Here is a 57,671-nt window from a genome sequence, read left to right as displayed (position 1 = left end):
ACTTGTTGAAGTAGGTCGGCCAGTTGTTGCGGGCGTCGACCACCGGCTCGTCGTCCGCGGGCTCGGCACCGGGCGTACCCGGCCGCAGCGGTTCCGGCGCGGCCTCGGTGGGTGCCTCCTCGGCCCGCGCGGCGATCGGCTCCTCCGACTGCGGACCCCGGCCCCGGCTCGGCGCGCGCTGCGGCGGCGGGTCGGGGGTGAACAGCGACTCCTGGCCGGGCGGGATGTGCTCACGCCGGGGCGAACCGGACTGCTCCCGCCGGGCGGGCGGGGCGGCGTCGGCCGGGCGCTGATCCGGGCGCGCGCCACGGAACTCCGCGCGACCGCCGAACTCGCCGTTGGTGAAGTCAGGAACCGGATAGACCGCGGTCGGTTCGAAATCGGTGCCGGGGAACTCGGCGCGCTCGGGCTGGAACTCCGGCGCCTGGCCGTATTCCGGCGCCGGCGCGTACTCCGGCTGCTGCTGGTATTCGGGCTGCGCCGGGTATTCCGGTTCGGGCTGCCGGTATTCCGGCTCGGCCTGGTACTCCCGATGACCGGCATAGTCGGGCCGCTCGCCGTACTCGCCCGGCTGCGCGGGGTACTCGCGGCCGCCGTAGCTGTTGCCGTAGTCACCGGTGGGCTGATATTCCTGCCCACCCTGGTAGTCGTTGCCGTACTCACCATTGCCCGCGGGGTACTCGCCGGCACCGTAGCGGGGCCGGCCGTACTCACCGCGCGCGGCGTAGTCGGGAACACTGAAATCGGGACCGGGATAACCGGTCGGCGGGCGCACCTGCTCGCGCGGGCGCTCCGGCCGGCTCGTCATCCTGGCGTGCCGCGGCGAATTGCCTGCCCGCTCCCCCGCGGCCGGGCTCGGCGCGGCGATGCGGACACCCAAACCCTCCACCTGCGGCCCGAGCCGACGCCCCAGCGATCGCAGGATCGGCTCGCGCAGATCACGCTCGATTGCTTCCTGGGCCAGCGAGGACGGAACCGACAGCAACGCGAAGCCCTGGGCGACGGTGAGCGGTTTGACCAGTTTCAGCCAGGCCTGCTGCGCGCGGCTGACCGCGGGGATGGCGCCGTCGGCCGAGCCGGTGGTGAGCTCGGCGACCACCTCAGGCCATACGGTGGCCAGCACATTCTGCTCGTCGTCCATGCAGCGTCCTCCCCGGACCGGTTTGTTGGGGCCCACGGCCGGGCGCACGCGGACAATCACCTGTGAACAGGTGGAATCCAGTGATCCTGCGTACAACCGAAGCCGGTTCGAACGCCGTGCGGTCCCAGAATCCGGACTGCGGCGCGGGCACCGTCGGCCCTACGAATATGCCACTCCGGCCGTCTTTCCACACAATTATCCACAGATGTGGACAAACCTGGGGATAGAGGGAATCTGCCAGCGTGTGGCAGTGAATGGGGCTGGACCTGCGGTTCTTCAGCAATCCCCCGGCTACAGAGGTTAGCCGCCCCCGCCGCAGAAGGCCAGAGGTGTGGACGAACTCACGAAAAGTCCCCGGATGCGTCAGTGCGTCCCGGGCGTGTCGCCCCAGGTCGGCCCAGCTCGGGGCGAGGCGGCGGGGTCCGGTAATCTGGACATCGTGCCTGGCGCACGTGCTTTGGGGGCCGAGTTTGACCCTGCGTAGCGGTATCAGTACCCTCGTACAGTCACCCCTTGGCGCGGTGGCGGCTGTGTGCTGCACGTCGATCGCCAAGGCTTTCTGCGTGTAGACCGCGGTCCGCTGCGCAGACATCCGAATCATTGAACAGACTTCGGGCGCCGAACGGTGCCCACCAACTCGAGGAGTGTTGACCGTGGCCAAGGGCAAGCGGACGTTCCAGCCGAACAACCGTCGTCGGGCGCGCGTGCACGGCTTCCGCCTCCGGATGCGCACCCGTGCGGGTCGCGCCATCGTTTCGGCGCGTCGCCGTAAGGGCCGTGCCGAACTGACTGCCTGATCGCGCGTAGTCGGACGCTCGGGTGTTGCCTGAGCCGTATCGGTTGCACCACCGTGCCGAATTCTCCCGCACGGTGCGCCGCGGTCAGCGAATCGGGAGGCGAGATCTCGTCGTACACGCGTTCACGCACACGTACGACGATGTCGCCGACGTCGATTCCCTGATCCGGGTAGGCGGTCCGCGGTTCGGGCTGATTGTGAGCAAGGCGGTGGGTAACGCGGTGGTTCGCCACCGGGTGGCCCGCCGCCTGCGTCATATGTGCGCCCAGATCGTCGACGAATTGCCGGCCGGTACCGATGTCGTGATTCGGGCGCTGCCCGGTGCGGCCACCGCCGACTCCGCCGAGTTGCTGCGCCAGCTGCGCACCGGACTACGCAAGCTCGGTTTGCGTAGTGCTCCGGAGCCCGCGCTCGGTCGCACCCCGGCCGGTGAGCGGCGATGAGGACCCTCACCCGCCTACCCGCGAACGTGCTGATCTTCCTGATCGAGCTGTACCGGACCTATGTCTCCCCCACCCGGATGCCGATCTGCCGGTTCACTCCCACCTGCAGTGAATACGCGGTGACCGCTCTGCGCACGCGCGGGCTGGTCGTCGGATCGGCACTGACGGTCGTGCGCCTCGCGAAATGCGCGCCCTGGCACCCTGGAGGGTGGGATCCCGTGCCAGAGCGCGGGTCGAATGCCTGCACAAAGTCATCGCCCGCGCTGATCGGCGATACGAACGACGGGAGTACCTAGAGCCGTGCTCGACATCATCTATTGGCCGGTATCCGCGATTCTGTGGTTCTGGCACAAAGCCTTCGGCTTCGTGTTCGGAGCCGACAGTGGGCTCGCCTGGAGCCTCGCCATCGTCTTCCTGGTCTTCACGCTGCGGCTCGTGCTGTACAAGCCGTTCGTGAAGCAGGTGCGCACCACCAAGCAGATGCAGGAGCTGCAGCCTCAGATCAAGGAGCTGCAGAAGAAGTACAAGAACGACCGCGAGACCATGGCGCGGGAGATGCAGAAGCTGCAGAAGGAACACGGCTTCAACCCGCTGATGGGCTGTCTGCCGGTCCTCGTGCAGGTGCCGGTCTTCCTCGGTCTCTTCCACGTGCTGCGTTCGTTCAACCGCACCGGCCACGGCTTCGGTCAGCTGGGGATGTCCGCGTACGACAACGCGCACACCCCGAACTACATCTTCAGCGCGGCCGACGTCCAGTCGTTCCTGAGCGCCCGTATCTTCGGCGCCCCGATCGCGTCGTTCATCACCATGCCGCAGAGTGAGCTGTCGGCCTTCGCCGAGTGGGGTGGCACGCCGACCAAGCTGAGCATCGCCCTCGTCGCGATCCCGCTGATGGTCATCGCCGGTCTGGCGACCCACTTCAACGCCCGCGCCTCCGTCCAGCGGCAGACGCCGGAAGCCGCCGCCAACCCGCAGGCCGCGATCATGAACAAGCTGTCGCTGTGGGTCTTCCCGCTCGGCGTGCTCGTCGGTGGTCCCTTCCTGATGATCGGCATCCTGATCTACTGGGTGGCCAACAACATCTGGACCTACGGTCAGCAGCACCTGGTGTTCGGCCGCATGGAGAAGGAAGAGGAAGAGAAGAAGGCGAAGAAGCTGGAGCTGCGCGCACAGAACGCGCCCAAGCCCGGCGCCAAGCCGGTCGACGTCCGCAAGAAGCAGGATGCCCCGGCCGACGACACCGCCTCGACGAACGGCACCGCCGCGACCAACGGCACCGCCAAGCAGGCCGCCAAGCAGGGTGGCGGCCAGCGCAGGCCGGGCGGTCAGAAGCGGCCGGGTAACCGCGGCCGCGCGAACCAGAAGCGTAAGCGCTGAGTGGCGATCAGATAGAGGAATCCAATGACTGTTGAGACCGAGACCGACGGAGGGGACGCCACTGTGGCGACGACTGTTGACGTCGTGAACGACGCCGAAGAAGCGTTGATCGAAGAGGGCGAGATCGCGGGCGACTACCTCGAGCAGCTGCTGGACGTGCTCGACTTCGACGGCGACATCGACCTCGATGTCGAGGGCGACCGCGCCGTCGTGAGCATCGATGGCGGCCGCGATCTGACCAAGCTCGTCGGACGCAACGGCGAAGTTCTCGACGCGCTGCAGGAGCTGACCCGCCTGGCCGTGCAGCAGGCGACCGGCGTCCGCAGCCGCCTGATGCTCGATGTGGCCGGCTGGCGCGCTCAGCGTCGCACCGACCTGAGCGAGCTCGGCGTCGCCGCGGCGAAGCGCGTGCTCGAGTCGGGCAAGCCCGAGGCACTGTCGGCGATGACTCCGTTCGAGCGCAAGATCGTGCACGACGCCGTCGCCGACATCGACGGTGTGGCGAGCGAGAGCGAAGGTGTCGAGCCGAATCGTCATGTGGTGGTAGTGCCCGAGTAGGCTGATTCCGCCGCGACCACGTTTGGTGTGATAGGGCCTCCGGTCTCGGACCGGGGGCCTTATTCATGCCCTATTGCGATCGACCACCACTCGGAAGGATGTTTCACGTGGAACTCGAACTGGGTGCGCTGTCCGCCGAGTTGGACCCGCCCGCCGCTGCCGCGCGGATCTTCGGCGACCGCCTGGACCTCGCCCGCCGCTACTGCGCGGCACTGGCCACCGCCGGCGTGGAGCGCGGACTCATCGGCCCGCGCGAAGTCCCCCGCCTCTGGGAGCGGCACATCCTCAACTGCGCTGTGGTCGGTGAGCTGATCGACGAGGGCGCGTCCGTCGTCGATGTCGGCAGCGGCGCCGGACTCCCCGGCATCCCGTTGGCCATTGCCCGGCCCGATCTCCGCATCACCCTCGTCGAGCCGCTGCTGCGGCGCACGGTGTTCCTGGGTGAGTTCATCGAAGAAGTCGGACTCAAGAATGTGACCGTCGTTCGCGGACGGGCCGAGCAGTCCGGTGTCATCAAGGAAGCCGGCGGCGCGGACGTGGTCACCTCCCGCGCGGTCGCCCCTCTCGCGAAGCTCGCCCACTGGTCGCTCCCCCTCCTCCGTGATCACGGTCGGATGCTCGCTCTCAAGGGAACGAGTGCCGCCGAGGAACTCGAGCGCGACGGCGCCGAACTGATCCGCGATGGTGCCACCGATCTCCGCGTGGTCGGGTGCGGTGCCGGGATCGTCGAGGTGCCGACTCTGGTGATCAGCGCCGAGCTGCTCCCCCGCGCCGAGCGTCCGACGCGTCGGAGTGGGCGGAAGGTCGCGAGCGCGGAGAAGAAGTCGCGGAAGCGATAGTTCACATTTCGTAACGTGACGAAACTGCCCGAGGGTGGTTGCCTGCCGCCGACTCAGGCGGAAATTCGTTATCTGTGCCGAAGCGTCAAGAACTGCTCCGTCGCGTTGTTTCACGTGGAACGTGCAGCCGGTGGAACCGGATCTGGCGCAGTGCGGCCTGGGTAGTCGCTCGCCGGATTTCGTCTGTCGGATCGACTTCGTAGTAGGTCCGTGCAGTCGACGGGATTCTGGTCTATGAATTCTCGGTAGGGGTGGGCTTTGCTCCGCGTTCTCCGCGGCTCGATGGATTGCTTGATACGGTGCCGATCGGTGCGTTGCGGGTAGCCCGCCGTGGCGTGGTCGCCAGGCCGGGTGCGGGAGTTGGTGGGCGCGTGCGGGTCGGGGCGAGGTGCGGGATCGCTGGGGTGGTGCTGATCGTTGAAGCGCTGTGAATCGCGGGGTGTGGAATGGGGTGCTGCGCGCAGCGTGACTTGGTGGGAGTGGCGCGGGCTGGCCGGGGTGCGGGGCGAGTGGCTGGGGTGCGGGGTCGGATCGTCGGGTGCGGAGCGGGCCGTCGGGTGGGGCCGGATCGTCGGGGGCGGAGCAGATCGTCGGTCTGAGACCGGTTCGCCGGATGCGGTGCGGGCCGCCGAGTATGGAGTGGGCGGCTGAGTGCGGGGCGGCGGGGTGGGGTGCGGGCCGCTGGGGCGAGTGGATCACTGCCGCCCACCTCCCGAACTCATTGCCGGACCAGGTACTCCGAGACGATCAACCGCCGCATCGGCCGCTGGGCGGCTGCTGTCCAGACCGAACGCATCCACATCGAGTCGGCCCGCGAGCAGTGACTGTCGGCAGCACTGATCGATTCGTAGTGTGCGCCGCCAGTTCGGACGTTGAGCACCTCGCCCGGACCACATGCCCCGGACTCTTGTGGCGGACCGCCGCCGCGGTACTCGACGGGCAGCGGCAACCCAGCTCCCTGGCAGAACAGGATGCCCTGCATCGTCCGCGAGTCAGCGGCCGGCCAGATAGCCGATCGCGATCTATGCGATCTGCCAACTGCGAGGAGTCGATCGCCGAGTTCGATGCCGATCGCTATTCGGGATCGCGCCCTGCCCAGTCGCGGCCCACGCCGCCCGTGAGCGGAGAGCATGGTCGGTGGGTAGGAAGTCGCGGGGCAGAGTGCGTCGGTCGGACGATGCCAGTGATACGTCGTCGTCGGCGAAGTCGTGAGCGATGAGCCCGCCGGTCCCGGTCGTCCGAACGTTCTCGGTGGCTGCGGAGCGGGTGGGCCGCGGGATATGGAATGGATCGCCATGTGGGTGTGGGCCGCCGGGTGCGGTACGGAACGCCAGGTGTGGGGAGAAGACCGCTGCGCGCGGGTGCCGGACCACCGGGTGTGGTGCGGACCGGTGGGTGTGGTGCGGACCGGTGGGTGTGGTGCGGACCGGTGGGTGTGGTGCGGACCGGTGGGTGTGGTGCGGACCGGTGGGTGTGGAGGCGGGAGCCGGGTACGGGACGTGGGGTGCTGGGTGTGGTGTGGATGACGGGTGCGGAGCGCTGGGAGCCGGTACGGGACATAGGGCGCTGGTGCGGTGCGGGTGCGGACCGCCGGGCGTGGGTGGGGGGGCTGGGGTGCGGCGCGGATGCCGGGCGTGGAGTGGACCGCTAGGTGTGTGGAGTGGACTGCTGGGTGTGGAGTGGACTGCTGGGTGTGGAGTGGGACCTTGGGTGTGGAGTGGGTGGCTGCGCGCTGTGCGGGTTGTTGGGTGTGGAGTGGTGCGCTGGGTTGCTCATTCAGTTCGGTCTCCGTGTAGGGACTCTCGTGGTGGGGTGAGAGTCCGGAGGTCTTTCGCTGGTGTCGGGTTCGATGTCGCCGAGGCAGGCGGTCGCTTGATCGGACAGGGCCGCTGTCGGTCGGTATCCGTAAAGACTGCTCTGAGGTTCCAGGTTTCATCTGCTCTGGTTGTTCGGTGGCGTCGACGGATTGGCGCCCATGCCAGCGCTCGCGGAGTGATTTGGGCCCCGAACACGGTGGGCGCAGTGGATGCGGGTCGAACAGCTCGGCTGCGGGAACCGCCGTCGGTCTCCGTGCGGTGGCCGGACATTCGACCGCCTCGACGTAGTAGTGGTGATGCCGCCATGGGTGCCGTCGTCTCAATCCCGCTGCGCGGCCAGAAGCTGTGGCATCCGTGGGGCGCGCGGGCAGCGGGCATACGGACAGGCGGCCCGCGGCCTGGCGCCACGAAGACAGCGCACATCACGAAGACAGCGCATCACGGGGCAGCGTGCCACGGGGCAGCGCATCACGGGGCAGCGCATCACGGGGCGGCGTGCCACGAAGATGACGCGCGACGAAAGCTGCGCACCATGCGAACGCGCCGATCGGGATGGGAGATTGGATGTGTCGGCCATTCCGAGGACCGTGTGGCGCGAGGACCGTGTGCCACGAAGACCGTGCGCCACGAAGACCGTGCGCCGCGGGATAGCGCGGCACGGAGGTTTCGCGCCGCAAAGACCGCCCCGAGGATTGTGCGGCACGGGATTGCGCGGCACGGAGGTCACGCGCCACCAAGACCACTGCACGCGGATAGCGCGGCGCCGGGGATAGCGCGGCGCCGGGGATAGCGCGGCGCCGGGGACAGCGCGGTGTTGAGGACAGGGCGGCAAAGTGTCGTGCCATGTCGTCGATCCGAAGAGGGCGGAGGCCGGTCGATGGAGCTCCGGCGGCTCTTGCCCGCCACCGACTCCCTTGGTCTCGGCGTCGAGTCCCGACTGCGGTGGCACACGCCTGTCCTCGCCGGACGTCGCGACACCGGTGTGGCCCGGCCGCAGTGGAGCCTCGGAGAGTAGGGATCTGATGAAGGACCGAGGGCCTGTCCCGACACGTCACCATCTCGCGAAAGGCCAAGGGGGTGGCGACACAGGGCCCAGGACCGGGTCGGAAACTCTGGTCGGCCCGACGATTTCAGACTCGCCACTCCCCCGTGTTTCCCGTGAAACATTGATCCGGAAAGTGATTTGCGCGAACTTGGGTGTGTCCTTCTCGGCGTGCCGCGATTCAGCTTTCCTATCGGTCGTAGTGCTGGCAAGCTGTTCAGAGTCGGGCGTGCGCGCCGGGAGCCACCGTGGCAGTGGCCGGACGCCGCCGATCTTGTTTGTGATGACACGGCGCCGACGCTCGGTCGGGAGAACGTGATCTGAAGTTTCTCGGGTTAGGAGCTGTCTATGTCGAGCGGTCCGGCGAATGTTTCACGGGAAACAGCGTCGCGGGTCCCGGGGATGCTGGATTCCAGCAACTTCGACGCGGAGACGTTCGGGAACACTCCTTTCGGGCACATCTCCCCGGCCGAGACCCCGATCGCGGCGGAAGCGCAACGCGCCAGCCAGATTCTGCATCCAGGAAAGGTCACTGTGCCGAAACCCCGCGAGCAACGGATCATCACCATCGCCAACCAGAAGGGCGGCGTGGGTAAAACCACGACGACGGTCAATCTCGCTGCGGCGCTAGCGCACCAGGGCATGACGGTTCTTGTCGTCGATCTCGATCCGCAGGGCAACGCGAGCACGGCGCTGGGCGTCGCGCATCACTCCGGGGTGCCGTCCAGCTACGAACTGCTGATCGGTGAGGTGACCGTCAAGGACGCGATTCAGCAGAGTCCGCACAGCGAGCGACTGCTGTGCGTGCCCGCCACGATCGACCTCGCCGGCGCCGAGATCGAGCTCGTCTCGATGGTTGCCCGGGAGGGGCGGCTGAAGGCCGCGATCCACGAAGCGGCGATGGCCGGGTACGACATCGACTACGTCCTCATCGACTGCCCGCCGTCACTCGGCCTGCTCACGGTCAACGCGCTCGTAGCGGCCAAGGAGGTGCTGATCCCGATCCAGTGCGAGTACTACGCGCTGGAGGGCGTCGGTCAGCTGCTCCGCAATATCGGGTTGGTGCAAGCGCACCTCAACCCCGAGCTCCACGTCTCCACCGTGCTGCTGACGATGTACGACGGCCGCACCAAACTGGCCGATCAGGTGGCCGAGGAAGTGCGCAACCACTTCGGCGACGTCGTCCTCAAGTCGATGATTCCGCGCAGCGTGAAGGTCTCGGAGGCGCCGGGCTACGGGATGACCGTGCTCGATTATGATCCAGGCTCCCGCGGTGCGATGAGCTACCTGGACGCGGGGCGTGAGCTCGCCGCCCGCGCCCAGCTCCGCCAGGACGCGTCGTAGTGGTGTGTTGGAACGAGGAAGGGATCGGTAGCCGATGAGTCAGGCGAAAAAGGGCGGTCTCGGGCGCGGGTTGGCCGCACTGATCCCGACGGGTCCGGCAGCGACGGCGCCGGGCCTCAGCAGTGCCGCGGCGAGCGTCATCGGGATCAACCCGATCGGCCCGCAGCCGGCCGAGGCGTTCCTGCATCGCGTCCCGGATGCCGAGCCCGAACCGGAGGAAGACCTCGTCTCCCCCGGCGGCGCGGTCTACCGCGAGGTGCCTGCCGAGCAGATCGAGCCGAACCCGAAGCAGCCGCGGCAGGTCTTCGAGGAGGAGGCGCTGGCGGAGCTGGTGCACTCGATCCGCGAGTTCGGCCTGATGCAGCCGATCGTGGTGCGGCGGGTCGAACCGGGTGTCGACAAGTTCCAGTTGGTCATGGGCGAGCGCCGGTGGCGCGCATGCCAGGAAGCCGGACTGACGACGATTCCGGCGATCATCCGCGACACCGCCGACGGCTCGATGCTGCGCGACGCACTGCTGGAGAACATCCACCGCGTGCAGCTGAACCCACTCGAAGAGGCGGCCGCGTATCAGCAGCTGCTCGAGGAATTCGATGTCACCCACGAGGAATTGGCCTCGCGAATCGGTCGTTCGCGACCGGTGGTGACGAATATGATCCGATTGCTGAAGCTGCCGATCCCCGTGCAGCGTCGGGTGGCCGCCGGGGTGCTCTCGGCCGGACACGCCAGGGCGCTGCTCGGCTTGGATGCCGGAGCCGACGCACAGGAAGTGTTGGCGGCGCGGATCGTCGCCGAGGGACTGTCGGTCCGGGCCACCGAGGAAGCGGTGACGCTGGCGAACCGCAATCCCTCGGAGGTCGCTCCCCCGGCGCCGAAGCGTAAGCCGATCCACATGCCGGGTCTGCAAGAAGTGGCCGAACGGCTGTCGGGCTCCTACGACACCCGGGTCACGGTCAGCCTCGGAAAGCGTAAAGGCAAGATCGTTGTCGAGTTCGGTTCCGTCGAAGACCTCGAGCGCATTGTGGCGCTGATGGAGCAATCCGGCCCCGAAACGTCACTGTGACGGGGCACTCCCAGTCTTTCTACATAATTGAAAGAGGCGGCATTACTGTGGATAGTGATGTGGCGTGAGCGTGGATGAATCGGACAGCTGGAGGCTGAGCAGAGCGGTGTCGACCAGCGTCACGGCATTGACCCTCGATCGACTCGATCAGCTCCCGGCGCACACCCGGCGGTGTGTGTTCTGGGAGCTCGATCCAGCCGTCGCTGCCGACTCACACGCTTTCAGCGATCCGGTCTTCGAGAAGGAAGCCTGGCTCTCGACCGTGATGCTCGAGTGGGGCTCGTGCGGTCAGCTGGCGCATGTGGACAACAACATCGCAGGCTGCGCGCTGTACTCACCGCCGAGCGCGGTCCCCCGGTCGACCCTGTTCCCCACCTCCCCCGTGAGCCCGGACGCGGTCCTGCTGACCACGCTGCAGGCCGAATTCCCCTACGAGGAGGCCGATGTAGCCCATCGGCTGATTCAGGGCGTGGTGGCCGATCTGGTGCGTCGTGGTGTGCGTGCGATCGAGGCGTTCGGCATTCGCAACAGCCCGTCGACGAGCTCGCTGGCCGACCGCGGTCTCGGTTCGTCCATGCGACTGATGGAGCGGATCGCGGCCCCGCTGCGCGATCCGGCGGCGGCGACTCATTGCACCCCCGAAACCTGCATGATCGACGCCGATTTCCTGGCCGACGTCGGTTTCGAAGTGGTGGCCCCGCATCACCGCTTCCCCCGGCTGCGGCTCGAGCTCGACTCCGACCACGGCTGGAAGGAAGACGTGGAGCGCGCCCTCGACCAGCTCCTGGCGGCGGCGTCGATGGTGCCGCCGACCCGCGTCGGCGTGCACTGAACCGGACAGACGACAACGGCCCTGCGGAGAACCGCAGGGCCGTTGGCCGTTTCGGGGCTGCTATCAGACGCGCGGAGCGGGGACGTGGCCCGCGTCGGCGGCGGCCAGCTCCTCGGCGAGCAGCTCGGCGAAGGTGTAGGTGCCGGTGGGCTGGTCGTCCTGGCCGAGCAGGTACAGCCGCTTGACCGAGATGAGGATGGCTTCGGCGATCACGTCCCGCATGCGCGGGTTGGTGAGCACCGAGGCGTCGTACTCGTTGGTGAGGTAGCCGAGGTCCACCTGCACGGTCGGCATCTTGGTGAGCCGCAGCAGGTCCCAGGTGCGCTGGTGCGTGCGGCAGTCCTGCACCGAGGTGCGGGCGACGACCTCGCGCTGGATGAAGCCGGCCAGCACCTGGCCGATCATCGACACCGAGCCGTGCGAGTTGCCGAAGTAGAAGCCGGCCACGCCCTTCGCCGACGGATTGTCACTGGTGGCGCAGCGCAGCGAGATCATCAGGTCGGCGTCGAAGGCGTTGGACGTCTCGGCGCGTTCCACGTCGGTGGGGTTGGCGCCCCACGGGCGGGACAGGAACGTCTCCATGCCGGTGGCGGCCATCCGGCCCTCCAGCCGCGAGGCCAGATCCCACAGGATCTCCGACTCGTAGACGTCACCGAACTCGGTGGGCACCGCGAATCCCTTGTCGGCGCCGCCGAACCCGGGATCGATGACGATGCGCTTGCCGGTGAGCTGCGGGCCCGCCCGGTGCACCACCTCTTCCTCGGCGATGCGATGCGGGTTGCCGCCGGTGACGCGCGCGCCGAGCAGATCCAGCGAACGCAAGGTGTCGGGGCCGCAGATGCCGTCGGCGGACAGGCCGATCTCGCGCTGGAAGGCGCTGAGACCGTCGTGGGTGTGCGGGCCGAAATAGCCGTCGACCCGGTGCACGTAGAAGCCGAGGTCCTGCAGCTTGCGCTGCAGGGTCGCGACATCGTCACCGTAGAGCGGCGCGGACAGCTGGTAGATCAGTGTGCGGGCACCCAGGCGGTAGGAGGCTTCCTTCAGCGCGCGGTACGTGGCCGGACCGACCACGCCGTCGACGAGCAGACCGCGTTGCTGCTGGAACGCGCGGACCGCCGAGTCGAGCGGACGGTCGAACTCCGCGTCGGTGTCCTTCCAGTAATCGCCGTGCTGGGGATGCAGGAAGCCCAGGCTTGCGAGGGTGCTCCGAACCTCTGCTACGGCTGGTCCTGAATCGCCGTGACGAAGTCGGTGCATGCGTGAGAGCCCTTTCCTTCGGCCGGAGCGTCGCCTCGATTGTCTCAGACCCGGGCCGTATTACGGCAATCCCGGGTCCAGGCATCCTACGGCGCGTCGGCCGGTAGGAGGTGCTTTATCAGACCGCTGGTCAGATGAGACCGTCGAGTTCGCGCAGCAGTGCCGCCTTGCCCTTGGCGCCGACGATCTGCTTCACGGGCTTGCCGCCCTGGAACAGGATCATCGTCGGCAGGGACAGGATCTGGTAATCGCGGGCCGCGCCGGGGTTGGCCTCGGTGTCGAGCTTGGCGATCGTCAGCTTGTCGGCGTGGGTGCCCGCGATCTCCTCCAGCACGGGGGCGACCATCTTGCACGGACCGCACCAGTCGGCCCAGAAGTCGACCAGCACCGGCTTCTCGCTGAGCAGGACGTCATCGGCGAACGACTGGTCGGTGACGGTGATGGTGTTGGCGCTCTCGGCCATGGCTGTACTCCTTGCTGGGGTGGAACTCGACGTGCTCGAAATCAGTTGGTGGACACCGCTGCCGAGCCGTCGGCGTTTTCGAGGGTGTTGGCGGTGATGTCACCCTGTTCGGCGAGCCAGCGCTCGGCGTCGATGGCCGCGCGGCAACCGGTGCCGGCGGCGGTGATCGCCTGGCGGTAGGTGTGGTCGACCAGGTCGCCCGCGGCGAACACGCCGGCCACGTCGGTGGCGGTGCCCGGATCGGTCACCTGCACATAGCCTTCGCCGTCGAGCGCGACCTGGCCCTTGACCAGTTCGCTGCGCGGGTCGTGGCCGATGGCGACGAACAGACCGGTCGCGGCGAGCTCGGACTCCTCACCGGTGCGGGTGTCGCGCAGGGTGAGGCTGGTGACGCTCGTCTCGCCGTTGACCTTCACCACTTCGGCGTTGAGCCGGAACTTGATCTTCTCGTTGGCCTTGGCGCGCTCGAGCATGATCCGCGAGGCGCGGAACTCCTCGCGACGGTGCACGACGGTGACGCTGGCCGCGAACTTGGTGAGGAAGGTCGCTTCCTCCATGGCCGAGTCGCCGCCGCCGACCACCACGATGTCCTGGCCCTTGAAGAAGAAGCCGTCGCAGGTGGCGCAGGCGCTCACGCCGCGGCCGAGCAGTTCCTGCTCACCCGGCACGTTCAGGTAGCGCGCGGCCGAGCCCATGGCCAGCACGATGGCGTAGGCCTCGAAGGTCTCGTCACCGACGGTGACCTTCTTGATGGGGCCGGACAGGTCGATCGCGTCGACGTCCTCGGTGCGCAGGTCGGCGCCGAAACGCTTGGCCTGCTCGCGCATCTGCTCCATCAGGTCGGGGCCCATGATGCCCTCGCGGAAGCCGGGGAAGTTCTCCACCTCGGTGGTGGTCATCAGGGCGCCGCCGAACTGGGTGCCTTCGAAGACCAGCGGCTGCAGTTCCGCGCGGGCGGCGTAGACGGCTGCCGTGTAACCGGCGGGTCCTGAGCCGACGATGATCAGGTCGCGAACTGGCGTGCTCATGGGGCCCTTCCGAAAGACAAGCTGGGGACGTGTCGGTCAACAACAGCCTAAACGGTGTTGTTCCCGGGCTGACGGCGCTTCCCTCGAAGCGCTGTGTCAACCGATGTCGCGTAGCGCGAGCTGTTCGGGCGCGCCCGTGGTGCAGCCCGCGCCCACGACCAGCGCGGTGATGGTCGGCGGCTTGGGTCCGATGACGAGCACGAGGACCGCGTCGGTGCCGCGGAAGGTGATACTCGACGCACCCAGCACCGTGCGATCGACGCCGTTGGCCTGCACACAGCGGGCCAGCGCCGCTTCGTCGGCCAGCGGGCCGTTCACTTCGCGCTTGCCGAGGGCGCTGAGCGCGGCGGCGGTGGTGAGCTCGTCGCCGGGGGTGTCCGGTTCGGTGAACGGCGCCGCGGTCGGGGTGCCGTCGGTGGTGTCGAGCGTGGTGACGACGGCACCCGCGCCGGCGAGCACGGCGACGGAGGCGGCGGCCGCGGCCAGCCAGCCCCTTCGGCGGCGGGATCGGTACTGCGCCAGCGAGACCGGCGCGTCGACGGGCGGACGCGGTGGCGGCGGCGGGACGGCCATCGTCGACAGGCGGTCGGTGGGGCCGTCCGGCTGAGTGTGCGGCAGGGCCGTCAGCCGGACGGTGGGGCCGTCCGGCTGGGCTTGCGGCATGGTCGTCAGGCGCTCGGTGGGACCGTCGTCTGCCTCGAGGTCCAGATCGGCGACGAAACGGAACATGCGGTCTGCGACGTCGTCGGGCATGGGATGCATGACCCGCTCGTCGGTGGCCAGGGCGCGGAGGTGGACGTTCACCTCGTCGAGCCGGCTGAGGTAGTGCAGCGCGTCTGGGTCGGCGCTGACCTGTGGCAGCAGTTGCTCGCGCAGTTCGGCCGCGAGGTTGTCGCCGTGCAGATCGGCCAGCAGCTCCGACGGGAACGGAGGCTGCGGCACGGATCGAGACACCCTCGCACCTCCCCTGTTCTGTCGATATCGGATCGCAGGATTTACATCGCTGACTTGTTCGTCACTGTTAATGACGCATCCGGGCTAGGTCCGGTTCCCCGGATCCCGGAAAAATTCCAAACGTTCTTGCAAACGTACGCGCGCTCGGGAGCAACGGCTCTTGATAGTGCCCTCCGCCACGCCGAGCGCGGCGGCGGTTTCGGCCACGCTACGGCCTTCCATCTCGACCATGACCAGCGCGAGCCGCTGGTCCTCCGGCAGCGTGAACAGCGCCTCGCCGACGACGGTCGACAGTTCGTACTCGGCGAACTCGTCGCGCGGCTCGACCGCCTCGGGCATCGTGTCGGGTGTGATCGAGATCGCCCGCCGGGTCTTGTTGCGGCGAATCCGGTCCAGACACGCGTTGACGACGATGGCGTGCAGCCAGCTGCGGACCTCGGCCTCGGCCCGGAACGAGCCCGCGGTGCGATGCGCGGACAGCAGCGCGTCCTGCAGGGAATCGGCGGCGTCCTCGCGGCTGTAGGAGGTGCGCAGCGCGGTCTGCCACAGATGGTCCTTGTGCCTGCGCAGCAGTTCGGCGAAGGCATGCGGCACGCCACGGACGTGGGCGGCCAGCAGTTCCTTGTCGCTGCCGTTCTCCAGCACGAACGAGCGGTCGCGGTATGCGGCGACCTGCCGCGTTCTCCCCCCGCGGACCTGCTCGTTGACTTCCGGCGACACCTGACCCCTTGGACAGCGCTCATTACGGCGACTTCACGTCGGCGAACGAGGCCGATCCATCACCTGACTACTGCGGCGTCCAGGATCGACGTCGACAAATCCTGGGTAACTCTCTGCCGAGAGCGCGGCCCGATCATATCGTCGATAACAATTGCGCACCAACCGGACCGCAGTTCGATGAACGTCCGATCTCGGCGCGGAATGTGGCGGCCACCTGCGTTGATAGCGGTGGGAGATGGGTCGACGCGGAGCTAGGGCGCGGCGTCGAAGCGGACGTCGGCGATGGCGGTCTGGAATTGACCGCCCGAATTCGCGAGTCCGGTGATCCATACGAGCACGAAACGAGCGGCCTGGTCGGTCTGCACGGCGATGTCGGTGACGCCGTCGACGAGCTTGGCCGAGCCGATCAACTGGGTCTGGTCGAGCGTGGGCGTCTCGGTCGGCGAGGTGCGGATCTCGACGGTGCTGCCCGCGCTGGGCGAGGCGATCGAGACATTGGTCAGCTTCGCCGGCGTCGGCAGCGTGGCCAGCAGCCCCACGCCCTTCTTGAGGGCGGGGAACTGCTGGAAATACTGGTCGGTGCGCCACACCGTCGCCGGGTTCTGGTCGAGCACCGCGCCCGCGCCCGCCGCACCGTCCGGGGTGCCCTCCGGAGAGAACACCGCGGCACCGGTGACCGGCACCGGCACACTGGTCGGCGGCGCGGCCGGGGTCTGCCCGGCCGGTGGCGCCGCGCTCGGCGGCGCGACACTCGAGGTGAGCCCGATGTTGATCTGCTCGTCCAGCGGTTTGTCCGAGGCGCCGGGCGCGAAGATGCTGACCATCCACCAGATGAGAATGCCGACGACCAGCGCCGCGAGGACGCCGAGGCCGACCATGATCCACATCATCCGCTGCGAGCGTTCCCGCTCGGCGGCGAGCAATTCCGGATCGGCGAGCGAATCCGGTCCGCCCGCGACCGCGCGCTGACCCAGCCGCAGGACCGGGATGAAATCGGTCTTCTGGTCGACGACCGAGGCTTGCTCGAGCACGTGCTGCACCGTCGCGGCCGTCCGCACGCCCTTGTTCGACTCCAGCGAGCGAACCGCGACGGCCGAGATCTCGAACGGGACCTCCGGCCGGATCTGCCGCGGCTCGACGGGGGTGCCGTCGGGGCCGAAATCGGCCAGGCGCAGGCCGCCGATGGTGGCCGCGGTCCCGGTGACACCGCCGACCCGGATGGGCCAGCGCGCGGTGATCAGGGCGTAGAGCATGGCGCCGAGACCACGCACGTCGCTCTGGGCGTCGGAATCGCCGAGGGTGCCGGGGAACGCCAGCACGGCGTCACCGGAGGCACTGATCCGGATCCGGTCGGGATGATCGATCGACAGCGAGCCGCCGCCGCGGTGGGCCAGTTCGGCCGCCGAGGCGAGGGCCCGGATGGCCCTGGCGGCGCCGATCGGCGAGGGGACGGTCTCGGCCATCTCGCGCAGCGAGCGACCGGGCGTCCACTCGGCGACGACGATGCCGCCGGAGCTGCCGCGGACCACGTCCAGGACCCTTGCCAGGCCGGGCGAATTGATCCGGCCCAGGCGCAGGGTGCGCGACAGAATCGCCTGGGGGCCGTCGTGCCCGGAGTTCTCGCCCGACTTCTGGTCGGCGTCGACGAAGGTCAGCGCCACCTCGCGGTCGAGCTTGATGTCGAGTGCCTGCCAGAACTTCAGGCCGCGAGCACCGCCGTGCCCGGCCAGCAGGCGATACCTGCCACCCGCCACGGACGCGCCGGGGATCAGCTTGGGGCCACGCTGGGCACGGTTCGCCGCGGCAGGCGGGACCTGCGGCGGGATCGGCAGCATGCCGGTGTCGTGCGTCGGATCGTGCGGCGGCATCGCGCGCGCGTCGTCCGCCGGTCCCTGGTCCTCTGCCGAGCTGTTATGCGGCGATTCGGCCTCGTCGGGCGTGTCGGCCTGCTCGGATCCTGTCGCGCCGGACGCGGCAGGATCGACATCGGTGGACATTCCTCCTGCTGCGCGCGCCGCAGAATCAGCGGCCGGGACGCCGCCCACCGCGTCATCGCTCACCCTCGGTCCTCCTTCGGCCTGATCTCGCGGAATCTTCCGCGTGCTGGCGTCATCGCCACCCATGTCGGTATGCCGAACAGCGTACGGGAACTGTGCCTGACCGGTGATGTCAACAGCGCCGGGCCGGATCACCGGTAGGACCATCGTCTGGGTGTCCATCGACGGCCCATACGACGGGAACGCGTAGGTGTCGGGCCTGCGCAGGATCGTGGTCGCGTAGATGTCCTCGGCGGGGGTCTCGTCCAGGCCGAGGTCCGGCGCGGGCGGAGTGATACCCAGCTTGCGCGACACGGCGACGGTGATCGCCACGACCTCGGGGATGCCTGCCAGACGCATGAGACCGAAGGCGACCGAGAACATCACCACCGAGTCGATGACCACGCGCAACAGCGAACCCGCGCCGCCGGAGACCCGGTCGAGCCCGGTCACCGTGTCGACGATGAGCATCACCGCGCCGCCGGCCACGGACGCGAGCAGTACGCGCGTCACCGTGCGGCCGACATTGGCCATCCGCAGGTCACCGAGGCTGCGGTGCAGCAGCAGGCCGCCGATCACCGCGCCCGCGGTGAACCCGAGGCCGGTGGCGACGCCGAGGATGATCACCACGTCGTCGCTGTCGCGGGCCAGCACCGGGGCCAGTGCCGAGAACAGGATCTTGATCGTGGTGATGCCGAGGATGATCCAGGTCGGCGTCCAGGCCTGCTCGCGGGCATAGAACACGCGCAGGTGGATCAGCACCAGGGAGTACGGGATCAGCGAGAACGCCGACCAGCTCACCGCGCTGCCGAGGCGTTCGGCGTCGCCGGAGAAGCGGGCGTAGCCGTAGAGCGCCTGGCCGATCTCCGGACCCGCGAGGGTCAGGAAGGTGACCACGGGGATCAGCGCGATCATCGTCAGGCGGGTGGCCACGGACAGGTCGTCGACCACGGCGGGGGTGTCGTCGTCGGCGGCGTTGCGGCTCAGCCTCGGCATGATCGCGGTGAGCAGGGTGACACCGAGCACGCCGTAGGGCAGCTGCAGCAGCGCCCACGCGTTGGCGAAGATCGCGGGACCGGCCTCGTCGGCCGAGGACGCGATGTTGTTCGCGACGACCAGGCCGATCTGGCTGATCAGCACGTACAGGATGATCGCGGCGCCCATCCTGCCGAACTGCTTGAGGCGCGCGTCGACGCCCCACAGCGGGCGCAGATTGATGCCGTGCCTGCGGATCGCGGGCAGCAGGCTCAGTGCCTGGGTGGCCACACCCAGAGTGATGCCGACGCCGAGGACCAGCAGTTTCGGGTCGCTCATCCGCACCGGATCGAGGGTGATCTCGCCGGGTGTCAGCGCGTAGACGGCCAGGACCGCCAGCACGACGACGTTGTTGAGCACCGGCGCCCACGCGCCCGGCTTGAACGCCTGCCTCGTGTTGAGGATCGCGGTGAACAGGGCCGACATGCCGTAGAAGAGGATCGCCGGCGCCAGCAGGTAGGTCAGCGCGGTGGTGAGGTGGGTGTCGACCTTGCCGTCGGAGGCCACCAGCACATGGCTGGCCAGGATCGGTGTCGCGGCCAGCGTCAGCACGGTCGCGGCGAACAGCACCGCGAAGGCGGCGGTCACCAGTCTGCGGACGAACGCGGCGCCGTTGTCGGCGTCCTCGTGTTCGGCGCGTACCAGGGTCGGCACGACGATGGCGGTCAGCACGGCGCCGAGTACCAGCTCGGCCACCATGTTCGGGATCAGGTTCGCCGAGATGAACGCACTGGCGATGGCCGGACCGAGCACCGTGAGCAGCAGCAGCTGCTTGGCGAAGCCGGTGACGCGGCTGACCAGCGTCGCGATCGCGATCGAGCCGGAGTCCTTGAGCAGTTTCGCGTTGGCGCTCTGCGGGGTCGCCGGCTTTTCGGCGGTCACCCGCTCGGGGCGGGCGATCTTCTGGGTCTTGGCGGCGGCCGGGTCGTCGACGGCGGCCGCGCGGCGACCGCCCGTCGTCCGGCGGGTCGCGGGTTCGGCCTGCGCGCCGACCGGCGTGCCGGGCATCCCCGGATAGGACGGGCGCTGGGGCGCGTTGCGACGGCCCTCCGGTCGACGACTCGGGGCGTCGCCCGACGCGCCGGGCTGATCGCCGAAGGGCTGGTCGGGGCGACCCTGCCGCGGGATGGCGCCGGACTGCGGACCGCGCGGGCCACCCGGATTCCGGGAGAATTCCCCCGCACCCGGACCGGGCGGCGGCACCGAACCTTCCCGGGGACGCTGCGGACGGACACCCGCGTCCAGATCGGGACGCGCCTGGCGCGGAATCGCACCGGACGCCGACCCGTGCGGCGGCGCGGGCCGCTGCTGCGGGAACTCACCCGAGGCGGGCGTCCGCCCGGGCTGCCGCGGCCGACGGCCGTCGTCGGGGCGCGCGCCCGGACGCTGCTCGGCCGGGAAGTCACCCGCACGGTTACCGGGGTGCTGCGAGGGGAACTCCTCGGCGCCGGACGCCGGACGCGGCGCGTGGCCCGGCCGCTGCTGCCGGGGAATCTCACCCGACTGGCCACCGGGACCGGCCACGGGACGCGGCGGCTGGCCCGGCCGCTGCTGTGGGAACTCTCCGGAACTCGGTCCGGGGCGTTGTGGACGGAGCTCGTCGGCGCGCGCACCGGGTCCGGGGTGGCCCGGCCGCTGCTCCGGCGGGAAACCACCCGAGCCGGGCAGCAGGCGCTGTCCCGGGAATTCGTCGGCACCGGGATGCGCAGGCGGGAAGTCTCCCGAGCGCCCGCGCGGCGGCTGACCCGGCCGCTGCTGCCGGGGAAATTCACCCGACTGACCACCGGGACCGGCCACGGGACGCGGCGGCTGGCCCGGCCGCTGCTGTGGGAACTCGCCGGAACTCGGTCCGGGGCGTTGCGGACGGAGCTCGTCGCCGCGAGGTCCTGGTTGGCCAGGACGTTGCTCCGGCGGGAAGTCCCCCGAGCGCCCGCGCGGCGGCTGATCCGGTCGCGGCTGCCGGGGAATCTCCCCCGACTGACCACCGGGACCGACCACGGGACGTGGCGGCTGACCCGGCCGCAGCGGGTCACCGGACTGACCACGTGCCGGTTGGCCCGGTCGTGGTTGCAGCGGGAACTCCCCCGACTGACCGGCAGCCGGATAGGGCGGCTGACCGGGCCGCTGCGGCGGAACCCCCGGACGACCTGCGGTCCCGGGCCGCGGCGCGATCTCGCCGGGCTGCCCCGGCAACTGCACGCGCGGAACACCAGGATGCTGCGGACCGTCGGGCCGCTCGCCGTACGCCGCGCGCGACGGATCCGGCGCACGATTGTCGGGCCGATACCCGGGCGGCGGCTGGTCGGCGGGGCGATAGCCGGGCTGACCCGGCATCGGCGGACGTGGCCCACCCGGCTGGTCGACACCGGGATCGACGGGCTGATACGACCGACCCTCCGGCGCCCCCGGACGCGGCGCGGCGATGTTCCCCTCGTGCTCCCCGCCGGTCATGCCACGCTCCCACGGCGCGACCGGGGCCGGGCGTGCCGGTCCGTCGCGGCGATCGTCGTGGTCGTGCCGATGAGCGGAATCATCGTCGCCCATCATGCCTCCTGTACCCGGCGCAACCCGCGAATCCCGCCGGTCCGATGAGCGTTTCGCTCACCCGTGCCACTGTCGTCCTTGTCTGCCATGGTCCCCCGCCCGCGTCTCAGGCGTGGGCGTTCACTGCCGTTCGAACCCCTCGTCGGCGGGGTCGGGCTGCCCACGGAACCGGCGCAGGAGCCGGCGCCCGGCCAACAGCAACAGCAATATTCCGGCACATGCCGTAATTATGGCCAAGGCCTGTCCGTAGGCGTTCGAGCGGACCGAGACCGAGGTCGGCTCCCCTAGCGCTACGCCGTCCGGCGTGGTAAGGGAAATCGGAATCACCAGCTTACGGCTGTCGCTCACCTCGGTCGGAATCTGGAACGACCTGGTACCGGAGGGCGGAAGCAGCTGTTCGCCGATATCGGTGATGTTCGTCTCGGCGGGCGCCTCGATCCGGAATTGCACCCGGATGGCGACCGGCAGTTCGTTGCGGGCGACCAGCAGCAGCGGGCTCTGCTCGGAGGCCAGCGTGTACACCCCACCCGGCGGCAACACCGACACCGACGAGAACATGGTGTCGAGTTCCTTGGTGACCTGATCGATGCGGCGCTGGGCGTGCAGATCGGCGAGCGTGTCGTCGTCGGCCCTGCGGTCGGACAGGCTGAGCGCGCGCAGCAGGTCTTCGCGGGCCGGGGTCAGGAAGGCGTGCGGGGTGAGTTCCGATTCCGGCAGCTCGACCAGCGCGCGCATCAGTTCGGTGATCCGGGCGCCCTGGTCGCGGACCGGTGGCACGAACCGCTCCGGCGCCGCGTCCTGGGCCGCACGCGGCAGGTATTCCAGCGCGTACGGGCGCGGATCGGGCGCCTGGGCGACGAGTTCGGCGAATCCGCGCGGGCTGGCGAGGTTGTTGCGGGTCAGCAATTCGACCTGCTTGAGCAGCGCGATGCCCTCTTCCCGATTGGCGCCCCACTGCTGCGGTGGCATCAGCAGCTGCGAGCGCGGCCGCTCCGGCGACGGGTTGAGCGCGGACCAGGCGATCGCGCCGAGCGCGTCCTGCAACCGCGCGGCGCGCGAGTCGTTGGTGACGTCGAAGCGCACTTTCGACGGGGTGAACGACGGCGTCGGCGGGTTCGAGCCGACGGCGGCGAGCGCGGTCGCCGACCAGATGTCGAAGGTGGTCACGCGCAGCGCGGGGTCGGTGCCCGCCGGCGCGCCCGCGGGCGGTTCGACGCTCACGGTCGGCACCCGGACGACATCCGGCGCCGCCTGCTCCCCACCCACGACGACGCCCGGCTCCAACGTCACCGGCGCCGAGGTCAGCGCGTTCTCGGTATCGCTGCTCGCGCCGTCGGTCGAGACCGCCGTGCTCGCCAGCACCGTCGTCCCGTAGCCGTGGTCGCGCAGCAGCTGCCCGGCCGGGTCGTCGATGCTGCCGGAGTCGGGCAGGCTGACCCCGCGCAGCGAACGGGTGCCCAGGATCGCGTCGACCACGTCGGCGGGCGCGGTCAGCGCGCGCGCGGACAGGCCGGGGTCGTTCACCGCGGCCAGCGCCGACACGTCGACCTGCGCGAATGGCAGGGCGACGGTGCACATGGACCCGGCCAGGGCACGCAGCCGGTCGAGCCAGGCCTGCGCGCTCGCCGCCCCGGTCCCCTCCCTGGTCGCGCCGCTGGGGTCGGACGGGCTGGCCAGCACGCGGTAGCCGCGCGTCATCGTCTGCACGGTGGAGACCAGGTCGGGGTCGATGGCGATGCACACCGAACTCGCCACGCCGCGCTCGCGGCCGGGACCCGGCGCGACCGATTCCAGCGCGGCGACCAGTTGCTCGAGCCGCCCGCCCTTGCCGACGGAGACGGCCAGCTCGTCGTCGAGCAGTTCCGGCTGCCCGTTGACCGAGCCCGGTTTGCCCGCGACCATGCGCGGCCGGTCGGCCAGCGGCCAGATCAGCGTGGTGGCCACCGGCGTCGCGTCCGCGGGCGCGGGCACCGGCTCACTCGCCGCGCTGGTCGCGTCGCCACCGGCGCCGGGCAAACCGAGCACCGGCAGCAGGAAGCGGGCGTCGTCGAGCCGGGCCTGGGTGCCGTAGGCGGGTTCGCCGTTGACATTGAGCAGCAGCGGATACACCCCGGGGTCGGTCAGCCCCAGCGAGGCGCCCTCGCCCCCGGCGCGCAACGCGATGCGCACCGAGAACTGCTTGCGCTGACCGGGACTCAGTCGTTCCGCCACATCCTGGAACGGCCCGGTGACCTCGTAGTTCACTTGATCGAGCCGCAGCGAACTGCGCAGTCCGCTCGGGGACTGCACCGGCGCGGCCCGCTGGATCCGCACGCTCACGTCGTCGACGACCCGGTCGCCGATATTGGTGACCGTGCCCGACACCGTCAGCATCGGGTCGCTGCTCGTCGTGACCGTGCCCGGCGCGACGGCGTCCAGCGTCAGCTTAAGGAACTTCGGTGTGCTCGCGCCCGACCCGTTCGGCTGCGCGTGCGCGACCGAAGGCAGAAGCGTCACCGAACCCAAGATGGTCAGGACCGCCGTGATCAGCCGGAACAGTCCACCCGTCATCGCTTGCCGGTCTCCATCCGGTCGATCATTCGATTCGCCACTTCGGCCAGCCGCCGTTCGTCGGCGTAGGCCAATCGGGAATCCAACTCGCTCAACGGAACCCACGCAACCTGGGTGACTTCCACGTCGGCGTCGGACAGTTCACCGCCGAGCGAGCGCAGCAGGAAATGGTGCACGGTCTTGTGTACCCGCCTGCCCTCGGTCACGAACCAGTAATCGATACTGCCCAGTTCGGCGACGACTTCACCGTTGATCCCGGTTTCCTCGGCGACCTCGCGGATGGCGGTCTGCTCGGAGGTCTCGCCGGCTTCGATATGCCCTTTGGGCAGCGACCACAGCAGCCTGCCCCGGCGATCGGTGCGCCCGATCAGCGCGGCGGAGCGGTGCTCACGTGGACCGTCGAGACCGTCGACGACCAGGCCGCCCGCGGAGGTCTCGCGGACCGTGCGCATCCGCGGCTTGCCGGCATTGCTCGCCGAACCGCGCCGCCGCGGCTGGCGGCGTCGACTGTTCGCGCGATCGGCCGGAGGAGACACCCCGCCAGCTTAGCTGGCCCGCCCCGCTCGCCCGCCTCCCCGGGAATTCAGCGTCTCTCCCGGTAGCACGGCCGCTGGCAGTCGGTCCCGCGATGGGTACGTGACGACCGGACGGCGGCTGCGGAGTTACCCATGTGCTCGCGTCATCCAGAACAGCAATGGCTGCCGACCAACGGATGGTCCGCCGGGTCGGGCTCGGGAATCGATTCGACGTCGTCGGTAAGCTGCCTCTTCGTGGTCTCTCCGAACGTTGTCCCTGATGCTGTGGCCGATCGGCGTGCGCGGCTGCTGGCCGCGGCGGCGGTGACACTGGGGCAGCTATCGGATGTGCTGACACCGCTGGGCGAGATGTTCGCCGAGCGTGGGCATTCCCTCTATCTCGTCGGCGGCAGTGTCCGCGACGCCGTGCTCGGGCGGCTGGGCAACGACCTGGACTTCACCACCGACGCGCGTCCCGAGGTCGTGCAGGAACTGATGCGCGGCTGGGCCGACCACCTGTGGGACACCGGCGGCCTGGCCTTCGGCACCGTGAGCGCGGCCAAGGACGATCAGCAGCTCGAGATCACCACCTTCCGCGCCGACACCTACGACCGGGTCTCGCGCAACCCCGATGTCACCTTCGGCGACACCCTCGAGGGCGACCTGGTCCGTCGCGATTTCACGGTCAACGCGATGGCGGTGAAGATCGCCGCCGACGGCTCGCTCGAATTCGTCGACCCGCTCGACGGTCTCGACGCCCTGCTCGACGGCGTGCTCGATACCCCTGCCGCGCCGCAGGATTCGTTCGATGACGACCCGCTGCGGATGCTGCGCGCCGCCCGTTTCGTCGCCCAGCTCGGTTTCGACGTGGCGCCGCGGGTGCGGGCCGCGATCGTGGAGATGGCGGAGCAGATCGACCGGATCACCGCCGAGCGGGTGCGCACCGAACTCGACAAGCTGATCGGCGCCGCGCATCCGATCGACGGCATCAACCTCATGTGCGACACCGGCCTGGCCCAGCGCGTGCTGCCCGAGGTGCCCGCGATGAAGCTCGAGATCGACGAGCACCACCAGCACAAGGACGTCTACCAGCACTCGCTGACCGTGCTCTCCCAGGCGATCGACCAGGAGGAGGGCGACCCCGACCTGGTGCTGCGCTGGGCCGCGCTACTGCACGACATCGGCAAGCCCGACACCAAGCGCAACGAGCCGGGCGGCGGCGTGAGCTTCCACCACCACGAGGTGGTCGGCGCGAAGATGGTGCGCAAGCGCCTGCGCGCCCTGAAGTATCCGAAGGTGTTCACCGAAGAGGTCGCGCGGCTGGTGTTCCTGCATCTGCGCTTCCACGGGTACGGCAAGGGTCAATGGACCGACTCGGCGGTGCGCCGCTACGTCACCGACGCCGACGACCTGCTCGATCGCCTGCACAAGCTGGTCCGCGCCGACTGCACCACCCGCAACAAGCGTCGTGCCGCCGCCCTGCGCGCCACCTACGACGAGCTCGAGGAGCGCATCGCCACGCTCAGGGAGCAGGAGGACCTGGCGCGAGTGCGGCCGGACCTGGACGGCAACTCCATCATGGAGCTGCTCGGCCTGTCGCCGGGACCGCAGGTCGGCAAGGCGTGGAAGTACCTCAAGGACCTGCGGCTGGACCGGGGCCCGATGACCCGCGAGGAAGCCGAGGCCGCGCTGCTGGAGTGGTGGGCCGCCGAGAACGCCTGATCAGAACACGATCAGCGTCGTCCCGGCGACGATGGCCGCGCGGATCTGCGCCAGGTCGAACGAACCGGTGGTCTCGGGCAGTTCGATCCGGAAACGGACCTTGTCGCCGCGACGGTGCGCGTAGGTGATGCTCGCCCGGTTGGGCAGGTCGTCGAGCAGCAGCGCGGGGGCGGGCACCGCGCGCTTGGGCAGCCGGATGCCGTGCCAGGTGGCCTTGCGGATGTCGATGGTGAGCAGGTTGTCGTAGACCTGCGCGTCGACCAGGGCACGCATCTTGCGGGTGCGGTGGGTGGCGACGATGCGGCCGCGGTCGTCCAGGTGGACCCGCCAGTCGAGATTCTGGGCGTCCACCCACTCGACCAGGGCGCCGATGCCGATGGTGCCCTCGATGTCGAGCTGCTGGACCCGGATCTTGGTCGGCACGCCGGGAATCAGCCGGACCCCGTGCGCGATGACGGTGACGGCGTCGAACGGATGCGAGTCCCAGACCAGGTCCGACAGCACCGTCTTGCTCTGGAAATGCGCGCCCCGCCTGCGCACCTTGAACACGTCCAGAGTGGCGGTGAGGTCGTGCCCGAGCAGGGTGGCGCTGACTTCCTGGCCGCCGAATCGGCTGAGGATGCCCTCGCTGAGCACGGTCATCAACACGTCGGGCATCAGCGCGGTCACGGTGCCGGAGCCGAGGTCGGCGACGGGATCGGCCCAGGAGGTGGTGAAGCCGAGCCACTGATCGATCCATGACGGGTCGAGCAGGCGTTTGCCGAGATCGACAGCGCCCGACAGTGACCAGGACTTCGGATCGAAATACGTGGCCATGATGGTCCGAGCGTACTTGGCCGCGGGCGCGGCGGCCATGGTCGGCGGCGTGTTGGGGTCGCGTCACAACCGGGGGCCGCGCAACCGCGCCCCGGTGACGACGGCGCGAACGGAATCGTTCATGCTCGAAGACATGCCGCTGGACCTGAACAGTGACCTGGGCGAGGGCTTCGGCCCGTGGCGGATGGGCGACGACGCCGCGATGTTCGACATCGTCACCAGCGCCAACATCGCCTGCGGTTTCCACGCCGGCGACCCCTCCACCATGCGGCGGACCTGCGAACTCGCGGTCGCCAAGGGCGTGCGGATCGGCGCCCACGTCGGCTATCGCGACCTGGTCGGCTTCGGCCGCCGCGATATCGCCATCGCCCCGGCCGACCTGCGCGACGAGGTGCTGTACCAGATCGGCGGGCTGGCGGCCTTCGCCCGCGCGGCCGGCGACCGGGTGCACTATGTGAAGCCGCACGGCGCGCTGTACCACGCCGCCGCGCGGGACCGGCTGCTCGCCGACGCCGTGCTGGCGGCGGTGGCCGAGGCCGACACCGGGCTCGCGCTGCTCGGCCCGGCGGGCACCGAGCTGGAACGGGCGGCCGACCGGGTGGGTGTGCGTTTCGTCGGCGAGGGTTTCGCCGATCGCGCCTATACCGCGACGGGCACGCTGGCGTCGCGCGGAGTTGCCGGGGCGGTGCTGTCGCCCGACGACGCCGTGGCGCAGGCGGTTTCTCTTGCGCTGTCGGGCACCGCGCGTACCGTAGACGGTCCCGGTACGGTCGCCGTGTCCGTGGCGAGTGTGTGCGTACACGGCGATTCCCCCGCCGCTGTGGAGATGGCCCGCCGGATTCGACGGGCGCTCGACGACGCCGGAATACCGGTGGAGCCGTTCGGCTGAGGGTGGGAGGCAGGATGGACGAGGCAACGAGGGACTCCACGAACGACTGGAACGCGCGCATCCGGCCCGCGGGCGACCGCGCGATGCTCATCACCCTCGACGATCCACGCCCGGTGCAGCGCCTCGCCTCGGCCCTGCGCGTGCACGCCATCGCGGGCGTCCAGGATGTGCTGCCCGCCGCGGAAACCGTTCTGGTGACCATGCATTCGGTGAGTTACGGCGTCCAGGTGCGGCGCGAGCTGGTCGCTCTGCTGGACCGCCTGGATCAAGAACCGCCACAGCCGGATTCGCCCGATGTTTCCCGTGGAACACTGCCCGACAGCGAGTTTCCCGACGACGTCGTGGAGATTCCGGTCCGCTACGACGGGGCCGATCTGCCCGAGGTCGCCGACCTGCTCGGGCTCTCGGTACCCGAGGTGATCGCGGCGCACACCGGAACCGTCTGGCGGTGCGCGTTCGTCGGTTTCGCGCCCGGCTTCGGTTATCTGACCTCGCCCGACGGCCGGTTGTCCGTGCCGCGCCGGGCTCAGGCCCGCACCGCGATCCCGCCCGGCGCGGTGGCGCTGGCGGGCGGCTATTCGGCGGTGTATCCGCGGGGCACGCCGGGCGGGTGGCAGTTGATCGGCAATACCGATCTGCGGATGTGGGTGGTCGACCGCGATCCGCCCGCGCTGGTACGGGCGGGAACGGCGGTACGGTTCGTCGATACGGCGGCCGACGGGGACAAGGCATAACACCAGGCTGCTCAACGATGCGCCGCCTCGACAGCGAATCGGGGAGTGATCGCATGCTGATCTTCATCGAGCGGGTGGGGCCGCTCGCGACGATCCAGGACCTGGGGCGACCCGGCTGGTTCGATTCCGGGGTGGGCCAGGCGGGGGCCGCCGACCGCGCCTCACTGCGCCTGGCGAACCGGCTGGTCGGCAATCCGGAGGAGCTGGCCGCCATCGAGGTGCTGCTCGGTGGACTCGCCCTGCGCGCCGACGCCCATCTCACCGTCGCGGTCACCGGCGCCCCGGCCCCGGCCACCGTCGACGGGACCCCGGTCGGCCATGCCAGCGTGCTCGAACTCGCGGAGGGGCAGGTGCTGCGGCTCGGCCTGGCCCTGTCGGGTCTGCGCAGCTATGTGGCCGTGCGCGGCGGCATCGACGTGCCCAAGGTGCTCGGTTCGCGCAGCCGCGACACCCTGTCGGGCATCGGCCCCGAACCGCTGCGGACAGGTACGCAACTGCCGGTCGGACCGCCGCCGCGCACCCTGCCGACCGTCGAGTTCGCGCCGGTCCCGGTGCCGCCGGAAGTGCTGACCGTGCGTGCCCTGCCCGGCCCACGCGCGGAGTGGTTCACCGATCCCGGCGAGCTGTTCCACGGTTCCTGGGTGGTCTCCACCGACACCGACCGGATCGGCGCGCGCCTGGATCGCGCCGACGGCCCGCCGCTGGCCCGCGCGATCACCCGCGAGTTACCCGCGGAGGGGGTCGCGCTCGGCTCGGTCCAGGTGCCGCCGAGCGGTCAGCCGGTCGTCTTCCTCGCCGATCACCCGATCACCGGTGGCTATCCGGTCATCGCCGTGGTGCTCGACGCCGATGTGGACCGGGTGGCCCAGGCACGGCCCGGCGAGCGCCTACGGTTCGTGCTCGCGCGCTGATCAGCGCGGCGGATTCAGCCGCGCGTGCATCAGGTACACGTTGTAGCTGTCCCACGCCGACATCGTGAAGTACAGGTCACGCGCGGTCGACCAGGGGTGGATGAACCCGCCGTACGCCTTGGGATAGTCGGCGGTGGAGACCAGCGGGACCGTCTCGGTCCACCTTCCCTGCGGTTGCGCCGCGGTGCGCAGCACGATCTGGTTCGCGGCGGGGTCGAGGTAGACCATCTGCCACTGCCGGCTCTCCTCGTCGAACCGCACCGACAGTTCGCTGGCCATGCCGAGCACCAGCGGCGTCGCCGAATTCTCCGCGGCCGGCGCCCAGTTGCCGTCCACCCAGTATTGATAGGCCGTCTTGTTGAGGACGTCGTCCTTGCGCACCCTGGCCAGGCCGATCACGCCGATCCGCCCGTTGGGCGTGCCGAACATGTAGACGTAGTCGCCGTGCGGCACCATCGCGGCCACCTGGAACCGGCCGACGCCGAACATGTTCTCCCAGCGAGCGTGCTGATCCTTGGTCCAGGTCTGCCCGCCGTCGTCGGAGTAGGCCAGCCCGCCGTAGTTCGTCAGCCACATTCCGGGCACCCTCGACCAGTGGTTGACCGACATGTAGCTCAGGAACTGACGCTTGCCGATCGCGAACCCCGAGGTCGGAATCGTGGTGGTCTCCCAGTTCCTGATCTTGCGGCTGCCCAGCAGTTCGGCGGCATGGCACGGGCTGTCCTGCACCATCGAATCGATGACCAGGCCGTCGTCGAGGTTCTTGTCGGTGCTGTAGGCGAGCACATTGGAGCGCCAGTCGGCACTGTCGGCGCCGGCGCCGCCGTAGGTCCAGCCCTCGCCGAAGGTGTCACCGAACACCATGGCCACCTTGCCCGGTTCGGTCTCCCAGAACAGGCCGAGGTCGGTGCCGTCGACCTGCCAGCGCATATCGGTCCGATTGCTCGACCCGTGCCCGGTGACCTGCTCGACGAGCCGCACCGATTCCACCGTCCGGGCCGCGACCGCGGGCCGCACCGGACCCGGCTCGACCGGGCGCACCACGGGGGCGGGCGGCTCCTGCGCCGGTTCGCCCTCACCGCCCGGCACCGGGATCGGGATGGTCTCGATCTCGGGCCTGATCCGGATGCGCGGCAGCGAGATCGCCGACCCCGATCCGGACCCCGATCCCGAGCCGGTCGAGGTGCCGCCCGACTCGTCGATCCCGTCGTCGGGTTCGGGCGTGTCCCTGACCTCGGGGCACGGATTGCGGCAGGGATCCGACGGCAACGGCGCCTGTGCGACGCGGGTGTTGTCGTGCGGCGGATCGGGCACTGGAACCGGCGTCAGCTCCGGCACGATGACCGGGATGTCGATGGTGGGCGCGATGATCGGCGGCGGGGGCGCGGCGGGATCGGGCAGCCGGTTGAGCGGGTCGAATCCCGTCTCGCCACAGATGTTCACCGGCGGCGGTGTCCACGGGAACGGCGCCGCGAGCACGGGCGCGGCGAGCACTACCGCCAGCAGTGCACCGAGTGCGGTCGAACCGTGCGGTACCAGCGTTGTGCCCATGCCCAACAAATACCACTGATGTAGTTCGGATTTTCCGGAACCGGACGGCGTGCGCGCGCGTCCAACCCGTATGTGAACGACATCGAGTTCGTCTTCGGGACCGGCGACGGCATCGTGCATCACTGGTCGGGGCAGGCCGAGCTGGCCCTGGCCGACACCGGCGTCGCCGACGCGCTATGGCTCTCCTTCGACGGTGACACCGGCGTCGACGACGCCCCGTGGGACTCCGATCGCGACGGCGCGGCCGAGAGCGTCGTGCCCGACATCCCGCTGTTCGTGGTCGACCACCGCGCGGTGCTGGCCCAGGAACCGGCCGGCGCGCTCAGCAGGCCGCCCTGGCTCGACGGGCATTGAGCGCGATCGCCACGACCCCGAGCGCGTAGACGGCCGCGCCGGCGAGCACCACGCCGATCGAGCGGCCGTCGGCCGGGATCACCAGCGCGGTGACCGCGATCGCGAGCACGAAGGTGATGTTGAAAACAGTGTCCTGCAGGGCGAATACCTGCCCGCGGTGATCGTCGTCGATGTCGATCTGCATGCTCGCGTCGCCGGTCAGCTTTATCGTCTGGCCCGCCAGCCCGAGCCCGAAGGCACCGGCCAGCAGCAGGCGGTGCGCGTTGTCGACGGACGCGCCGGTGGCCAGCGCGATCGGGGTCACCAGCGTCAGCTGCACGGCGACCGCGGTCACCAGCCCGAGCAGGACCGTGCGCGGCCTGCCCAGGCGTGGGATCAGCACCGGCGCGAGGATCGCGGCCAGCAGCATGCCCGCCGCCGCGAATCCGATCGCGACACCGAATCCGACCAGTCCCCCGCTCATCTCGTCGTTGCCGGTGGGCTGGCGCAGGACCAGCACCATGATCAGGGTGTTCATGCCGAAGACGACGCGATGCGCGCCGATGCCGATCATCGCCGTCGTCACCGTCGTCGCGCGCCAGACCGCGACCGCGCCGGTGCGCAGACCGGTGGCGATCGCGTGCACGGTGCTCTCCGAAGTGGCCGAACCACTTTCGGGCCCGAGCACGCCGTGCCGGAAGCCCGCGGCCAGCACCGCGCCGACCACCGAGCCGATCCCGCTCAGCGCCACGGCGACCGCCGACGCGGCATCGCCGGCCCCGATCAGCGCGATCACCGCCACCGACGCCGCGGCGCCGACCCCGGCGCACACCGAGGCGACCGTCGCGAGCACCGAGTTCATCGGCACCAGCCAGCGCTGTTCGAGGACCCGCGGCAGCGCCGCCGACACCCCGGCCAGCACGAACCGGCTGATGCCGACGGTCGCCAGCGCCAGCAGCAACAGCGGCGTCTCGTCGATCCCCGCGAACAGCCCGATCGCGGCCAGCCCGATCAGCACCGCCCGCGCCACGCTGGCGATCAGCAGGACGTTGCGCCGGTCCCAGCGGTCGAGCAGCGCGCCAGCGTAGGGCCCGAGCAGCGAGTACGGCAGCAGCAGCACCGCGAAACCGGCGGCGATCGCCAGCGGATCGGTCTCACGTTCGGGGTTGAACAGAATGGCGCCCGAGAGCGCGGCCTGGAACATCCCGTCACCGAATTGGGCCGCGAGCCGCAGCAGCGCCAGGCGCGGCATCTGCGGATTCCGCCGGAAGACACCGCGGCTCTCGCGCAGCAGATGTCGCAGCGAGGCAGGTGACTCATCCGCCGGATTCGAGCCGTCAAGGCGATGAGTCGACACCTCGTGAGAATAGTGGTGCCAGAATTGAGGCGGCGGTACGGGTGCGAGCAGGAGGAACGTATGTCCACATCGACGACACCGCGGATCGAACTGCACCGCGGTGGTGACCGGATGAAGACCCGGATCTCATGGCTCGATTCCAAACACTCGTTCTCCTTCGGCGAGCACTACGACCCCGACAACACTCATCACGGGCTGCTGCTGGTGAACAACGAGGACGTGGTGCTGCCCGGCGAGGGCTTCGACACCCATCCGCACCGGGACATGGAGATCGTCACCTGGGTGCTCGGCGGCAGCCTGGTGCACCAGGACTCGCTCGGCCACAGCGGCATCATCTATCCGGGGCTGGCCCAGCGGATGAGCGCGGGCACCGGAATCTTGCACTCGGAGAAGAACGACTCCTGGCGCCTCGACGGCAAGCTGCCCGAGCACGACGAACCGGTGCATTTCGTCCAGATGTGGGTGGTGCCCGACGAGCCCGGGGTCGATCCGGGCTATCAGCAGCTCGAAATCGATGACGAGCTCGCCGGCGGCGGCTTGGTGACCGTGGCCTCCGGGCTACCCCGGTATCGCGATCGCACCGCCATCGCGATCAACTCCTCGCACGCGGCCATGCATGTCGCCCGGTTGCCCGCCGACGGTCCGGGCGTCACCTTGCCGGAAGCCCCCTACCTGCATGTCTTCGTGGCGCGCGGGGAGGTCGAGCTCGAAGGCGTCGGCACCTTGGCGCAGGGCGACGCGGTCCGGTTGACCCGCTCCGGCGGCCAGCTGGTGCGGCCACACGGGGACGCCGAGGTCCTCGTCTGGGAGATGCACGCGCGCCTGGGTGGGCAGTAGCTCAGGCCGAACCGGGCTCCCGCAGCAGCGCCGCCGACCGCGCGTTCGTGCGGGTGGCGGCGACGATCTGGGCGAAATCGGGCCGGTAGTCGCCGTCGGGTTCCTGCATCCAGGTGCGGTAGCCGCTGCGTTCGTCGGCCGGCGAGGGCAGCACGATCTCGCTGCCGGGTAGGGCCACCGAGGCGCACACCCGGAACAGATCGGCGAACAGCACGGTGTCGAGGTAGGAATTGTCGGTGGGGCCGGTCAGGAAGGTCCAGCGGCCGGAGCGGGGATGGGCGATGATCGGCCCGCAGCGCTGGCCGCGGCCGATCAGCAGGCCGCGCACCCGTTCCCCCAGCGTGGACGGCATGACCACCGCCCCCACCGCGCCGATCTCCAACATGATCCGTCCCAGCGTCGAGTCGACCACACCGTAGAGCCCGTTGTGCTTGCGGTAGTGACGGCAGCGCGCCAGCGCATCCTGAGTGGCCGAGTACTCCTCGGCCGCGGTATACCCGCCTTTGTCATCTGTGCGCGACGTGCTCATCACGACCTCGTCTCTGTCGACGGTGACTCGATGTAGCTGTGGATTCGCTCGATCGGAGTGGATCGTTTCATCACGAACGGGTGGAGCGGGAAACTTTTTCATAACGGCAGGACGTAAGGGAAAATTGCCGTTCTACACAGCCTAATGCCGCACAACCACGCTGACAATAGTCAGTAGCTAGCGTGTCGGTCGGCGTAGCATATTCGGACATGTCCCCCGTTTCGCCGACCGCCGCGCGCTGGGAACTGGTGCTGCGCCTGCGTGAACTGCGCGAGCAGCGTGGCTTCGACTCGGCGGGGTTCGCCCGCCGGGTCGGCTTCACGCCGGCCAATTGGTCGCACGTGGAGAAGGGCAGGCGCGTTCTCACCCGCACCACCATCGAACCGGTCCTCGACGTCCTCGATGTCACCGCCGACGAGCGCACCGAACTGCTCGCCCTGCTCGAGGCCAGCAAGCAGCGCGGCTGGTGGACCACGGCCTCGGCGCTGATCGGTCCCGAACTGCAGCGGCTCTACGGGATGGAGGCGGGCGCGCAGAGCATCCGCAGCTACGACAGCCTGATCGTGCCCGGCCTGCTCCAGACCGAGGCCTACGCGCGCGCCCTGATCAGCGCCGACGTGATGATCCGCCCGGTCCAGGTCGACCAGTTGGTCGCGATCCGGCTGCGCAGGCAGCAGCGGCTGCGCGGCCCGGAGCCGCTCGAGCTCACCGCGGTGCTCGGCGAGGCCACGCTGCGCCAGCAGACCGGCGGCGCCGAGGTGCTGCGGGGGCAGCTGCGACACCTGGTGGAGTTGATGCGCGAACTCGATTCCGTCGATGTGCGCGTCATCCCGTTCAGTGCACCCGAAGGGGCGGTGCTCGGCGGTTCCAGCTTCCATCTGATCGACTTCGCAAGCGATCAGCTACCTACCTTCGCGTGGGCCGAGAGCGCCGTCTTCGGTGGCCCGGTCGACGACGCCGAGCAGGTGCGCGATCTCGGCTTCGCGTATGTGCGGGCCAGGGAGCAATCCCTTTCCCGCACCGAATCTCTCGCGCTGATCAGGGAGTATGCCAGCGTGTAAGATTCTGGGTATGTCCACCACCGCTCGTCGCCGCCCGGCCGATCACGGCTGGTTCACATCGTCGCGCTCCAATAACGGTAACCAGTGTGTCGAGGTCCGCTTCGACGGCGACATCGTTCAGATACGTGACAGCAAATTTCGTCGCAATCCGATGAACGCCGGCCTCGACGAGCCGATCATCACCGTCGAGACCGACCTGTGGACCGCGTTCCTGCACTGCCTGCTCAGCGACCGCCGCCACCCCACCCTGCTCGCCCAGGTAGCCGCCGACGGCTCCGCCACCCTCCGCCACCACGACATCCGACTCCATTTCACCGCCGGCGAATGGGAGGCCTTCGTGGCCGGCGTCCGCGACGACGAGTTCGTCTGCGCCTGACGGCGGTACGCGGGTGCGGGGTCCGAGGCCGCCACACGCGTCGGAGGTTGTCGGCATACTGGAGCGCGTGACTTCCGATCCGATCAGTCCCTCCGGTATCGATCTGTCCTTCCGTGACCAGGCGGTGCGCGTCCAGGACGACCTGTTCGCGCACGTCAACGGGCAGTGGCTGGCCGGGTACGAGATCCCGGCCGACCGCGCGGTGGACGGCGCCTTCCGGACGTTGTACGACCAGGCCGAGCTCGACGTGCAGGCGATCATCCAGGACAGCGCGGCGAACGCGTCCGACGACGCCGACGCCCGCAAGATCGGTGACCTGTACTCGAGCTTCATGGACACCGACGCGGTGGCCGCGGCCGGTTTCGCGCCGGTCGCCGCCGAGCTGCGCGAGATCGCCGAGGTCGACAGCCCGAGCGCGTTCGCCGCGCTGCTCGGCCGCCTGCAGCGCACCGGCGTGCGCGGCGCGCTGGGCTACTACGTCGACACCGACGACAAGGACTCCACCCGCTACCTGGTGCACGCCACCCAGTCGGGCATCGGTCTGCCGGACGAGTCGTACTACCGCTCCGACGAATTCGCCGAGATCCGCGACGCCTACCAGGCCCATCTCGCGAAGATGTTCACCATCGCCGCCGCCGACCCGGCGCTGGCCGGGCTGGTGCCCGCCGATCCGGCCGACGCGGCCCGCCGCGTGTTCGAGCTGGAACGCACGCTGGCCGCCGGCCATTGGGACGTGGTGCGCCGTCGCGACGCCGAGAAGAGCTACAACCTCACCACGTTCGCCGACCTGGTCGCCGAGAACCCCGAATTCGACTGGGCCGCCTGGGTGGACGCCGTCGCCGCGGGTGTGGACCGCAGCGGGTCCGAGCTGTTCGCCGAGCTCGTCGTGCGCCAGCCCGACTACGTGCGCGCCTTCGCGCAGGCGTGGACCGCGGTGCCGCAAGCGGATTGGCGCGACTGGGCCGTGTGGCAGGTGCTGCACGCCAGGGCGCCGTTCCTGACCGACGAGATCGTCGCCGAGAACTTCGACTTCTACGGCCGCACCCTCACCGGCGCGCAGGAGAACCGCGAGCGCTGGAAGCGGGGCGTCTCGCTGGTGCAGGAGCTGCTCGGCGAGGCCGTCGGCAAACTGTATGTGGCCAAGCACTTTCCGCCGCAGGCCAAGGCGCGGATGGTGGAGCTGGTGGCCAATCTGCAGGAGGCCTATCGCCGCAATATCGCCGACCTCGAGTGGATGGGCCCGGACACCCGCGCCGCCGCGCTGACCAAGCTGGAGAAGTTCACCCCCAAGATCGGCTACCCCGACACCTGGCGTGACTACTCCGCGGTCGAGGTCGACCCGGCCGATCTGGTCGGCAACTACCGTCGCGGATATGCCGCCGACCATGACCGTGACCTGGGCAAACTGGGTGGCGAGGTGGACCGCGGCGAGTGGTTCATGACCCCGCAGACGGTCAACGCCTACTACAACCCGGGCATGAACGAGATCGTCTTCCCGGCCGCGATCCTGCAGCCGCCGTTCTTCGACATGAACGCCGACGACGCCGCCAACTACGGCGGCATCGGCGCGGTGATCGGCCACGAGATCGGCCACGGTTTCGACGATCAGGGCGCCAAGTACGACGGCGACGGCAACATGAAGGACTGGTGGACCGACGCCGACCGCGCCGAGTTCGGCAAGCGCACCAGGGCGCTGATCGACCAGTACAACGTGCTCTCCCCCGCCGACCTGGCCGATGAGCACACCGTCAACGGCGAGTTCACCATCGGCGAGAACATCGGTGACCTGGGTGGCCTGTCGATCGCCCTGGCCGCCTACAAGATCTCCCTCGACGGTGCCGAGCCCCCGGTCATCGACGGGCTCACCGGCCTGCAGCGCGTCTTCTACGGCTGGGCCCAGGTCTGGCGCACCAAGGCCCGCCCCGAGGAGGCCATCCGCCGCCTCGCCGTCGACCCGCACTCCCCGCCGGAGTTCCGCTGCAACGCCGTGGTTCGCAACATCGACAGCTTCTACGAAGCCTTCGACGTCACGCCCAGCGACAAACTCTTCCTGGCTCCCGACGAGCGCGTGACAATCTGGTAGACCACTGTCACCTGGTGCGATGATCTGGGCCGCGACCGATCACAGGCGCGTTCGCCGCGGCGGGTGCCGGACGTAGTGGTGGTCGGCTCCGAGGTCGGCGACCGAACTCGGCTGCGTGCCGAGCAGATCCAGGTGGCTATCGAGATCGCGACTTCTGGTGAATCCGCGGTGCGCGGCGAATATCGCATTACGCCGAGGGCGACCGGGTCGGTGACGTTGACCGACCCGTGCCCACTGACCATCGAGCTCGATGGGCTCGTCGGCGGACGGGTTGTTTGATCGCTACGGTAGTGGGGTGCGCTGGAAGCAGGTCGCTGACGATACGTTCGTGATTCGTGGGACCGATGTGAATATGGTTCTGCTGCGGGAGGGGTCGGCGCTCACGCTGATCGATGCCGGCTGGCTCGGTGATGCCGGGGTCATCGAGCAGGCGGTGCGTGAGCTCGGGCATCGGCCCGAGGACATCGTCGCGGTGTTGCTGACCCATGCCCATCTCGATCATGTGGGGGCGCTGAATCATCTGCACCGGCGCTACGGGATTCCCGCGTACACCAGTGCGGTCGAGGTGCGGCACGCACGGGGGGAATGCCATGAGTCGGCCACGCCCCTGGACGTGATCAAACGGCTCACCGATCGGAGCACTATCGCGTGGGCCGCACGGATCACCGCGGCGGGTGGTCTGCGCAAGAACACCGTCGCCCACATCCAGCCCTTCCCCACCGCCGGCGCGCTGGACTTCCCCGGCAACCCGATCCCGATCGCCTGTCCCGGCCACACCTCGGGCCATTCGGCCTTCCAGCTGCCCGCGGCCGGCGCCGTCGCCACCGGCGACTCCCTGGTCACCGCGCACCCGACCTCGAGAATCCAAGGGCCCCAGCTACTCCCGAGCTTCTTCCATCACTCCGTCCCCGACACCCTGGCGGCACTCGCCGCGCTCGAGTCCGTTCCGGCCGATCTGGTTCTGCCGGGCCACGGCCTCCTCTTCACCGGTGGTGTGGCCGAAGCCGTCGCTCGAGCCCGCGCGACAGCCGTCCGGTCCGGAACTGCCAACAGCGAGTAGTCGACTCATCGGTGGCATCTGAGCCAGTAAATGCGAATAGCCACCGAGCAAGTCGCGTTTTCGAGAGTGAAAGTACAGTAAGAGCAGATGAATTGGCCCGCTCATCATGTCGAGCAGCGACCGTGGGCGGCGCACGACGGATCACGGGCCGGGCCCGTGCCCGAGTGGGTGGCGGTGTCGATCCCGCCGCGCATCGCCGAACTCGAGTTCGACTCCAGGAGAACGACATCCGCGAGTGAGGCCGCGCTGATCGCGGTGACCCATCTCGAAGCGGGTCAGGGCCAGTACTCGACGTCGCTGCGCGAATTCCTGCTGCGCGCCGAGGCGGTCGCGTCCTCGCGCATCGAGCACATCGACGCGGGCTGGCGAGCTTTCGGCAAAGCCTTCGGTGGCGCGTCGACCCGCGCCGAGGCGGCGTCGCAAGTCAGTGCTGTGCGCGGCCTCGCGGGCCTGGTCGACGCCGCGGCGACCGGACAGATCACCGAGGCGAGCCTGCTCAGCGCCCACCGGGTGCTGATCGCGCCGGAGTGGGAGAAGGCGGGCCGTTTCCGCACGGTGCAGACCTGGATCGGCGGCAGCGATTACACGCCGCTCCACGCGCTGTACGTGCCACCGCCGCCGGAGCTCGTGCCCGAGTTGGTCGCCGATCTGCTGGCTTTCGTCGCGCGCACCGACCTGCCGATTCTCGTGCAGGCCGCGATCGCGCACGCGCAGTTCGTCTCGATCCACCCGTTCGTCAGCGGCAACGGCCGGATCGGCCGCGCGCTGGTGAGCGCGATTCTGCGCAGGCGGGGGCTGACCGACCGGGTGACAGTTCCCTTCTCCTCGGTCATGCTCGCCGACACCTCGCGCTATTTCGCCCAGCTGGATGCCTACCGGGGCGGTGCCGCCGACGAGTTCGTCGTGTACCTGGCGCTCGCGGCGGTGTATGCCAGCGAGGCCGCCATCGACTCCGCCCGCGCCCTGGCCGCGCTCCCCCAACGCTGGCGCGACCGTGCCCGTCCACGCGGCGGCTCCGCCGACGAGGCCCTGCTCGCGAACCTGCTCGAGCACCCGATCCTCACGATCGCGGTCGCGAACCGCCTCACCGCGACGACGGACTCGGCGACCTATCGCGCCCTCGAACGACTCGTCGACCGCGGCATCCTCGAAGTCGTCTCCGACTCCACCCGCAACCGCATCTGGGCGGCCACCGACGTCTTCGCCGAACTCGGCGCCCTCGACGCGGCGATCGGCCGCCGGACCACGGCGGGTCTGTCGTAGCGTGCGCCGTCAGCGCACGCGATTGCCCTGGTCGGCGTCGAAGAAGAAGATCTCGTCGAGTTTCGGTCGCAGGTGCAGGGTTTCGCCGAGGGTGGTCCGGAACCGGCGGTCGACGCGGACGACGATCTTGCCGGAGCGGGTGGACCAGTCGGTGCCGGCGCCGTGGGTGTAGACGAAGGATTCGGCGCCGAGTTCTTCGAGGAGCTCGGCGACGACGGTGATACCCGACGGGTCGGTGGAGACCTCCCACGCCTCGGGACGGATACCGAGGACCACCCTGGCACCGGAGACGCTGCGGGGCACTGGGATTCGCAGGCCGTCCAGCACCGCCGCGCCGTCGACCACCGGCGCCTCGAGCAGGTTCATGCCCGGTGAGCCGATGAAGCCGGCGACGAAGGTGTTCACCGGGTCGTCGTAGAGGTGGCGAGGGGAGGCGATCTGCTGGAGCGTCCCGTCGCGCAGGACCGCGACGCGGTGACCCATGGTCATCGCCTCGACCTGGTCGTGGGTGACGTAGACCGTGGTGGTGCCGAGTCGCTGTTGCAGCGCGGCGATCTGGGAGCGGGTGCTCACCCGCAGTTTGGCGTCGAGGTTGGACAGCGGCTCGTCCATGCAGAAGACCTGCGGGCGGCGCACGATCGCGCGGCCCATGGCGACCCGCTGGCGCTGACCGCCCGAGAGCTTGGCGGGCTTGCGGTCGAGCAGCGGCTCGAGCTCGAGCATGGCGGCCGCCTCCTTGACCCGAACGAGGGTGTCGGCCTTGCTCATTCCCGCGTTGCGCAGGGCGAAGCCCATGTTCTCGGCGACGGTCATGTTCGGGTAGAGCGCGTAGCTCTGGAACACCATCGCCACGTCGCGGGCGCGCGGTGGCAGTCCGGTGACGTCGCGCTCGCCGATGCGAATGGTCCCCTCCTCGACCGACTCGAGGCCGGCCAGCATGCGCAGGCTGGTCGACTTGCCGCAGCCCGACGGCCCGACCAGCACGAGGAACTCGCCGTCGGCGATGTCGAGATCGAGTGCGTCGACAGCGGGGGTGTCGGCGCCGGGATAGCGGTGCGTGACACCGTCGAACTGCACTGTCGCCATGGGGGATTCTCCTGGGAACGAGGCGGGCCGGTGGTCGCCACGACCACCGGCCCACGGGGTGACTACTTCGGCAGCTTGGGCGTGATCTGCCGGTCGATGATCGCCTGCACGTCGGCGGCGACCTTCGCCAGAACCGTGGCGGGATCGGCGTTCTGCAGACCGATCTGCTCGTAGCCGGTGCCGATGATCTGGTCGGCGCCGGGCACGAACACGCGGGCGTAGTCCTGGGACTTGGTCACCGACAGCTGGTCGATGGCGACCTTCGAGTTCGGGTTCTTCGCCAGGAAGTCCACCTCGGACGGGTCGGTCACCGCCGACTTGCGCACCGGCATGTATCCGGTGTTCTGCGAGAAGTACGCGGTGTTGGCCGCGTTGGTGACGAACTCGATGAACTTGAGCGCGTTGGTCTTGCGCGCGTCCGAGATCCGCGACGGAATCGCCAGGCCTGCGCCGCCGGTGGTGACGCCGGGGCCGTTCGGGTGCGGCAGGAACGCGGTGCCCACCTCGAACTTGCCGTCGGCGTTCTTCTTGATGCCCTTGAGATCGCCGGTGGAGGCGATCGTCGAGGCGGCCACGCCGGTGCCGAAGTCGACCGCGATCTGCGGACGGATCGCCGCGTACTTCTTCACATTGATCGAATCGCGCAGGTAGGTGGCCGCCGCGATCGAGCCCGGATCGGTGAACTTCAGCTTCCACTGATCGGAGTAGGCGCCGCCGAAGGTCCAGTTCGGGCCCTGGAAGGTCCAGCCGAGGTAGTTCTTGGCGTCGCCCCAGGCGTGCGCGAACTTGTCGGCGCCGACGACGGACTGGAGCTTGGGGCCCCACTCGTCGAATTCCTGCCAGGAGTTCGGGCCGCGGTCGGGCAGACCGGCCTTCGCCCACACGTCCTTGTTGTAGTAGAACAGCGGGGTCGAGCGGGCGTACGGCAGCGCGTAGTGCTTCCCGTCGAACAGGTAGTCGGCGGCGAGCGAGTCGACGTAGTCGCCCAGCTGCACGCCCGCGGCGCCGAAGTGGCTGTCCAGTGGCTCGATCGCCTTGGTCAGCGCGTAGTTGAACCACCAGACATCGGAGAGCACGACCACGTCGGGCAGGTCACCACCGGTGAGCGCGGCGTTGAACTTCTGCGCCACCTCCTCGTAGTTCTTGCCCGCGTCGACCAGGTTGACCGTCAGGTCCGGGTACTTCGCCTGGAACCGGTTGATCAGCTCCAGCTCCAGCTCCTTGGAGGTGCCGGGGTGGTTGGACCAGAAGGTGATGGTCTTGGCGTCGCCGCCGTCACCGGATCCGCCGCCGGTGCCCGCGCAGGCGGTGAGCGCCAGACCCGCGGCGGCCGCGCCGGTGAGGCCGAGGAAGCCGCGGCGGCTCAGCGCCGGGAATCGTTGACTGGACACGTGGATCTCCTGTTCGAGAATCAACCCTTGACCGCACCGGAGGTGAGGCCTTTGATCATGTGACGTTGCAGCGCGAGGAACACGATGAGGATCGGCAGCATCGTCAGCACGGTGCCCGCCATCACCGGCCCCCAGTTGGTGACCGACGGGTTCTCGGTGTTCTGCAGCAGGGTCAGCCCCACCGGCAGCGTGGCGACCTCGGCGGAGTCGGCCATCAGGAACGGCCAGAGGTACTCGTTCCACTCGTTGACCAGCGTGACCACCGCGAACGCCACCATCGTCGGACCCGACATCGGCAGCACCACTCTGGTCAGCAGCCGCCACCAGTTCGCGCCGTCCATCCGCGCCGCCTCGATGACCTCACCGGGCAGCGACAGGAAGTGGTTGCGCATCAGGAACGTGCCGAACGCGACGCCGCACAGCGGGATGATGATGCCCTGGAAAGTGTTGCGCCAGCCCAGCTGCGCGATCAGCGCGTAGTTGGAGATGACGGTGATCTGGTTGGGCACCATCAGCGCCGCGATGATCACCAGGAACACGATGTTCTTGCCGGGGAAGCGCAGGAACACCAGGCCGTAGGCGCTGAACACGCCGAGCGCGAACTTCACCGCCGACACCACGCCGGTGACGATCAGCGAGTTGCGCAGGAAGGTCCAGAACGGCACCGTGGTGGTGGCCTCGCCGTAGTTCTCCGGGTGCCAGCTGTGCGGCCAGTACACCGCGGGCTGGGTGTAGATGTCGGCGCGATCCTTGAGCGAGGTGATCAGGATCCAGAACAGCGGCACGCCGACCAGGATCAGCACGCACGCCATCGCGGCGTAACCGAGCGCGGTGACGGCGCGTTCGCGGCGCCGGTACGACAGTGTCTGCGGGCCTACGTGTTTCACCGATCGCCTCGATCCATGACGCGCACCTGGATCAGCGTGACCACCAGCAGCACCACGAACATGATGGTCGCGACGGTGGCGCCGTAGCCGGCCCGGAAATTGCGGAACGATTCCTCGTACACCTGGAACACCATGGTCGTCGTGCCGTTGCCCAGCGGCCCGCCGCGGGTCATCACATTGATGATGTCGAAGACTTGCAGCGAGTTCAGCAATACCGTGATCGACAGGAAGAAGGTCGTCGGACGAAGTTGTGGCAGAAGTACTTTGGTGAATGTCGTCCACCGGCTCGCGCCATCCATTTCGGCGGCTTCCAGCAACTCGGCGCGCACGCCCTGGAGCGCGGCCAGATAGATGACGAAGGTATAGCCGAGGTTCTTCCAGATGTAAGTGATCGTCACCATGAACAGGGCCCAGTGCGGGTCCTGGTAGAAATCCGGCACCTTGTCCACACCGACGCGGTGCAGGACGTCTTGTACCAGACCGAAACTCGGATCGAAGATGAATTGGAAAGCCACGCCGATCGCCGCGCCGGAAATCACGAAAGGCGCGAAAATGGCCGAACGAACCACATTGCGGCCGAACAGTTTTCGGTCCAGCAGCAGCGCCAGCGCGAGGCCGAGCGCCATACTCACCGCGACCGCGGCGACGGTGAAGATCACCGTGTTGGAGACGACCTTCCAGGAATCCTCGCGCCCCCACCACTCGACGTAGTTGTCGAAACCGATCGGGGTGGCAACGGGATCCGCGATGTTCCAGTCGGTGAACGACAGCCGGATGTTGTCCGCCAGCGGCCGGTAAACGAACAGCGTCAGCAGCACCAGATTCGGCACGACCAGGACCAGGAACAGCGCATAGTCCTGCCACGGGCGGTTTTTCAGCCCGCGGCCTCGTGGTGCGGGGAGGACCCGCTCTGGACTGCTTCGCACCGCGGCAGTTTTACGGCGCATGGCGAACTGTCGGTTAACCCTGGCCGCCGTCTCTCTGAACATCGGGCGCACAAGGGCGAGTACAGCAAAAAGCCGAACAACACGATCGCGATTGATCGTATTGTTCGGCTTTTGTTCAGCGAATCAGTTCCAGTCGCCCAGTCCGTCACCGGAACTCAGGGTGCCGCCCTGGGTGTTGGTGATGACGACGGCGTCGCCCTTGCGCGAGTTCTCCAGGAACCACTTGGCGTTCTCGGTGCTCACGTTCAGGCAGCCGTGGCTGGCGTTGGAGTAGCCCTGCTGGGCGACCGACCACGGCGCGGCGTGCACGAAGATGCCGCTGTTGGAGATGCGGGTCGCGTACTCGACCTCGAGCTTGTAGCCCTCGGGATCGGTGACCGGGACGCCGTAGGTGGAGGAGTCCATGACCATCTTCTCGAACCGCTCACCCACGATGTAGGTGCCGTTCGGCGTCTCGTGGCCCGGCTTGCCGAGCGAGGTCGGCATCTCCTTGACGACCTCACCGTTCACCGTCACGGTGATCATCTTGGTGTTGTCGTCGACGCTGGCGATGAACGCGTCACCGATGCGGAACGAGCTGGTGGTGCCGCCGGCCACGACGTTGACGTCGGTGTTGGCGGGCCAGAACTCGTTGGGCTTCCAGCGCACCTGCTTGTCGCCGGTCCAGTAGAAGTGGCCGGGCGCGGGCTGGCTCGAGGTGACCTTGATGGCCTTCTCGGCGGCGGCGCGGTCGCCGACCGGCTCCTTGAAGGTGATGATGATCGGCTGCGCGACGCCGACGGTCTCGCCGTCGGCGATGTTGATGTTCGGCGGGGCGAACGGCGCCTGCGGCGCGGGCTCGTTCACCGCGGGCTGGCTGGAACCGGAGCCCGGGAGGGTCGGCTGTGCCTGCGCGGGCATGACGATCAAAGCGCCCGCCGCCGCGACTGCCGCCGACAGCAGCAGACCCCGGCGAAGCCAGCGCGATTGCTGCATATTTGCCTCGTAGTGCATAGGTTTCTCGTCCATTCCATCTCTCGTTCCGCCTGCGGCGGCGCGAGATCTTCGTGATTGACGCGGAGTCCGCAACGGGTCTCCACGGGGTAACGACGCCCCGACCCTGACCGTCCATTCCTACCCGTCCGGGGTGACAACGTGCCAGCCGCGCCGCCGGGCGATCACGGATCGGCAACTCTGTGCGCCAGGTCACATAACGCGCTGTTATACACGGGCTTTCGTCAAACGCCGCGCTCACGTCGGCGAGTCGGCGGCGGTGATCTCGGGCCGGGTCGAAGTACAGGCGTGTGAACTCCAAACGTGAAGTGACCGAAATCACCCGGTCCGTGTGAAGTGGATCGCTCGATCCGGCGCCGTCGCGAGATTTCGGGGCACGGCGCGTGGCCGCGCACCCAGCGCCAGGCCGGGGTCCAGGGACAACCGGACCGTGGTCAGCACGGTTGCCAGCACGATGCGGAGTTCGTGTTCGGCCAGCGTGGCGCCGATGCAGCGGCGGTGTCCGCCGCCGAACGGAGCGAACTCGAACGGCGAGACCTTGCGGTCGAGGAACCGGTCGGGGTGGAACAGCCGGGGCGCGGGCCAGGCCGACGAGTCGCTGTGCAGCACGCCGACGGCGAGCCCGATCGTCTGCCCGGCCGCTACGTCCACCCCGCGCCACCGCAGCGGCTCCCGGAGCGTGCGCAGCACGATGGGGACCGGCGGATGCAGACGCAGCGTCTCCTGGCAGACCGCGCCGAGCAGCGGCAGCGCGGCGAGATCGGCGGGGTCCGCGCCCGCGGCCGCCAGTTCGGCGGTGACCCGGTCGAGCAGGCCCGGCTCGCGATGCAGGTGATACAGCGCCCAGGTCAGGGTGGTGGCCGTCGTCTCGTGACCGGCGACGAGCAGGGTCCGCAGGTGTTCGCACAGTTGCGCATCGGTGAGGGCGCTGCCGTCGTCGTAGCGGGTGGCCAGAAGCAGATCGAGCAGGTCGCCGGAGCCAGGACCGTCGCGGCGCCGCCGGGCGATATCGGCCAGGATCACCCGGTCCAGTGCCGCGCGGGTGGCGACGAAGCGCTCCCACGGCCCGAATCCGCCCATGCCACGGCGTAAGACGGGCGCCACCAGCAACGGCGTGGTGAAGGCCGCGAGGAAATCGGTGACGGCACCGGCGTATTCGGGCTCGCGGTCGAGCTCGGTGCCGAAGACCGCCGCCAGGATGACCCGCAGGGTCATGGAGCGCGCCGCGGCAAGCGCATCGATCCGGCCGCCCACCTGCCAGGAACCCGCCGTGCCGCAACCAGTTTCGATTTCGCGCAGGGTCGCCGCGCGAATCACCCCGGCCAGCGCCCGCACGCGCGGACCGTGCAGCGCGGGCGCCAGCAGGGCGCGATCGGTGCGATGACGGGCGCCGGAGCTCAGGATCAGCGAGGCCGCGCCGACCATCGGTTCGATCGGATTGGGCCGCGGCGGCTCCAGCAGCGGCGCGGGCGCGCGGAACAATTCGCGCGCGCCCTCGGCCGTCCCGGTGAACAGCACCGGCGGGAAGCCGGGGAAGCCGACCGCGAACGGATCACTGTGGGCCGCGCGTCGCCGCAGGTAACCCTCGAAATCCCGGCCCGCGGCCAGTCCGTGCAGCAGCGACCAGCGTGGTGTCGCCGGGGGCGGGCGCAGCGCTGTCATGTCCGTTACTACGGCGCGCGCCGACGGCTGGTTCGAACAGACACCTAGGTCGGCCCGGTCCGCAGCCGGCGCACCGTGCCCTGCGCGATCGCCGACAGCTTGGCCAGGCGCGCGTCACCGAGCGCGGTGAAGGAGTTGCCCAGCCGGTTGGTGACGAACGCGATCGACATCCGCAGGTCGGGATCGGCGTAGGCGCCGGAACCGCCGATCCCGTAGTGGCCGAACGCATGTCGTGGCTGCTGCTTGGTCATCAGCACCGGGCGGTGATAGCCGAGCGTGAAGTGCAGCGGCAGACCGAGGACGTAGTCGCGGCTGTCGGTCTGCTGGGTCCGGTTGACCAGCTCGATCGTCTCCGGCCGCAGGAATTGCACCGCCGGGTTGCCGCGCGGCGGCCGGGGTGCGGCGTCGCCCGCGTACACCGCGCCACCGTTGGCCAGCGCGCCGTACATCCTGGCCAACGCCCTGGCCGAGAAGACGCCGTTCCAACCCGGCATGACCGCGTCGTGCACGCGCGGGTCACGCACCAGCTCGTCGAAGCTCTCCGGCATGCCCGCCTCGGCCAGTCCGCGCGCGGGCCGCACCCACGACAGCACCGAGGACGCGGTATTCCACCGGATGCCCGGCGGCGCCAGGTGCGGGAAGATCTTGGCGATGCGGTGCCGCTGGGCGGCGGGCACCTGGAACCAGAACTCGTCGGTTCCCAGCGGCTGGGCCACTTCTCGCTCGAGCACCGTGGTGAACGATTCACCGGTCACCCGCTGCACGATCTCGGCGACCAGCCAGCCGAAGGTGATCGCGTGATAGCCCGAGGTGCGGATACGACGGGGGTCGGCCGGGCTCTCCGCCAGCGCGGTGACCACCTTGTCGTAGTCGAGGATCCCCTCGCGTCCCGGCACCAGCCCGCGCACCCGGTGCAGGCCGGCGCGGTGTGAGAGCACATCGCGCACGGTGATGTCGTGCTTGCCGTGCGCGGCGAACTCCGGCCAGTACCGGGCGACCGGCGCCTCGTAGTCGATCAGCCCGCGCTCGGCCAGCCGGTGCACGACCGTCGCCGCGACGCCCTTGCCGGTGGAGAAGGTGAGCGCGACGTTCTCGCCGTTCCAGCGCTGGTCCTTGGCGGCCCAGCCCGCCCAGATGTCGACGACGGGCCTGCCGTCCAGGTAGACGGCCAGCGCGCCGCCACCGCGGCTGGGCTGCGGGAAGAGACCGAAGAAATGGTCGGCCAGCCGGATGAATCGGGGATCGACCAGCATTTGGCGCGGTGCCGTGATCGGCGTGCCGCCGGGCCGGGTCAGGGGGCCGAAATCTCCCGCCGTTGCTGCCACCATCGGGTTCACCTCCTGATGCAGGTACGGCCGGGGGGCCGGAATCCCAAGGGTAACCCAGCGCCCCGACCATCGGGATGGAGTCGACGCCGGTGGCTCCGGTGGTGTATTCACAGTAGGTGTTTGCAGACCTGTCCATCGGCCGGCTCGTCGGCGCGGTCGCCATCACGGTGACCGCCTTCGTCGCGAGTGGGTGCGGTGGCACCATCGACGGCCACGCGCAGCCCGCGATCGATGTCGTCCCGGCGACCAGCAGCGCCGGCCCCACCACCAAGCCCGGCAAACCCACCACGGGCAAGCCGACCGCCAGCAAGCCGGCCCAGACCTCGACCCGGGGCGGCAGCACCGACTTCCAGGCCAACATCGGCGACTGCGTCTCGCTCGGCGGCACCGTCGACGACGCCACCATCGACAAGGCGTCGTGCGGCAGCCGCTCGTCGAACTACAAGGTCATCGGCAAGGCCAAGAACAGCACCGGCTGCGTCAGCGACCGCGACAACTTCTACGCCGAGACCCTCAACGGCATCGAGACCGGCGCGCTGTGCCTCGACATCGACTGGGTGGTCGGCGGCTGCATGGATGTCGGCGGCGACGAGCCCAAGCGGATCGACTGCGGCGAGTCCGGTTCCGAGCCGGTCAAGGTCATCACGATCAAGAACAACACCGACAGCGTCGACGACTGCCCCGACGTGGCCGACTCGGGCTTCAAGTACCCCGAGCGCAAAGTCGTGGTCTGCGTCCAGAGCCTGTAGTCCGGCGAAAGACCAGCGCGACGGCTAGTTTGGGAAGGTGCCCCCGACCCAGACGGTTCGGCTGAACTCGGCCACGGGGCGGTGGATCCTGCTCGCCACCATCCTCGGCTCTTCGATGGCGTCGCTGGACGCCACCGTCGTGTCGGTCGCGTTGCCGCGCATCGGCGAATCCCTGCACACCGACGTCGCCGGTCTGCAATGGACCGTCAACGGCTACACCCTCACCCTGGCCTCGTTCATCCTGCTCGGCGGGTCGCTCGGCGACAAGCTCGGCCGCAAACGCGTGTTCGTCTGGGGCGTGGCCGGATTCGCGGTCACCTCGCTGCTGTGCGCGGTCGCGGTGAATATCGAGATGCTGGTCCTCGCCCGTCTGCTGCAAGGCCTGGCGGGGGCGCTGCTCACCCCGGGCAGCCTCGCGCTGATCTCGGCGTCGATCGACAAGGACGACCAGGGCAGTGCGATCGGGCTGTGGTCGGGCCTGGGTGGCGTGGCGGGCGCGTTCGGGCCGCTGCTCGGCGGCGGGCTCATCGACCTGGTCGGCTGGCGGGCGATCTTCCTGCTGAACGTGCCGCTGGCGCTGGCAGTCGCGGTGGTGGCGATCCGGTTCGTGCCGGAGAGCCGTGATCCGGACGCGCCGTCGCGCATCGATGTACCGGGGGCGGTGATCGTCGCGATCGCGCTCGGGGCGCTGACGCTGGGCCTGATCGAGGGGTACCCGGTGCTGATCGGCGTCGGGGTGGTGGCGCTGGCGCTGTTCGTGGTCGTCGAGCTGCGCAGCCCGAATCCGCTGGTCCCGCCGTCGCTGTTCGGTTCGCGGGTGTTCACCGCGGCGAATCTGGTGACGTTCTTCGTCTACGCCGCGCTGGGTGGCGTCTTCTTCCTGCTGGTGCTGCAACTGCAGCTGGTCTCCGGATACTCGCCGATGGCGTCGGGCGCGGCGAGTCTGCCGGTGACGGTGCTGATGCTGGTGCTGTCCGCTCCGGCCGGGCGCTGGGCGCAGCGGCACGGACCGCGGATCCCGATGACCGCGGGCCCGCTGCTGGCCGCGGGCGGGGTGTTCGCGCTGCAACGGGTCGGGGCCGAGGCGGACTACCTCACCGATGTGCTGCCGGGGGTCCTGATCTTCGGGCTCGGGCTCTCGGTCATGGTCGCGCCGCTGACCGGCGCGGTGCTGGCCGCGGTGCCCGCCGGCGACGCCGGCATCGCCTCCGGGGTCAACAACGCCGTCGCCAGGACCGCGCAGCTGCTGGCCGTGGCGGCGTTGCCGGGCCTGGCGGGATTGTCCGGCGCGTTCGACGATCCGATCGCCTTCGCCGCGGGCTTCGACACCGCGATGCGGTGGTGCGCGGCATTGCTGCTGGTCGGGGCGGTCGTCGCGGGTGTGCTGCTGCGGGTCCCGCGCCGCGCGCCGGAGCCCGATCGGGTCGATTGCCTGCCGCACTGCGCGGGTGCCGACGGTCCGGCGCTCGCGCCCCTGGGACAGAAATACCTCGGACAGAAATAGTGCGGACCACGGGGAGCGCAATCCCCGTGGTCCGCACGACTTCCGGCGATCCGAGCGGCTGCGCTACACCGGATGGAACCCCGCGCCGACGCCCCCGCGGGCGTTGATGTCGTTCATGATCGTGCTCATGTTCGTGCCGACCTCGGGCCCGAAGCAGGCCACGGCCAGGTAGGCGTTCACCATGCCCACCAGGGTCGAGCCGACGACCACCGGCGCGCCGGAGTCGCCCTCGATCACGCACATCTGGGCCCAGGTCTCGGTATTGGTCTGGAAGACGTCACCCCAGGTGATGCCGCAGGTGTTGCCGGTGGTCCGGCCTTCCTTGCAGACGATCGTCGGGAACTGGGCGGGCCCGCCGACGCCGGTGATGGTGACGTTGCCGATCCGGTTGACCGGGATGATCCGCCCCGGCGTGAACTCGATGACCGCGTAGTCGAGATCGGGGTTGCTGTAGGCGAACCGGCCGATCTCGCCGTAGCCGCGGTCCACCTCGGCGGTGACGGTGGACCCCGCGTCGCCGCAGTGGCCCGCGGTCAGCCCGACGAGCCTGCCCGCGCCGTCGTAGCCGACCGTGGTGACGGTGCACTCGAACATGCTGTCGATGACGATTCCGGAGCCGCCGCCGATCACCGGTGGGCCGGGTTGAGCCTGCGAAGCGCCCGCGCCGGTGCCGAGCAGTGCTGCACCGAGGGCGACGGCGAAGGCGGCGTTGGCCACCTTGGCGAGTGTGGTGAACATGTCCCTCCAGACGTCGGAAGCCCGCACGATATCAATTCGCTCTGCCTATCGTGCCTGTATTCCGTCCCGGGCGCGCCCCGCCCGCCGGGCATGTCACTGCCATAGCGAATATCTATCAATGAAATGATCAATTGACCAGTTTTGCCGGGCTCTGTGATCTTCCGGAGTATTCGGCCGGGGGGTTCGTTATGAATGACAGTTTTCCGCAATATTTATTCGGCGCAACCGCCAGTACTGGGAATCCATGGGGAAAACGACATCCGGAGCAATCGCCGATACCCCCACAATTGTGGGCTGTATGGTCCGACATGGCGGAACTCATAGCCGTTCTCGACCGTGACCTCTGTCTATGACCGCGCTCACATGTCGGTGGTGTGTTCTGCGCTACTCCGTAGTAAGGTGCGTCAAGCAAACAAGTCGTCGGGGTGTTGATGACCTGGCGTCGAGAGGGGTAATAGCAGTGCAGTCGACCGAGAGTCCACCCGCCCGTTCACGAGTCAGCGAAGCTGTCGACCGGACCAAGGGCCTTTGGGAAGACCATCCGAAGAAGTCCCTCGAGACCTTCGGTCGACAGATCACGATGGGTTTCGAAGCGATCACGGAGTTGATCGTCGCGATCTTCCGTCGCCGCTTCCCCTTCGACGAGTTCGTGCGGCAGTGCGCGTTCATGGCCAATGTCGCCGCGGCGCCCACCCTGCTCGTCGCCATCCCGATCGCGGTGATCGTCTCCATCCAGGTCGGCGCGGTCGCCGGTCAGGTCGGCGCGACCTCGTTCATCGGCGCGGCGAACGGCCTCGGCATCATCCAGCAGGGCGCGCCACTGGTCACCTCGATCATGATCGCCGGCGCGGTCGGCTCGGCGGTCTGCGCCGACCTCGGCTCGCGCACCATCCGTGAAGAGATCGACGCCATGAAGGTGATGGGCGTCGATCCGCTGCGCAGGCTGGTCGCCCCCCGGCTCGGCGCCGCGATGATCGTCAGCTTCCTGCTCTGCGGCTTCGTCGTCTTCGTCGGCTTCATCACCGGCTACATGTTCAACATCTTCGCCCAGGCGGGTACCCCCGGTTCCTACATGAGCACCTTCGCCTCGTTCGCGGTCACCCGCGACCTCGCGGTGGCGCTGCTCAAGTCGGTGATCTTCGGCATCATCGCCGCGATCATCGCCTGCGACTCCGGCCTCAACGCCCGCGGCGGCCCCGGTGGCGTCGCCAACGCGGTGAACTCGGCGGTGGTCAGCTCCATGGTGATGCTGCTCGGTGTCAACGTGGCGATCACGCAGATCTACGCCGCAGTCTTCCCCCCACAGGTGGTCTGAGCCATGTCATCAACGTACGTACCTCCGCTGCTGCGGCCGCTGCGCCAGCTCAAGGCGGTCGGCAAGGCGCCCGTCGACCTGCTCGCGCGGCTCGGACACCAGGTCTTCTTCTTCCTGCGTTCCGTCGGCTCGATTCCGCTGGCCTTCAAGCAGTACCCGAAGGAAGTCTGGCGGCTGCTCTCCGACGTCACCTGGGGTAACGGCAACATCGTCGTCGGTGGTGGCACCATCGGCGTCATCCTGATCATCAGCGCCTTCGGCGGCATGACCGTCGCCATCCAGGGTCACACCTCGCTGAACCTGCTCGGCCTGAGCCCGATCACCGGCGCCATCTCGGCCTTCGCCACCACCCGCGAGCTCGGCCCGCTGCTGGCGGCCCTGGCCTTCGCGGCCCAGGCGGGCTGTCGATTCACCGCCCAGCTCGGCGCCATGCGCATCTCCGAGGAGATCGACGCGCTCGACTCGATCGCCATCCGCCCGCTGCCCTACCTGGTCAGCACCCGGATGATGGCCGCGGTCATCGCGATCGTGCCGCTGTACTGCATCGGCCTGGTGATGGCCTACGTGTCCTGCTCGATCACGGTGCAGCTGATAGGTGGCACCGCGGCCGGTACCTACTCGCACTACTTCTACCAATTCCTGGTACCGACCGACGTGCTGTACTCGCTGCTCAAGGCGGTCGTGTTCGTCATGATCACGACGTTCATCCAGTGCTACTACGGCTTCTTCGCCTCGGGCGGACCCGAGGGCGTCGGCGTCGCGGCCGGCCGCGCGATCAAGATGTGCATCATCCTGGTCGTGTTCGCCGACCTGTTCATGACTTTGGCGATCTGGGGCGTCAACCCCGGAATCAGGATCTCGGGGTAGGCGCGCGATGATCATCGATCCCAGTGGGCGCGGTCCCACGATGAAACAGCTGTACATCGCCGGCACCTGTGGCGTCATCGTCTTCGCGGTGATCCTCGGGTTCCTGATGGCGAGGTACCAGGGCTACTTCGTGCCCAAGGTCAATGTGGCCGCCAACCTGACGACCACCGGTGACGGCCTCCCCTCGGATGCCGACGTGAAGTTCCGCGGCGTGCTCGTCGGCGCCGTCAAGGACGTCGAGATCACCGACAAGGGCGCGACCCAGAAGGTGAACATCGAGCTCAAGCCCGAGTTCGCCGGCGACATCCCGTCCAATGTCACCGCCCGCGTCGTGCCGAGCAACCTGTTCGCCGTCACCTCGGTGGAGCTGGTCTTCAACGGCGCGTCCAACCAGTACCTGCACGAGGGCTCGCAGATCCCCGAGGACACCAGCCAGGGCACGATCGCGTTGCAGGACACGCTCACCACGGTGCGCGACATCCTCAACGAGGTCGACCCGGTGCAGCTGGGCCGGGTGCTCGGCACCCTGACCCAGGCGCTCGACGGCAGCGGCCGGGTCCCCGGCTCCACCATCCAGCGCCTCGACCACTGGCTGACCACCGTCGCCGACGCCGGTCCGAACCTGGGCGGCATGCTCGACAACTTCTCCGCCTCGGCGCACGCGCTCAACCAGTCGGCGCCGGAACTGCTCGATGTGCTCGGCAGCTCGGTGCAGACCGCCAACACCATCGCCACCAAGCGGGATCAGCTGATCGCGCTGCTGGCCGGTGCGAGTGCCACCACCGACCAGGTCAACGACCTGTTCGCGACCAACCCGGATGTCGGCAAGGAGGTCACCGTCGGGATGAACGCGACCCTGGGCGCGCTGGCCGCCGACCCGGGCTCGATCACCAAGACCTTCGAGGTCTTCGGCCCGTCGCTGGCCGCGCTGAACAGCACCATGCACGGCGGTCCGTCCAAGCAGATGGTCTGGAACGCGGGTCTGACGTTCACCCCGTACAAGCCGAACACCGTCGCGGACTGCCCGCGCTACGGCGAGCTGCTCGGCCCGAGCTGCTTCACCGCGCCCGCCGAGGTCAGCATTCCGCCGATGCCGGAGAGCGTGCGCCCGCGCAAGCTCGACGCCGCCGCCGGGTTGCCCCCGCTGGTCGCGATCCCGGGCATGCCCGCGATCCCCGGCCTCACCACGCCGGGCATCGCGCCGATGCAGACCGCCAACGGCACCGAGGTCAAGCCGTTCGCCGGCACGCCGCTCGAGGGCCTGGTCCCGTCGATCCAGATTCCGGGTCTGCCGGGTCTGCTCGGTGGCGGCGCCCCCGCGCCGGCGGCGGGCCCCGCTGCCCCGGCCGACGCACCGCAGCCCGCGGTGGCTCCGGCGGCCGCCAAGCCGATCTCCTACCAGGGCGAAGCGGCGATGACTCAACTGCTGGGGCGTAAGCCGACGGCATCCGAATTCCTGCTGCTCGGTCCGATTTTGAAGGGCGGAACCCTGCAAGTGTCCGAAAACGGGGGTGGCGCATGAGCATCCGCAAGCCACTGATCGGGTTCAGTATCTTCGCGATCGTTTCCATGCTGGTCATCGTGGTCGTGTGGAATACGCTCGCGCGCACGGTCGACGGAGACACCCGCAAGTACACCGCGATCTTCACCGATGTCCTGGGCCTGCGGCCCGGCGACGACGTCCGCATGGCCGGCGTGCGCGTCGGCAAGGTCGAGAAGATCGAGCTCGACGGCAAGAACGACGCCAAGGTGTCGTTCATCGTGCAGAGCGACCAGACGATCTTCGACGACACCAAGGCCCTGGTTCGCTACCAGAACCTGATCGGTCAGCGCTACGTCGCGCTGACCCCGGGCACGGCGCCGAGCCCGCAGGAGCTCGAGAGCGGGTCGGTCATCCCGATCGACCGCACCGAGCCCTCGTTCGACATCTCCGCGCTGCTCAACGGTTTCCAGCCGCTGTTCCAGGCGCTGGAGCCGGCCGAGGTCAACGCCATGTCGGAGACGCTGATCCAGGCGCTGCAGGGTGACGGTGTCTCGCTGTCGTCGTTCATCATCCAGGCCGCGCAGCTGGCCACCGATTTCCAGCGTCGGGACGCGATCCTGTCCGACGTGATCACCAACCTGTCCGGTGTGATGGCCGGGTTGGCCAAGCGAGGGGATGAATTGGAGACCCTGGTGACCCAGACCCGGGCGCTGATCGGCGGGCTCTACGAACAGGGTCAGTCGCTGCAGGCGTCCACGGCCACCCTGGCCGACGCGACCACGTCGCTGGTCGGCATGGTCGGCAAGATCCAGCCCAAGCTGTCGGCGGCGCAGAACTCGACCACCGCCGCGCTGAACCTGTTGCTGGCCAACGGCGCCAAGCTCGACCAGGCCGCGATCGACATGCCGTCGATGCTCGCCGACCTGGGCCGGATGACCTCCGAGGGCACGCACGCCAACGCCTACCTGTGCAGCCTGGACGTCTCGCTCTACGGGGTCCTGTTCCCGCGCGGTCTGTTCAGCCAGATCGGTGGCACCTCCCACTCGGAGGTCTGCAGATGAGCAAGCTCAAGACGACCTTCCTCGGCAACCGCAATTTCTGGCTCGGTGTCATCGGTTCGCTGGTGATCGTGCTGTTGCTGGTCGGTTCCACCGTCTACCAGTTCATCGGGCTGGGCAGGCAGTCGATCGACGCGGAGTTCGTGCAGGCCGCCGGCATCAAGACCGGTGACAAGGTCGCGGTCTCCGGCGTGCAGGTCGGCACGGTCACCGGCGCCAAGATCGAGGGCGATCACGTGGTGGTCACCCTCGACGTCGACAAGTCGCTGAAGTTCGGCCCCGACGCGCACGCCGCGATCAAGATGGCCACGCTGCTCGGCGCGCGCTACGTCGACCTGCAGCCGGGAGACGGATCGGGGCTCGAGGGCAAGACCATCCCGCGCAGCAACACCGACGTGCCGTACAACATCGCCGATGTCGTGCAGGTCGGTACGCCGAAGTTCGAGGAACTCGACACCAAGAAGCTGGCCGCCTCGCTCAACACGATCAACAGCCAGCTCGGTGACTCGCCGCAGCTCGTCGCGCAGGCGATCGACAGCGTCGGCGCGCTGGCCAAGGTCGTCGACCGGCGCAAGACCGAGGTCGACAGCCTGCTCAAGGATCTGAACCGGGTCACTCAGCTGCTCGCCGACAACCGCAACTCGATCCTGCTGGTCATCACCCAGGGCGAGGCCATCGCCAACCGGGTGATGGAGCGGCAGAACCTGCTGCGGCAGCTGCTCGACAACATCGCCACGCTGACCCGTCAGCTGGAGGAGATCGGCGCCGAGAACGGCAATCAGTTCGGCGGCACCATCGGTCAGCTCAACACCATGGCCGAGGGTCTGCAGAAGAACAAGGAAAACCTCGACCGACTGCTGCAGATCGGGCAGCCGACCGCGCGCTACTTCAACAACGCGCTCGGCAACGGCAACTACGGCGACGTCTCGCTGCCGTGGCTGTTCCCCGACAACTGGCTGTGCTTCGTTCAGGTGATTCAGGGGTGCGCAGGATGAAACTGACCTCGAGATTCCGCGGCGGCAAGACGCTGGCCCGAGCGCTGATGATCGGCGCCACCGCCTTGACCCTGGGCAGCTGCTCGCTGCTGCCCAATCAGGTGAACGACGCGCTCGGCATGTCGACCAAGATCACGGCCGACTTCGAGAACATCGCCGGCATGTACGAGGGCAACGACGTCATGGTCCTCGGCCTTGCCGTCGGCAAGGTCGACAAGATCGTTCCCAAGGGCACCTACGTCGAGGTCCACATGACCATCGACGGCGGGGTGAAGATCCCCAAGGAAGCGATCGCGGCGATCATCTCGCCCTCGATCGTGACCGACCGCCACATCGAGATCACCCCGCCCTACACCGGCGGTGAGTCGATGAAGTCCGGTGAGCATCTGCCCAAGGCGCGCACCAGGACCCCGGTCGAGCTGGACACGATGATCAAGACCATCGACCAGTTCTCCGCCTCGCTCAAGCCCGAACCCGGTCAGGAAGGACTCGGCCCGCTCTCGGGCCGGGTGCTCTACCCGGTGCTCAACGGCAACGGCCAGAAGATCCGGGAAACCCTCGACGCGCTGTCGAGCGCGTTGAAGATCGGTGTCGACAACAAGGACGCGATCTCCAACATCATCATCAAGCTCAACGAGCTGACGACGATGCTGGCCGACAACGACCAGTCGGTGCGCGACTTCAGCGATCGGGTGACCGCGATGTCGGGCCTGCTGGCCGAGCAGGCCCCCGGCCTGCAGGCCACGCTGGATCAGCTCAACGCCTTCCTGGCCAACACCTCGACGATGTTCG

Annotated in this window: 50 protein-coding genes (2 of these 50 only partly in view); 29 read left to right on the top strand and 21 right to left on the bottom strand. The window is 68.8% G+C overall.

Annotation, left to right across the window (positions count from 1 at the left end):
* Positions 1–1,141 carry the 5' portion of a chromosomal replication initiator protein DnaA gene (gene dnaA / locus Q7X29_RS01535; RefSeq protein WP_316573089.1) on the bottom strand. The gene continues 1,058 nt to the left of window position 1, outside the view, so 1,141 of the gene's 2,199 nt are visible here — the first part of the coding sequence; its start codon is at positions 1,139–1,141; its stop codon lies beyond the left edge, outside the window.
* A 653-nt stretch (positions 1,142–1,794) separates the two neighbouring features.
* Between dnaA and rpmH the strand changes: the two genes are divergently transcribed.
* The 9 genes from rpmH to Q7X29_RS01490 all read left to right on the top strand — a co-directional run bounded on the left by rpmH (position 1,795) and on the right by Q7X29_RS01490 (position 11,252).
* The gene (rpmH, locus tag Q7X29_RS01530; RefSeq protein WP_005516618.1) at positions 1,795–1,938 is read left to right on the top strand and encodes a 50S ribosomal protein L34; all 144 of its coding nucleotides are present in this window, start codon (positions 1,795–1,797) and stop codon (positions 1,936–1,938) included.
* A gap of 22 nt (positions 1,939–1,960) precedes the next feature.
* Entirely contained in the window at positions 1,961–2,380 is a 420-nt protein-coding gene (gene rnpA / locus Q7X29_RS01525) for a ribonuclease P protein component (RefSeq protein WP_218722270.1), read from the top strand.
* On the top strand, positions 2,377–2,676 hold the full coding sequence (gene yidD, locus Q7X29_RS01520) for a membrane protein insertion efficiency factor YidD (protein WP_218722269.1): 300 nt from the start codon (positions 2,377–2,379) through the stop codon (positions 2,674–2,676). The genes rnpA and yidD overlap by 4 nt, the downstream gene beginning before the upstream one ends.
* A gap of 4 nt (positions 2,677–2,680) precedes the next feature.
* On the top strand, positions 2,681–3,757 hold the full coding sequence (gene yidC / locus Q7X29_RS01515) for a membrane protein insertase YidC (protein WP_218722268.1): 1,077 nt from the start codon (positions 2,681–2,683) through the stop codon (positions 3,755–3,757).
* A 24-nt stretch (positions 3,758–3,781) separates the two neighbouring features.
* Positions 3,782–4,315, top strand: coding sequence for a Jag family protein (locus Q7X29_RS01510; protein ID WP_218722267.1), 534 nt, complete (start codon positions 3,782–3,784; stop codon positions 4,313–4,315).
* Between the two features lie 98 nt (positions 4,316–4,413).
* Positions 4,414–5,154 (top strand): 16S rRNA (guanine(527)-N(7))-methyltransferase RsmG, encoded by a 741-nt coding sequence (gene rsmG / locus Q7X29_RS01505; protein ID WP_316573088.1) that lies wholly within the window; start codon positions 4,414–4,416, stop codon positions 5,152–5,154.
* Between the two features lie 3,261 nt (positions 5,155–8,415).
* Complete coding sequence (locus Q7X29_RS01500; RefSeq protein ID WP_255588799.1) at positions 8,416–9,357, top strand: ParA family protein; 942 nt, start codon at positions 8,416–8,418, stop codon at positions 9,355–9,357.
* Between the two features lie 34 nt (positions 9,358–9,391).
* The gene (locus tag Q7X29_RS01495; RefSeq protein ID WP_218722265.1) at positions 9,392–10,420 is read left to right on the top strand and encodes a ParB/RepB/Spo0J family partition protein; all 1,029 of its coding nucleotides are present in this window, start codon (positions 9,392–9,394) and stop codon (positions 10,418–10,420) included.
* Between the two features lie 106 nt (positions 10,421–10,526).
* The gene (locus tag Q7X29_RS01490) at positions 10,527–11,252 is read left to right on the top strand and encodes a GNAT family N-acetyltransferase (protein ID WP_218722285.1); all 726 of its coding nucleotides are present in this window, start codon (positions 10,527–10,529) and stop codon (positions 11,250–11,252) included.
* Between the two features lie 63 nt (positions 11,253–11,315).
* Here the strand turns inward: Q7X29_RS01490 and Q7X29_RS01485 are convergent, their stop codons facing one another.
* The 8 genes from Q7X29_RS01485 to Q7X29_RS01450 all read right to left on the bottom strand — a co-directional run bounded on the left by Q7X29_RS01485 (position 11,316) and on the right by Q7X29_RS01450 (position 24,291).
* A complete protein-coding gene (locus tag Q7X29_RS01485) occupies positions 11,316–12,509 on the bottom strand; it encodes an N-acetylmuramoyl-L-alanine amidase (protein WP_218722264.1) in 1,194 nt (397 codons plus the stop codon).
* Positions 12,510–12,639: 130 nt separating this feature from the next.
* Entirely contained in the window at positions 12,640–12,972 is a 333-nt protein-coding gene (trxA, locus tag Q7X29_RS01480) for a thioredoxin (RefSeq protein ID WP_019050115.1), read from the bottom strand.
* Positions 12,973–13,013: 41 nt separating this feature from the next.
* Positions 13,014–14,000, bottom strand: coding sequence for a thioredoxin-disulfide reductase (gene trxB, locus Q7X29_RS01475; protein ID WP_218722263.1), 987 nt, complete (start codon positions 13,998–14,000; stop codon positions 13,014–13,016).
* Between the two features lie 96 nt (positions 14,001–14,096).
* Complete coding sequence (locus Q7X29_RS01470; RefSeq protein ID WP_316573087.1) at positions 14,097–14,942, bottom strand: hypothetical protein; 846 nt, start codon at positions 14,940–14,942, stop codon at positions 14,097–14,099.
* A gap of 96 nt (positions 14,943–15,038) precedes the next feature.
* A complete protein-coding gene (gene sigM / locus Q7X29_RS01465; RefSeq protein WP_218722284.1) occupies positions 15,039–15,596 on the bottom strand; it encodes an RNA polymerase sigma factor SigM in 558 nt (185 codons plus the stop codon).
* 329 nt (positions 15,597–15,925) lie between these two features.
* Entirely contained in the window at positions 15,926–19,753 is a 3,828-nt protein-coding gene (locus tag Q7X29_RS01460) for a murein biosynthesis integral membrane protein MurJ (RefSeq protein WP_316573237.1), read from the bottom strand.
* 1,656 nt (positions 19,754–21,409) lie between these two features.
* Positions 21,410–23,839: a DUF6049 family protein gene (locus Q7X29_RS01455; RefSeq protein WP_316573086.1), complete on the bottom strand. Its 2,430-nt coding sequence runs from the start codon at positions 23,837–23,839 to the stop codon at positions 21,410–21,412.
* The gene (locus tag Q7X29_RS01450; protein WP_255588811.1) at positions 23,836–24,291 is read right to left on the bottom strand and encodes an NUDIX hydrolase; all 456 of its coding nucleotides are present in this window, start codon (positions 24,289–24,291) and stop codon (positions 23,836–23,838) included. Before Q7X29_RS01450 ends, Q7X29_RS01455 begins: the two co-directional genes overlap by 4 nt.
* A 348-nt stretch (positions 24,292–24,639) precedes the next feature.
* Here Q7X29_RS01450 and Q7X29_RS01445 point away from each other — a divergent pair, with 348 nt between their 5' ends.
* Complete coding sequence (locus tag Q7X29_RS01445) at positions 24,640–26,076, top strand: CCA tRNA nucleotidyltransferase (protein ID WP_316573085.1); 1,437 nt, start codon at positions 24,640–24,642, stop codon at positions 26,074–26,076.
* Here the strand turns inward: Q7X29_RS01445 and Q7X29_RS01440 are convergent, their stop codons facing one another.
* Positions 26,077–26,931 (bottom strand): hypothetical protein, encoded by an 855-nt coding sequence (locus tag Q7X29_RS01440; RefSeq protein WP_316573084.1) that lies wholly within the window; start codon positions 26,929–26,931, stop codon positions 26,077–26,079.
* Positions 26,932–27,025: 94 nt separating this feature from the next.
* Here Q7X29_RS01440 and Q7X29_RS01435 point away from each other — a divergent pair, with 94 nt between their 5' ends.
* The 3 genes from Q7X29_RS01435 to Q7X29_RS01425 are packed head-to-tail and all read left to right on the top strand — an operon-like array spanning position 27,026 to position 29,426.
* Positions 27,026–27,781: a LamB/YcsF family protein gene (locus Q7X29_RS01435; RefSeq protein ID WP_316573236.1), complete on the top strand. Its 756-nt coding sequence runs from the start codon at positions 27,026–27,028 to the stop codon at positions 27,779–27,781.
* Between the two features lie 14 nt (positions 27,782–27,795).
* Positions 27,796–28,515 carry a 5-oxoprolinase subunit B family protein gene (locus tag Q7X29_RS01430; RefSeq protein WP_218722256.1) on the top strand — a complete coding sequence of 240 codons (720 nt, stop codon included), beginning with the start codon at positions 27,796–27,798 and terminating at the stop codon, positions 28,513–28,515.
* A gap of 53 nt (positions 28,516–28,568) precedes the next feature.
* Positions 28,569–29,426 (top strand): 5-oxoprolinase subunit C family protein, encoded by an 858-nt coding sequence (locus Q7X29_RS01425; RefSeq protein WP_316573083.1) that lies wholly within the window; start codon positions 28,569–28,571, stop codon positions 29,424–29,426.
* On the opposite strand, the gene Q7X29_RS01420 is transcribed toward Q7X29_RS01425, so the two are convergent.
* Entirely contained in the window at positions 29,427–30,977 is a 1,551-nt protein-coding gene (locus Q7X29_RS01420; protein ID WP_218722254.1) for a DUF4185 domain-containing protein, read from the bottom strand.
* A 72-nt stretch (positions 30,978–31,049) separates the two neighbouring features.
* On the opposite strand from Q7X29_RS01420, the gene Q7X29_RS01415 reads away from it, so the two are divergent.
* Positions 31,050–31,331: a hypothetical protein gene (locus Q7X29_RS01415; protein WP_316573082.1), complete on the top strand. Its 282-nt coding sequence runs from the start codon at positions 31,050–31,052 to the stop codon at positions 31,329–31,331.
* Here the strand turns inward: Q7X29_RS01415 and Q7X29_RS01410 are convergent.
* Positions 31,300–32,562, bottom strand: coding sequence for an MFS transporter (locus Q7X29_RS01410; protein WP_316573235.1), 1,263 nt, complete (start codon positions 32,560–32,562; stop codon positions 31,300–31,302). The genes Q7X29_RS01415 and Q7X29_RS01410 overlap by 32 nt on opposite strands.
* Positions 32,563–32,727: 165 nt before the next feature.
* On the opposite strand from Q7X29_RS01410, the gene Q7X29_RS01405 reads away from it, so the two are divergent.
* Positions 32,728–33,504, top strand: a complete 777-nt coding sequence (locus Q7X29_RS01405; protein WP_218722252.1) for a pirin family protein — start codon at positions 32,728–32,730, stop codon at positions 33,502–33,504.
* Between the two features lies 1 nt (position 33,505).
* Here the strand turns inward: Q7X29_RS01405 and Q7X29_RS01400 are convergent, their stop codons facing one another.
* Positions 33,506–34,033: a hypothetical protein gene (locus tag Q7X29_RS01400; RefSeq protein WP_218722251.1), complete on the bottom strand. Its 528-nt coding sequence runs from the start codon at positions 34,031–34,033 to the stop codon at positions 33,506–33,508.
* A 209-nt stretch (positions 34,034–34,242) separates the two neighbouring features.
* Between Q7X29_RS01400 and Q7X29_RS01395 the strand changes: the two genes are divergently transcribed.
* The 6 genes from Q7X29_RS01395 (at position 34,243) to Q7X29_RS01370 (ending at position 39,876) form a co-directional block, all read left to right on the top strand.
* Positions 34,243–35,094: a helix-turn-helix domain-containing protein gene (locus Q7X29_RS01395; RefSeq protein ID WP_316573081.1), complete on the top strand. Its 852-nt coding sequence runs from the start codon at positions 34,243–34,245 to the stop codon at positions 35,092–35,094.
* Between the two features lie 10 nt (positions 35,095–35,104).
* Positions 35,105–35,470, top strand: coding sequence for a DUF397 domain-containing protein (locus Q7X29_RS01390; RefSeq protein WP_316573080.1), 366 nt, complete (start codon positions 35,105–35,107; stop codon positions 35,468–35,470).
* Between the two features lie 67 nt (positions 35,471–35,537).
* A complete protein-coding gene (locus Q7X29_RS01385) occupies positions 35,538–37,553 on the top strand; it encodes a M13 family metallopeptidase (protein WP_316573079.1) in 2,016 nt (671 codons plus the stop codon).
* A 78-nt stretch (positions 37,554–37,631) separates the two neighbouring features.
* Entirely contained in the window at positions 37,632–37,832 is a 201-nt protein-coding gene (locus tag Q7X29_RS01380) for a hypothetical protein (protein WP_218722247.1), read from the top strand.
* A 49-nt stretch (positions 37,833–37,881) separates the two neighbouring features.
* A complete protein-coding gene (locus tag Q7X29_RS01375) occupies positions 37,882–38,613 on the top strand; it encodes an MBL fold metallo-hydrolase (protein ID WP_316573078.1) in 732 nt (243 codons plus the stop codon).
* An 87-nt stretch (positions 38,614–38,700) separates the two neighbouring features.
* On the top strand, positions 38,701–39,876 hold the full coding sequence (locus Q7X29_RS01370) for a Fic family protein (protein ID WP_218722245.1): 1,176 nt from the start codon (positions 38,701–38,703) through the stop codon (positions 39,874–39,876).
* A 9-nt stretch (positions 39,877–39,885) separates the two neighbouring features.
* On the opposite strand, the gene Q7X29_RS01365 is transcribed toward Q7X29_RS01370, so the two are convergent.
* From Q7X29_RS01365 to Q7X29_RS01335, 7 genes are all read right to left on the bottom strand, one after another.
* Positions 39,886–40,962, bottom strand: a complete 1,077-nt coding sequence (locus tag Q7X29_RS01365) for an ABC transporter ATP-binding protein (protein ID WP_316573077.1) — start codon at positions 40,960–40,962, stop codon at positions 39,886–39,888.
* Between the two features lie 62 nt (positions 40,963–41,024).
* Positions 41,025–42,353: an ABC transporter substrate-binding protein gene (locus Q7X29_RS01360; protein WP_218722243.1), complete on the bottom strand. Its 1,329-nt coding sequence runs from the start codon at positions 42,351–42,353 to the stop codon at positions 41,025–41,027.
* 20 nt (positions 42,354–42,373) lie between these two features.
* Complete coding sequence (locus Q7X29_RS01355; protein WP_255588806.1) at positions 42,374–43,165, bottom strand: carbohydrate ABC transporter permease; 792 nt, start codon at positions 43,163–43,165, stop codon at positions 42,374–42,376.
* Between the two features lie 71 nt (positions 43,166–43,236).
* Positions 43,237–44,187 (bottom strand): carbohydrate ABC transporter permease, encoded by a 951-nt coding sequence (locus tag Q7X29_RS01350; protein WP_218722280.1) that lies wholly within the window; start codon positions 44,185–44,187, stop codon positions 43,237–43,239.
* 123 nt (positions 44,188–44,310) lie between these two features.
* A complete protein-coding gene (locus tag Q7X29_RS01345) occupies positions 44,311–45,195 on the bottom strand; it encodes a L,D-transpeptidase (protein ID WP_374104933.1) in 885 nt (294 codons plus the stop codon).
* Positions 45,196–45,498: 303 nt separating this feature from the next.
* On the bottom strand, positions 45,499–46,842 hold the full coding sequence (locus Q7X29_RS01340) for a cytochrome P450 (RefSeq protein WP_218722241.1): 1,344 nt from the start codon (positions 46,840–46,842) through the stop codon (positions 45,499–45,501).
* 44 nt (positions 46,843–46,886) lie between these two features.
* Positions 46,887–48,095, bottom strand: coding sequence for a serine hydrolase domain-containing protein (locus Q7X29_RS01335; RefSeq protein WP_316573234.1), 1,209 nt, complete (start codon positions 48,093–48,095; stop codon positions 46,887–46,889).
* Between the two features lie 191 nt (positions 48,096–48,286).
* Between Q7X29_RS01335 and lppU the strand changes: the two genes are divergently transcribed.
* Positions 48,287–48,919 (top strand): LppU family putative lipoprotein, encoded by a 633-nt coding sequence (lppU, locus tag Q7X29_RS01330; protein WP_218722240.1) that lies wholly within the window; start codon positions 48,287–48,289, stop codon positions 48,917–48,919.
* 37 nt (positions 48,920–48,956) lie between these two features.
* The gene (locus tag Q7X29_RS01325; protein ID WP_316573076.1) at positions 48,957–50,423 is read left to right on the top strand and encodes an MFS transporter; all 1,467 of its coding nucleotides are present in this window, start codon (positions 48,957–48,959) and stop codon (positions 50,421–50,423) included.
* Between the two features lie 63 nt (positions 50,424–50,486).
* Here Q7X29_RS01325 and Q7X29_RS01320 read toward each other — a convergent pair whose 3' ends face one another.
* Complete coding sequence (locus Q7X29_RS01320; protein ID WP_218722238.1) at positions 50,487–51,161, bottom strand: S1 family peptidase; 675 nt, start codon at positions 51,159–51,161, stop codon at positions 50,487–50,489.
* Positions 51,162–51,621: 460 nt separating this feature from the next.
* Between Q7X29_RS01320 and Q7X29_RS01315 the strand changes: the two genes are divergently transcribed.
* The 6 genes in view from Q7X29_RS01315 to Q7X29_RS01290 are tightly spaced (at most 40 nt apart) and all read left to right on the top strand, a layout consistent with a single transcriptional unit that may run on beyond the window.
* Positions 51,622–52,476, top strand: a complete 855-nt coding sequence (locus Q7X29_RS01315) for an MlaE family ABC transporter permease (RefSeq protein WP_218722237.1) — start codon at positions 51,622–51,624, stop codon at positions 52,474–52,476.
* A 3-nt stretch (positions 52,477–52,479) separates the two neighbouring features.
* Complete coding sequence (locus Q7X29_RS01310; protein ID WP_218722236.1) at positions 52,480–53,343, top strand: MlaE family ABC transporter permease; 864 nt, start codon at positions 52,480–52,482, stop codon at positions 53,341–53,343.
* 40 nt (positions 53,344–53,383) lie between these two features.
* Complete coding sequence (locus Q7X29_RS01305; protein WP_218722235.1) at positions 53,384–54,865, top strand: MlaD family protein; 1,482 nt, start codon at positions 53,384–53,386, stop codon at positions 54,863–54,865.
* Positions 54,862–55,887, top strand: coding sequence for an MCE family protein (locus Q7X29_RS01300; protein ID WP_218722234.1), 1,026 nt, complete (start codon positions 54,862–54,864; stop codon positions 55,885–55,887). Before Q7X29_RS01305 ends, Q7X29_RS01300 begins: the two co-directional genes overlap by 4 nt.
* A complete protein-coding gene (locus Q7X29_RS01295; protein WP_218722233.1) occupies positions 55,884–56,879 on the top strand; it encodes an MCE family protein in 996 nt (331 codons plus the stop codon). The genes Q7X29_RS01300 and Q7X29_RS01295 overlap by 4 nt, the downstream gene beginning before the upstream one ends.
* Positions 56,876–57,671, top strand: the 5' portion of a protein-coding gene (locus Q7X29_RS01290) for an MlaD family protein (RefSeq protein WP_316573075.1). It continues 317 nt past the right edge of the window; 796 of the gene's 1,113 nt are visible here — the first part of the coding sequence; the start codon lies at positions 56,876–56,878; its stop codon lies beyond the right edge, outside the window. Before Q7X29_RS01295 ends, Q7X29_RS01290 begins: the two co-directional genes overlap by 4 nt.

The organism is Nocardia canadensis (genome assembly GCF_032656385.1).
In the GTDB taxonomy this organism is placed as follows: Bacteria; Actinomycetota; Actinomycetes; order Mycobacteriales; family Mycobacteriaceae; genus Nocardia; species Nocardia canadensis.
This window is presented reverse-complemented; position numbering and strand designations above follow the sequence as displayed.

What these genes read in the sequence shown, in the direction of transcription:
- yidD (WP_218722269.1), top strand. Translation starts at nt 2,377, where the DNA reads ATGAGGACCCTCACCCGCCTACCCGCGAACGTGCTGATCTTCCTGATC.
- Q7X29_RS01510 (WP_218722267.1), top strand. Translation starts at nt 3,782, where the DNA reads ATGACTGTTGAGACCGAGACCGACGGAGGGGACGCCACTGTGGCGACG.
- rsmG (WP_316573088.1), top strand. Translation starts at nt 4,414, where the DNA reads ATGTTTCACGTGGAACTCGAACTGGGTGCGCTGTCCGCCGAGTTGGAC.
- Q7X29_RS01500 (WP_255588799.1), top strand. Translation starts at nt 8,416, where the DNA reads ATGCTGGATTCCAGCAACTTCGACGCGGAGACGTTCGGGAACACTCCT.
- Q7X29_RS01495 (WP_218722265.1), top strand. Translation starts at nt 9,392, where the DNA reads ATGAGTCAGGCGAAAAAGGGCGGTCTCGGGCGCGGGTTGGCCGCACTG.
- Q7X29_RS01485 (WP_218722264.1), bottom strand. Translation starts at nt 12,509, where the DNA reads ATGCACCGACTTCGTCACGGCGATTCAGGACCAGCCGTAGCAGAGGTT.
- trxA (WP_019050115.1), bottom strand. Translation starts at nt 12,972, where the DNA reads ATGGCCGAGAGCGCCAACACCATCACCGTCACCGACCAGTCGTTCGCC.
- trxB (WP_218722263.1), bottom strand. Translation starts at nt 14,000, where the DNA reads ATGAGCACGCCAGTTCGCGACCTGATCATCGTCGGCTCAGGACCCGCC.
- Q7X29_RS01460 (WP_316573237.1), bottom strand. Translation starts at nt 19,753, where the DNA reads ATGCCCGGCACGCCGGTCGGCGCGCAGGCCGAACCCGCGACCCGCCGG.
- Q7X29_RS01455 (WP_316573086.1), bottom strand. Translation starts at nt 23,839, where the DNA reads ATGACGGGTGGACTGTTCCGGCTGATCACGGCGGTCCTGACCATCTTG.
- Q7X29_RS01450 (WP_255588811.1), bottom strand. Translation starts at nt 24,291, where the DNA reads ATGCGCACGGTCCGCGAGACCTCCGCGGGCGGCCTGGTCGTCGACGGT.
- Q7X29_RS01440 (WP_316573084.1), bottom strand. Translation starts at nt 26,931, where the DNA reads ATGGCCGCCGCGCCCGCGGCCAAGTACGCTCGGACCATCATGGCCACG.
- Q7X29_RS01435 (WP_316573236.1), top strand. Translation starts at nt 27,026, where the DNA reads ATGCCGCTGGACCTGAACAGTGACCTGGGCGAGGGCTTCGGCCCGTGG.
- Q7X29_RS01430 (WP_218722256.1), top strand. Translation starts at nt 27,796, where the DNA reads ATGGACGAGGCAACGAGGGACTCCACGAACGACTGGAACGCGCGCATC.
- Q7X29_RS01425 (WP_316573083.1), top strand. Translation starts at nt 28,569, where the DNA reads ATGCTGATCTTCATCGAGCGGGTGGGGCCGCTCGCGACGATCCAGGAC.
- Q7X29_RS01420 (WP_218722254.1), bottom strand. Translation starts at nt 30,977, where the DNA reads ATGGGCACAACGCTGGTACCGCACGGTTCGACCGCACTCGGTGCACTG.
- Q7X29_RS01410 (WP_316573235.1), bottom strand. Translation starts at nt 32,562, where the DNA reads ATGCCGCGCCTGGCGCTGCTGCGGCTCGCGGCCCAATTCGGTGACGGG.
- Q7X29_RS01405 (WP_218722252.1), top strand. Translation starts at nt 32,728, where the DNA reads ATGTCCACATCGACGACACCGCGGATCGAACTGCACCGCGGTGGTGAC.
- Q7X29_RS01400 (WP_218722251.1), bottom strand. Translation starts at nt 34,033, where the DNA reads ATGAGCACGTCGCGCACAGATGACAAAGGCGGGTATACCGCGGCCGAG.
- Q7X29_RS01395 (WP_316573081.1), top strand. Translation starts at nt 34,243, where the DNA reads ATGTCCCCCGTTTCGCCGACCGCCGCGCGCTGGGAACTGGTGCTGCGC.
- Q7X29_RS01390 (WP_316573080.1), top strand. Translation starts at nt 35,105, where the DNA reads ATGTCCACCACCGCTCGTCGCCGCCCGGCCGATCACGGCTGGTTCACA.
- Q7X29_RS01370 (WP_218722245.1), top strand. Translation starts at nt 38,701, where the DNA reads ATGAATTGGCCCGCTCATCATGTCGAGCAGCGACCGTGGGCGGCGCAC.
- Q7X29_RS01365 (WP_316573077.1), bottom strand. Translation starts at nt 40,962, where the DNA reads ATGGCGACAGTGCAGTTCGACGGTGTCACGCACCGCTATCCCGGCGCC.
- Q7X29_RS01355 (WP_255588806.1), bottom strand. Translation starts at nt 43,165, where the DNA reads ATGGCGTGCGTGCTGATCCTGGTCGGCGTGCCGCTGTTCTGGATCCTG.
- Q7X29_RS01350 (WP_218722280.1), bottom strand. Translation starts at nt 44,187, where the DNA reads ATGCGCCGTAAAACTGCCGCGGTGCGAAGCAGTCCAGAGCGGGTCCTC.
- Q7X29_RS01345 (WP_374104933.1), bottom strand. Translation starts at nt 45,195, where the DNA reads ATGGACGAGAAACCTATGCACTACGAGGCAAATATGCAGCAATCGCGC.
- Q7X29_RS01340 (WP_218722241.1), bottom strand. Translation starts at nt 46,842, where the DNA reads ATGACAGCGCTGCGCCCGCCCCCGGCGACACCACGCTGGTCGCTGCTG.
- Q7X29_RS01335 (WP_316573234.1), bottom strand. Translation starts at nt 48,095, where the DNA reads ATGCTGGTCGATCCCCGATTCATCCGGCTGGCCGACCATTTCTTCGGT.
- Q7X29_RS01320 (WP_218722238.1), bottom strand. Translation starts at nt 51,161, where the DNA reads ATGTTCACCACACTCGCCAAGGTGGCCAACGCCGCCTTCGCCGTCGCC.
- Q7X29_RS01310 (WP_218722236.1), top strand. Translation starts at nt 52,480, where the DNA reads ATGTCATCAACGTACGTACCTCCGCTGCTGCGGCCGCTGCGCCAGCTC.
- Q7X29_RS01305 (WP_218722235.1), top strand. Translation starts at nt 53,384, where the DNA reads ATGAAACAGCTGTACATCGCCGGCACCTGTGGCGTCATCGTCTTCGCG.
- Q7X29_RS01300 (WP_218722234.1), top strand. Translation starts at nt 54,862, where the DNA reads ATGAGCATCCGCAAGCCACTGATCGGGTTCAGTATCTTCGCGATCGTT.
- Q7X29_RS01295 (WP_218722233.1), top strand. Translation starts at nt 55,884, where the DNA reads ATGAGCAAGCTCAAGACGACCTTCCTCGGCAACCGCAATTTCTGGCTC.